This is a genomic window from Pseudomonas sp. 21615526, from assembly GCF_013386245.1.
Taxonomy (GTDB): domain Bacteria; phylum Pseudomonadota; class Gammaproteobacteria; order Pseudomonadales; family Pseudomonadaceae; genus Aquipseudomonas.
The window spans coordinates 57,672-107,075 of sequence record NZ_JACAOM010000069.1 but is presented as its reverse complement, the minus strand read 5'-3'; the positions used below and the strand labels follow the sequence as shown (position 1 = coordinate 107,075).

Here is a 49,404-nt window from a genome sequence, read left to right as displayed (position 1 = left end):
TGTTTAGATAGGTAGTGCTGATGCACAAGACTATAAACACATAAACCGGAACATCTAAATATATAAATTATCATCCAATATAGTGAGAAGATATATAAAAAAACCGGCTTTAAAAGCCGGTCCTTTATGCACACTTAACCCTGTGCGAAATCCCTGAGGGCGTCGCCTTCCATGCGGTAGCGTACCCACTCTTCCTGGGGCTGGGCACCGATGGATTTGTAGAACGCGATGGCCGGCTCGTTCCAGTCCAGCACGCTCCACTCGAAACGCCCGCAGCCGTTGTCACAGGCGATTTTCGCCAGGTGGCGCAGCAACTTCTTGCCCGCCCCGCCACCGCGTTGCTCGGGGTTGATGTACAGGTCTTCGAGGTACAGGCAGTTGCTGCCCAGCCACGTGGAATAGCTGAAAAAGAACACCGCAAAGCCGATCGGCAAACCGTCGCGCAGGCAGATCAGGCCGTGGGCGGTGGCACCTTCACTGAACAGGCTGCGCTCGATGTCCACCACGCTGGCGATCACTTCGTGCCGGGCTTTTTCATAGTCGGCAAGCTCGGTGATGAAGGTCAGGATCTGCGCAGCATCGCTGGGCACGGCGGGGCGAATCTCGATGGTCATGGGCAGGCCTTGTCAGGGAAATAAAGCACACATACTAAGGCGCTTTAATGACCGATTGCAGTGCAATTTGATTCGCGGCTAACCTGCAGGCCATCGACCTTTGAGAATCCCCATGCCCTTCACGCCCTTGACCGACCTCGCCGCGACGTTATTGCCTCACGCCCTTGAGCCTTCGGAAGACGGCGCCCACGACCTGTCCCACTTGCAGCGGGTATGGCACAACGTGCGCTTGATCCAGGCTGAAGAAGGTGGCGATCCCGAGGTACTGCTGGCAGCCGTGTTGCTGCACGACTGCGTGGCAGTGGAGAAGAATTCGCCGTTGCGGTCCAAGGCTTCGAAACTGGCGGCAGACAAGGCCGGGGAGATTTTGCAGGGGCTGGCGTGGCAGCCCGGGAAGATTGCAGCGGTGACCCACGCCATCGAGACCCACAGCTTTTCGGCGGGCCTTATTCCGGTGACGCTCGAGGCAAAAATCATGCAGGATGCCGACCGTTTGGACTCCCTCGGCATGATCGGCGTGGCCCGCACATTTTACATCGCCGGGCGCATGGGCAGCGGGCTGTATGACCCAGCTGACCCAACGGCGCAGCATCGCGAGTACGACGACAAGCGCTTTTGCCTCGACCATTTCCAGACCAAGCTGCTGCATCTGGCGGGCGGATTTCAGACGCCGACGGGGCAACGCATGGCCCTGGCGCGCCATGAGCGGTTGAAGGGTTTCATGAACATGTTCATCGAAGAAATAGGCACGCCATACTCCGCTGCGGGCTAACGCAAGCGCCGCGAACCACAGAACAATCCCACGTGCCGTGCATGGTAAAAAGTTGGGCATAAATCCAACAGACGCAAGGCTCCCCCATGCACGCCTCACCTGCGGTCGGCGGAAAACTGTTCGCCCTTTTCTGCCTCGCCAGCTACCTGCTTTCCCTGTCCTATGGCTCGACATTCTTGCTGTCGCTGCTGATCCATTCGCGCGGCGGCAACGAACACGACGCGGGCAGCGTGATCTCCATGGCGATGCTCAGCACCTTTGTGGCGGTGCTGGTTTCCGGGCATCTGGCCGACCTGCTGGGGGCTGCCAGGTCGATCGCCCTGCTCGGCCTGTTGCTGGTGGTAGCGTGCCTGGGCTTTGCGCTGGCGCCGGGGTTCGGCGAGGGCTTGATGCTTTTTGGCTTGTCGTTGGGGTTGGGCTGGGGCGTCTTCTATACGCTGGGTCCGATCATCGTCGCGATGCTGCTGGAACCGGCGCAGCGGGCCAAATATTTCGCCCTGCTGTCGGGCAGCATGATGACCGGAATCGGCTCCGGGCCACTGCTGGGGCGGGCGGCAAGTGCCCTGGATTTTTCGCTGACGGCGGCCTTTCATATAGCAGCGCTGGCGAGCCTGGTGGGTGTGCTGATTTTCTGGCGACTGGGTCGCGCGCTGAGTCAACACACCGCGCCGGTGGCGAAGATTTCCTGGTCAGCCACGCGCCAGGTGCTGTCATCGAAAGCGGTGTTCGCGATCATCATGGTCGGCCTCGGCGGTTGCGTGTTTGGCGGGCTGTCGAGTTTCCAGACCAGCTACGCGGCACTGCACGGGCTGGACTATTCGCTGTTCTTCCTGGGCTTCATGAGTGCGGCGATTACCAGCCGCCTGCTGATCGCCGGCATCGTGGTCAAGCGTGATCCGTATTGGGCGGCGTGTGTGTTGTCGGGGTTGATGCTGGTGTCGATTTTCCTGTTCGGGTTCAGGGTCAGCGGCAACTACAGCTACCTGCTGGCAGCCGTCACCCTGGGCGTCGGTTACGGCCTGACGTATGCGGTGATCAATGGTTTGGCTGCGAACGAAGCACCCGCCGGCACCACGTCCCAGGCGTTGCTGCTGTTCAGCCTGGCGTACTTTATCGGGGTGTTCGGTTTCCCGCTGCTGGCGGGCAAGGTCATCGTCGAATACGGCATGCCGACCCTGTTGATGAGCGTACTGGCGGTGGCGCTGCTCAATTGGCTGATCACGGTGGCGCGGTTGATCTGGCGCCGAATCTCGTCACACAAAATCTTACAAGCGACCTAAGACCGTTCGTCGGTATCGAGGCACGAATCACAAACGGGGGCGGACCAATATCAGGTAAGGACATTAATCATATGGAGACACCATCATGACGACTTCCAAATTTGCCGCCCTCGCCCTCACCGGTTTGCTGTCTGCTGTTTCGCTGAGCAGCTTTGCCGCCTCCACAGGTTCCAGCACCGGCCCGACCGACCCTGTCGGCAGCCCGCCAAGCCCGGCCACCCGGGAGTCGAATGACTCGATGGGCACTGGCCTGGAAACGAACAACGGCGCCATCATCGACAACAGCAGAGACCCGCGTACCCAGGGCGACGACACCAATCGCAACAGCGGTGCGGTGCCTAACGGCAAAATGGGCCCAGGTGCCACTTCGCCCTCGATCAATAAAGGCGATGACTCCAACATCCCCGGCGCGCCAAAACAGCCAGCGCCTTAATGCGCAAGAAAGACGAACACCCAACCATTTCCCAGTGAAGAGGTATGCATGAACGTCGATCACAACCTTGAAAAAGAAGTCCTCACCCGTCTGCTCCACGCTCATCCCAGTGGGTTGGGCAAAGAAGTGCTGGACAACTACCGAGGTGAAAAAGTGGTGGCCAGCGCCTTGGCCACCTTGCAGGACCGCGGGTGGATCAAGGAAGGCCATGTGACCTGCAACGATGCCGGTGAACATTCGCTGAACCTGCCGATCAAGCTCACCGCGTCCGGCGTGGAAGCGGCTCGCAAGCTTGAAAGCGAAGCGAGCCAATAACACACCTTGCCTGGTCTGGCCCTCGTATCTTGTATGAGGGCCAGAAGGAGTATCGCAATGCCTCGTGGAAGCAAAGCCAAATACACCACCGAACAGAAGCGCAAGGCCGCCCATATCGAAGCGAGTTATGAGCACCAGGGCTTGTCGAAAGAAGAAGCCGAGGCGCGGGCCTGGGCCACCGTCAACAAGCAGTCTGGCGGCGGCGAAAAGGCCGGCGGTTCAGGCCAGCGCAAGGCGCCGGCGAAGAAGTCCCAGGACCGGCATGAGTCGGCCAAGCGGGCTGCGGCCAGTCGTGAGGGGCATCCGCGTAACAGCCGGGTTTCGCTGGGTACGCAGACCAAGGAAAGCTTGCTGAGAGAAGCGCGTGCCAAGGACATTCCCGGGCGCTCGACCATGCGCAAGGATGAGTTGATTGAGGCGCTGAAAAAGGCCGGTTAACGCGGAACAAAATGTGGGACCGGGCTTGCTCGCGAAAGCGGTGTATCAGTGCCAGATTCATTGGCTGAGCCACCGCATTCGCGAGCAAGCCCGCTCCCACATTTTTGGTCGGGTTTTCACCCAAGGAATCAGCGGTGGGCGGCCACCAGTAGCATCATTGGGCGCTCAAGCTCTTCTGCCAGTGCGGGACGGGCTTTCAGGTCCGCTTCGCTCGGGCCCCACTCGTCGACATGAGTCAGGGTAAACCCCGCCTGGATCAACAGCGTCAGCAACGTGCCCACGGTGCGATGCTGCTTGATCACGCCATCCGCCAGCCAGTTTGTCACCCGTGGTCCTTGCAACTGGTAGCTGTCCACCGGCCAGCTCTTTCGCCCTTGCTCATCAACCAGCCAGCCCGGCTGCCGGGGCGCCATGAAGATCGGATGCTCGATGGAAAATACCAACCGCCCGCCCGGCACCAACGCTTGATGGATACGCGCGAACAGGCCTTTCAGATCGACGATGTAATGAAACGCCAATGAGCTGTAGGCCAGGTCGAAAGTGGCGTCAGGCAGCTCGAGTTTTTCCAGGTCGGCAATGGCGTAGGTGATGGCCGAAGAGGACGTCATCTCCCTTGCCCGCGCCAGCATCTTTTGCGAGACATCCAGCCCCAGCACCTGTTCGGCGCCCTGCTCCTGCGCCCAGCGACTGAACCAGCCGTAGCCGCAACCCAGGTCTACGACTTTCAATCCCGACATGGGCGGCAGCATGGATTGCAACGCCGGCCACTCCGGCGCGCCGGCGAGGCCTTCTACCGAGCGGCCCATTTTGCTGTAGCCCTCGAAGAAAACCTCGGTGTCGTAGATGTTCTGGGTCATGACGCTGCTCCGTGCTGAATGGCGACTATTCTGCCGAATCAGCCCTCGCTCAACAACGCATCCACTTCAGCCGTGCCCGGTGAGGTGGCCGGCCCCCAGCGCGTGACCGCCAAGGCCGCCGCCGCGTTCGCGCGACGTGCCGCGACAGCTGGCGCCAAACCATTGGCCAGGCCGGCGATAAACACCCCGGCGTGAGCATCGCCGGCACCGTTGCTGTCCACCGCCTTGACCTTGAATCCCGGCACATGCTCGGCCTGGCCATTACGGCTGATCCAGCAGCCATTCGGTCCATCGCGCACCACCAGCAAGGTGTCGGCGGGCAAGTGCTCGTTGAGCTTGAGCAATGCCCCCGCCAGATCGCTCGCGCCGGTAAAGGCAAGCGCTTCCGGACCGTTGCTGGTCCAGATATCGATACGCGGCAACAGGGCGACCATCAAGGCCGAGTCCGGTGCCTTCACCAGCGGGCCCGGATCGAACACCACCGTGATCTGGCGCGGCAATGCCAATAGCCAATCGAGCAACGCCTGGGCCTTGCCTTCCAGCAGCAGGCTGTAGCCACTGACGTACACGTAGTCGTCGTCGCGTGGTACCGCATTGGCCAGGTCTTGCGCCAGCAAGTCACCCTCAGCGCCAATATGGGAAATGAAGGTGCGCTCGGTAGTGGCTTCGGTCAGGGACACACACAGGCCTGTGTCCTTGTCGTCGCTGGCGGCCAGGGCCATTTCAATGCCCTCGGCCTGCATCGCCGCGCGCGCCAGGTCGCCGAAGCGGCCGGTGCCATGGCGGCCCAGGTAGACCACCGGCAAGCCGTTGCGTCGGGCCGCGGCCATCACGTTGAAGCCACCGCCGGCTTCGAAGCTGGCGGAGTTGGCCAATACATCGCCACCGGTGGCAGGCAATGTGTCGAGGGACATGACCAGGTCAACGATGACCTGGCCGCTGTGCAGCAATCTAGACATTAGCGCTCTCTACCAAAGCCGGGCGACGATCAGCCGCGCCACCCAGTACCGCATAAATCCCGCCGGCCACCAGGAAGGTGACGATCCAGCCCAGGCCGTTGTGGCCCAGCCACGAATCGGACAGCGGACCGGCGAACCAGATGTTCTCGGCCGTGGTGCCGATGGTGGTGAAGCTGAAGCCCAGCACGATCGCAATCGCCCAGGCGCCGAACGCACGCCATTCAACTCCGCCACGGTACCAGTAGGCGCTGCTTGGCGTTACGTCCAGCAGGTCTTTGGGGCTGTAGTAGTGGCGATGAATCAGGTCGACCACAAAGATCCCGACCCAGGCGGTGATCGGTACCGCCAGCAACGAGATGAAGGTGATGAACGGGCCGTAGAAGCTGTCGGCGATCAGCATGAAGTAGATCGAACCGGCGAAGATCGCAACGATGTCGACGATCACCGCGTGCACGCGCTTGACCTTCAAACCGAGGGTCAAGGTGGTGAGCCCCGCCGAGTACACCGACAGGTTATTCGACAGCAACAGCCCGCCAAACGCGGTGATCAGGTACGGCACCGCCATCCAGGTCGGCAGCATGTCGCGAATCGCGATGATCGGGTCAGTGGCCGACGCCAGGTCGTTGTTGCCCACCGACAGCAAACCGCCGAGGGTGATCAACAGCACCAGCGGAATCCCCGCACCGAATGCCGCGGAGGCCACCAGGCGCACGGCCTTGACGCTGCGGTGCTGGTAGCGCGACATGTCGGCACCGGCGTTGGCCCAGCCGATACCCGTACCGGCCGCCATGGTGCCGACGCCGATGATCATCGCGCTCAACGGCGCAGGCGTGGCGTTGAACACCGCGCTCCAATCGATGGTGGCGCAGAGGAAACCGCCCACCAGGATATTCAGCGCGCCGAACACGTAGGTGGCCCACTTCTGGATCACCAGCAAGGTGGCGTGGCCCAGGCCCGATACGGCGAGGGTCAGCAGCACGAAAATGCCAATGAACAGCAGGGTCAGTACCGGCGCGCTTTTGGCGGCAACCGGCGAGTTGAACAGGATCGAGCACAACGACAACAGCACGAACGCAGCCGTAGTGGTGTTGACGGTTTCCCAGCCGAGGCGCGACATCAGCGACACCAGCGTCGGCCCGATATTGCCGCGTACGCCAAAGATCGCCCGGGACAGGGTCAGGCTCGGTGCACGGCCACGACGGCCGGCGATGGAGATGATGCCGACCACCGCAAACGAACCGGCAGCGCCGAGGATTGCGACGATGATCGCCTGCCAGATCGCCAGGCCGCGAAACGCCACGAGGGTCGCGCCCAGGGGCAAGCCGAGGATGCTGATGTTGGCCGCAAACCAGACCCAGAACAGTTGCAGCGGATGGCCGTTGCACTCGCCTTCCGGGACCGGCTCGATGCCGCGTGTTTCCAATTGCCCGGCGCTTTGGCCGGAAGAGGACGTACTCATGGTGGGGTGCTCCTGATGCCTGTTTTTTTGTGGTTGTGGCAGGTTGGCAAGTTGAATCTGTGTTTCGGTCTTCCTGACTCGACTGGATCAATGTGGGAGCGGGCTTGCTCGCGAAAGCGGTGTGTCAGGCAACGCATGTGTCACTGATGTCCCGCTTTCGCGAGCAAGCCCGCTCCCACATTTTTTAATCTGCGGTGCTCAGCGCAGCTCGAGCAGGCCTTGGACCAAGGGTTCCAGGTCCAGGCGGTTGACCTGCTTGACCTGTTCGATCATCGCCTCAGGCCAGCACTGCATCCCCAGGCACGCACCGAGCATCGCGCCGAGAATCGCGGCGATGGTGTCGGTGTCGCCGCCGAGGCTGGCGGCCATGCACAGGGCTTCGATGGCGTTCATTTCACCCACCGCGACTTGCTGCGCGAGGGCAAACGACACCACCACCGATTCCTGGGACGCCACGGAGGTGCCGATCAATTCGTAAAGCAGGTCGGTAAACAGCGCCTTGTCGCCGCTGTCGACACTCAAGGTGCGCGCCCAACTGATGCGGGTGGCGATGCGCCCGCCGGCAATCCAGTGGCCGTGGTTTTCCGCCTGCTGGGCGATCTGCGTGCCGATGTTCAGCGCTTCGCCCAGATCGACGCCGTTGATCCCGGCGGAAACCACCGCCGCCACCGCCGCCGCGCTGGAGATGCCCAGGTTGGTGTTGTGGGTGACCTGGCACGCCTGGATCACCGCCTGGATAAACTGCGCCGGGTCGTTGACGTCCGCCGCGATGCCCACCGGGGTGATACGCATGGCGGCGCCGTTGGTGGTGCCGTAGCGCCCGGACTCTTCCGGGGTATGGCCCGCCAGGATCATGTCGATCGCCCGTTTGGTTGACGGGCCCAGCAAATCCTGGGAGCCCTTGGCGCGCATCACCGCTTCCCAGTCGATCAAACGTTGGGCGAGTTCGGTGGGTTCAATCCTGCCCTGCCCGTCCACCAGCAACTGGCCGACGAGGATCGCCTGTTCGGTGTCATCGGTGATCGAGCCCTTGGGCATGTTCGGCGCGATCGGCTGATCGGCGTCGGCATCTTCCAGGCCGGTGATCGCGCCGAAACGCGCCTTGACCTGCTCGCGGCTCAGGGACTGGGTGGGCATGCCCAACGCATCGCCCAGGGCCAGGCCGTAGAAGGCGCCGAGGGCGCGGGTGGTGGCGGTCATGTCGGTGTTCCAAATTGAAGGTGCAAGCGGAAATGCAGAGGGTCGAGCAGGCTTTCGACGGATTCCATGAAGCGGTCCTGGCGGTCGTAGGTGGTGCGCAGGGCCTTGAGGAACACCGTGCCCACCGGGCGCCCCAGGAGCTGGGCGTCTTCTTCGTTCAGAGGCTCGGCACCGATCCATTGGTTGCCGGTGGCGCCGACATAGCCATAGGCCGCCAGGGTGATGGTCAGGGAATTATCGATCAGGCCGACTTGCGGCAGGCTTTCCAGGCCACCGGAGGCCGGCATCAGCGAGCGCTCCAGGGACACGAACGTGCCGTCGGCAGCGCGACGGCGGCGGTCGAGGGCGATGAATTGGTCGCTGCCGTGACGGCTGAGCAGGTCCGGACGGGTGACGGCTTCCAGGCGCAGGATTTCGGAGGTCACCACCGCGCCGGTGTCGGCCAGGGCTTGGGCCCAGCCGCTGCGCTGGTCGAGCACCATGCCGTCGAAGGTGACGATGGAGCCGACACCGCTTTGGGTGGCGATGTAGCTGCGGCGCTTGAGTTCGGCCAGGGCTTCACGCAGCGTGCCGCGGCTGACGGAAAACTCTTCGGCCAGTTGGTGCTCGCCCGGCAGCAGGACACCGTCGGCCATCACTCCACCCTCGATACGGCGGATCAGCTCGTCGACGACGCGTTTTTTCTTATCAAATCGGACATGTCTAATCATGTACAAATTGATAACCGAAAGCGCCCGGCTACAGCAAGCGAATTATTTCAGGGAGAGCGAGAAATCAGCCTCAGGGCTCCAGGCCGATGGGGAAAAATACCCCGCCGCTCCAGACGCCAAGCCAGTTCTTACCGTTGATCGGACGGGTCACCGCCAACTCCACCAACTGATAGAACGCATTGCGATGGACCAAGGCTTCGAGGTTGGTGCGCACCCGCAGGTACGGCGAGGGTTCCTGGGTTTCCGGGTCAATCATCACCCGCAGCGGATGTTCGATACCGGCTTCGACCTGTTCATCGACATTGGTGGTAAAGCGCAGGACTTGGCTCTCGCCCTGCCCTTCGACTTCCAGGGTCACGGCGACAAAGGGCGCGTCATCGACCTTGATCCCGACCTTTTCCACCGGGGTGATCAGGAAATAATCATCGCCATCGCGGCGAATGATATTGGAGAACAGCTTGACCATCGGCTTGCGGCCAATCGGCGTGCCCATGTAGAACCAGGTGCCGTCGCGGGCGATGCGCATGTCGATATCGCCGCAAAACGCCGGGTTCCACAGATGCACCGGCGCGGGTCCCTTGCCCTTGGGCAATTGCGCCAACAGGTCATTGGCCTTGGCCGAATCGGTCATGCTGTACTCCTTGTGTCTTACTGATCGCTCATGCCCAACAGGCTGCGCGCGTAGTGCGCCAGGGGCTTGCCGATCAGATCATCAGGCTTGTTGTCGTGGAACGTCAGTAAACCGCCACGGCTGTGAATCCGCACAGTATCAATCAAATACTGGGTGCTGGTCTCGATCAACATGACCTGGATGGTGCCGGTGTCGATACCCAGGCGATCGACCGCCTCCTGGTCAGACCATTCATCGGCGTTGCCGATACGGTCATCCGCCTGGGCGAAGCGGCAGTACAGCAGGTAATGCGCACCCGCCGCGCGGGCTTCCGACATCGCCTGCTCGAGGCCTTCCGGCTTGCGGGCGCGGCGGACCATCGGGAAATATTCGACAAAGCCGTTAAAGGCTTCCTCGGCCACCACGTTAGGCCGTGGATAAGCACTGCCCGGCGGGGTGAAGGCGCCCTGGGCGATGAAGACGAAGGAGTCCGGCTGTATGCGGACCGAATTGACGCGGCGAGTATCGCTGTGGTCCAGCAGCCCGGCATCGCTCATCTGATAGCGCGTGCCTTCGGCCATATCACTGACGGTCATGCAGCCACCCAGCGCGAGTGACGCCAGCACCAAAACCAGACTACGCATCCTAATTCTCCAGAGGCCGGTGACGGAAAACCGGCGAATGGGCACGAGATGCAGATTTTGCGCCAGCTTGCGGGACTAGCCGCCGATGATCTTCATGATGGTGGCGCCGCCGGAGAAGGCCACTTCCTGCTTGTCACCCAAGGCCTTGACCAACAAGCGCTGCAAGGCCGGCAGGGCCTGGTGGCGGGGTTTGTCCAGCAGATCGCCGACGTAGTGGCGGTTGCTCGACGACAGGCAGCCATGCAGCCAGCCGGTGGACGACAGGCGCAAACGCGAACAGGTCCGGCAGAACGGCACGCTTTCGTTGGCGATGACACCGAAGAAACCTTTGCCGGGCACTTCGTAGCGCACGGCAGTGGCGTCCACCGGGGCGTTGGCTTGCAGGTATTCGTACTGTTCGCCGATCAGGCTGAGCAATTGCTGGAGGCTGACGAATTGCTGCAGGAACGCGTTGGAATCGTTGGCCAGGTGGCCCATGCGCATCAATTCGATAAAGCGCAACTCGTAGCCACGCTCCAGGCAGTAGTCGAGCAGCGGCATCACCTGGTCGAGGTTCTGGCCGCGCAGCGGCACCATGTTGACCTTGATCTTGATTCCGGCGGCGCTCGCCTGGTCCATGCCATCGAGCACGGTGGCCAGGTCGCCACCGCGAGCGATGCTGCGGAAGGCGTCGGCGTCCAGGGTGTCGAGGGACACGTTGATCCGGCGAATCCCGGCGTCCACCAGCAGCGGCAGTTTGCGCGCCAGCAGTTGGCCGTTGGTGGTCAGGCTGATATCACTGAGCCCCATCTGCCCCACCGCGCCCATGAAGGCTTCCAGCTTGGGGCTGACCAACGGTTCACCGCCGGTAATCCGCAGGCGCTCGATGCCGGCGGCCTCGATCAGGTACTCGACACCCCGCGCCATCGCCTCGGCCGACAGTTCGTCCTGCGCAGCCACCAGCCGCTTGCCGTTGGGCACGCAGTAGGTACAGGCGTAATTGCAGGCTGAGGTCAGGCTGATCCGCAAATTGCGGAATCGCCTGCCTTGACGATCAACGATCATGGATCACTCCGGCAGAGGATAATTCGGGCGCACTAAAACCTGACTGAAAAATCAAGTTTTAGCAAGGTCCTTGCCTGAGTATATTCCTGGGTTACTGCGCTGGGCAGGAAATCATATCGCCATCACGCTGGCGAATGATTCAAGTGGCCGGCGTTTCGGCGTTCGGCAAATCGGTGCTGTGCTTGCGCTTATTGCCCATGCGCACGCCGATGTCCATCAGGAACTGGAAGAAACCTTCCTGGTCTTCCAGCACATTGCTCCAGAACGGCGAGTGGTACAACGCCACGGCGCCGTGCACCAACGCCCAGGCGGCGCAGTAGTGGAAATACGGTGGCACGTCTTCGAGCTTGCCTTCGCTGATACGGCCCTTGATCAGCAGGGTCAGGCGTTCGAAGTTCGAGGCACGGATCTTGTGCAGCTCCTCGACCATTTCCGGCACCTGATGGCCCTTCACCACTTTTTCTTCCAGGCGATCAAACAAGCGGTAGCGCTGCGGGTCACGCATGCGGAACTCGAAGTAGGCGCGGGACAGCGCTTCCTTGTCCTTGTCGACATCGGCCGAGTGCAGCAGCTCGTTCAGGTCGCGCTCGTAGTCGAGCATCAGGCGCAGGTAGATCTCGGCCTTGGACTTGAAGTGCTTGTAGATGGTGCCTTTGCCGATACCCACGGCATCCGCAATCATCTCGACGGTGACGCTGTCTTCACCCTGGTCGAGGAACAGCTTGAGTGCGGTGTCGAGAATTTCCTGCTCGCGGCGGCGAAACTCACGGACCTTGCGGGGTTCTTTGTGCATAAGAAAAAGGTCTGCAGAGATGGATATTGGAAGGGCGTTCGCTCCCCAAGCCGTGCTTGTCGGAACGTTTTACCCGGTGCGCGGGATTATCCCGACTGAACGGTCGTTGGGCAACGCCTATATGAACAACCTTTGCACTTAACTTACAACACGCCAACGAATGTGCCGATTCGAGTCAGAAATAAAACAGGTGATTGGCGCGTGTGCATCGCATCCAATGAGAACTCAACCGAAGCGGGCGTATTCCAAATCTGTTTAAAAAACGATCAGATGTGGCTGGACTGAATCGGATACTGATCAATACTTGAAATGTCGGCGTGGCATCTCCCCCAAGTGACGCGTCGACCTGGGTACCGACGGACTGCGTACCCTTGTTTTACTCCTAATGGTCTTAGCCCGGATTCACCCCCCAGAACCCGGGTTTTTTTTGCCTGCGATTCAGTGGCCGACGTGGGCCAGCGGGAACAGGCGCTTGAAGTTTTCGGTGGTCTGTTCGGCAAAGCGCTCGTAGGACTCGCCCCGCAGCATCGCCAGGTAATCCGCCACATCCCGTACGTATTCCGGCAGGTTGGGTTTGCCGCGATGAGGAATTGGCGCCAGGTACGGCGAATCGGTTTCCACCAGCAGGCGGTCTGCCGGGACCTGGCGCGCGACATCGCGCAGGGCATCGGCGTTGCGGAAGGTCACGATGCCCGACAAGGAAATGTAGAAACCAAGGTCCAGCGCGGCCTTGGCCATGTCCCAGTCTTCAGTGAAGCAATGCAGCACACCAGCCTGGGGCAGCGCGGCTTCGCGCAGCAGGGTCAGGGTGTCGGCACGGGCGCCACGGGTGTGGACGATCACCGGCTTGCCAGTCTGCCGGGCGGCTTGCAGGTGCAGACGGAACGACGCCTGCTGCAACTCGGCAGCTTCCGGTTCGTAGTGGTAATCCAGGCCGGTCTCACCGATGGCCACCACGCGCGGGTGATTGAGTTCACCGAGCAGCCAGTCGAGGGCCGGGGCTTCGCCGGGCTTGAGGTCCAGCGGGTGAATGCCCACCGAGCAGTCGACATCGGCATAACGATCGGCCAGGGCTTTGACGTCGGCGGCGTTTTCCGCGCTGACGCCGATGCACAGGAAATGCCCTACCCCGCGCTGGCGCGCAGCTTCAAGGGCGGCGTCGAGGGAGCCGCCGTGCTGGGCCAGGTCGAGGCGATCAAGGTGGCAATGGGAATCTACGAGCATAGGGATCTACAACTTGAGTCACGGAAAGTGTCTGGCCAACGATACACCCGTCGGCCACTGAAATTAACGGCGGCCGAGCAAACCGACCCACTGCACCAGCAAGGCCTCAAGCAACAGCACGCGATTGAGGTTGGCCTTGCCGAGGACCTTCTGGCGTTGGGCGAGGATCCAGTCCTGAATGTTCAGCACCTTGTCCTGGGCGCTCTTCTGCGCCAGGTATTGCACGACTTTGCGCATGTCCGGCAGCCCAAGGCCGTTTTCGTCCTGGGTCAGCTGGTAGCGCAGGATCAGGCTCGACCAGTCGCAAAACCAGTCGAACAGCAGCAGCAAGGGAATGTCTTTCCAGGCGCTTTCGGCCAGTTGCGTGGCCGACACTTCCTGCTTGAGCAGTTTCTTCACCCCGTCCACCACCAGCGCACGCTGTTCACGCACGCCCTGGGCCTGGAGCTTGACCGCCGCCAGGGGCGAACCGGCCGCCAGGGTCAGCAACTCGACGCGCTCCGCCTCGCCGCAGTCCGGCAACGCCTGGGCCAGCCACTGCAAGCTCATGGCTTCGCTCGGCAACGGGCAGGCCTGCTGCACGCAGCGGCTGCGAATGGTCGGCAGCAGGCGGCTGGACTGGTGGCTGACCAGCAGCAGCACGGTATCGCCGGACGGTTCTTCCAGGCTCTTGAGCAAGGCGTTGGCGGCGTTGATGTTCATCGACTCCACCGGCTCGATCAGCACCACCTTGCGCCCGCCCATCTGCGCGGTCTGCACCACGAAGCTGACCAGATCACGCACCTGGTCGACCTTGATCGCCTTGTCGGCCTCTTCCGGTTCCAGCAGATAGTTGTCCGGGTGGCTGCCGGCCTTGAGCAGCATGCAGGATTTACATTCGCCGCAGGCTTCCAGGCCGTTGGGCCGCTGGCACAACAAGCTGGCCATCAGCCGCTCGGCCAGGGCGCGCTTGCCGATGCCCACCGGGCCGTGGAGCAGGTAGGCGTGGGCGTGCTGGGCACGGCCCGCCAGTTGCTGCCAGAGGCTGTCCTGCCACGGGTAGGCTTCAGCCACGGACACGCTCCACAAGCTTCGGCAACAGGGCGTCAATGCACTGCTGAACCTGAGTCAACGGTTGTGCGGCGTCCAACAGGTAGTAACGAGCGGGGTCGGCTTCGGCGCGCTTGAGAAACGCGCCGCGCACAGCTTCAAAAAAGACTCGGGTTTCCAGTTCGAAACGATCGAGGCGACCCCGGGCGGTGGCACGGGCCATGCCGACTTCCACCGGGAGATCGAACACCAGGGTCAGGTCGGGCCGCAAATCGCCCTGGACGAAGGTCTCCAAGGCCGCAATGCGCTCCAGGGACAACCCACGGCCGCCGCCCTGATAGGCATAGGTGGAATCGGTAAACCGGTCACAAATCACCACGGCGCCCCGGGCCAGTGCCGGGCGAATGACTTCGGCCAGGTGCTGGGCGCGGGCGGCGAACACCAGCAACAGCTCGGTGTCGGGGTTCATCTGTTCGTCGCCCGGGGTCAGCAGCACTTCACGGATACGCTCGGCCAGTGGCGTGCCGCCAGGCTCACGGGTCAGCAGCACCTCGATACCTTCGGCGCGCAGGCGCTCGGCCAGGTATTCACGGTTGGTGCTCTTGCCGGCGCCTTCCGGGCCTTCCAGGGTAATAAACAAGCCAGTCACAGGCAGTCCTTAGTCAGAGTCATTGCGGGCTTTGCGGCGCGGCGTCGTCGGGTGCCGGAGCCGGCTCGGCGGGCGTATCCACCGGCGCGTCCGCAGGCTTTGCCGCCGGCGCCGGGCTGGAACGGTAATCGGCGCGACGCTTCATCTGGAACTCACGCACTGCTGCGTTATGCGCATCCAGGTTATCCGAGAAAATATGGCTGCCATCGCCGCGGGCAACGAAATACAGGCTGCTGCCCGCCACCGGGTTCAGCGCAGCATGAATCGCCTCCCGCCCGACCATGGCGATCGGCGTCGGCGGCAGGCCGGCGATCACGTAGGTGTTGTAGGGCGTGGCTTCCTTGAGGTGCGCGCGGGTCAACTTGCCGGTGTAGCGCTCGCCGAGGCCGTAGATCACCGTCGGGTCGGTTTGCAGCAGCATGCCGATCTGCATGCGCCGCACGAATACCCCGGCGATCTGGCCGCGCTCTTCCGGCACGCCGGTTTCTTTCTCCACCAGCGAGGCCATGATCAGCGCTTGATAGGGGTCGGTGTACGGCGCATCGGCCGCACGCTTGCTCCACTCCTGGGCGAGGACATCGTCCAGACGGTTGTAGGATTTTTTCAGTAGTTCAACGTCGCTCATGCCACGCACGAAGCGGTAGGTGTCCGGGAAGAAGCGCCCTTCAGGAAATACGCCCGGGTGACCGAGTTTTTCCATCACCTCGCTGTCACTCAGGCCGGACAGGGTCTGCTCGATCTTTTCATGCTTGGCCAGGGCCGCGCGCACCTGGCGGAAGTTCCAGCCTTCCACCAGCGTAATGCTGTACTGCACCACTTCGCCACGCTGCCACAGGCCGATCAGGCCCTCGGCGGTGAGGCCCGGGGTCATGCGGTATTCGCCGCTGTGCAGCGGCTGGCCGTCGAGGTTGAAGCGCCAGTAGAGACGCAACCAGAACGCATCCTTGAGCACGCCGTCATTTTCCAGGCGATTGAAGGTGCCGGTGGGCGTCGCGCCAGCCGGTACGTCCAGCAATTGCTCCTGGGTCAGATTCAAGGGCTGTTCAAGGGCCGAGTTCAGCTTCCAGGCCGAAGCGCCCAGCAGCAAACCCGCCAGGACCAGACCGATCTCCAGCAACAATACAAATTTACGTCTCAAATCAAATATCCAATAGTGCGCGAACAATGCCCTGCAGTTTACGGGTGAGCGGCCCAACCGGCCAGCTCATCGCAGCACATCCGCGCACCGGCCAAATGCCATATACGCTGTTGCACACCAAGACTTCATCGGCCTGTTGCAGCTGCTCAAGGCTGATATCGGCCACGCTTGTCGGGATGCCCAACGCCTGCGCCTGGGCCAACAGCTCGGCCCGCATGACGCCGGCGACGCCGCAGCGTTTCAGATCAGCGGTCAGCAACACGCCGTCACACACCAGGAACAGGTTGCTGAACACGCCTTCGATGACTCGACCGGACATATCCAGCATCAAACCTTCGGCGTGATCGGCATCCTGCCACTCGGCGCGGGCGAATACCTGTTCCAGGCGATTGAGGTGCTTGAGGCCGGCAAGCAACGGTTGCTCGGACAAACGCGTGGTACACGCAAACAGGCGAATGCCTGACGCTGCATGTTCCGGGGGATAAGTGGCAGGTGGACTGCCTTGCAGAATGCGCCGCGCGGGAGCGCCAGCACTGATGCCATAACCGCGCTGGCTGTCGCCACGGGTCAGGATCAACTTGAGTACACCGTCACCGAGGGCAGCGGCGTAGGCCAGCAATTCGCTGCGGATCAGGGGTTGATCCGCAACAATCGCCAACCGCCTGCAACCTTCTTCAAGGCGCTGCAGGTGGCGGTCAAGCAGCACGGGCTGCCCGGCCTTGACGGCAATGGTCTCGAACAGCCCATCACCGTATGCCAGGCCACGGTCTTTCAGGGGCACTGCGCCCGCCGGCTGACCGTCGACCCAGCTCTCCATCACTCGGCGAACCGGCGGAACACCAGGGAACCGTTGGTACCACCAAAACCGAACGAGTTGGACAGCACCACGTCGATCGGCATCTTCTGCGGCTCGTGAGGCACGAAGTTCAGGTCGCAGCCCTCATCCGGTTCATCGAGGTTGATGGTCGGCGGAGCGACCTGATCCTTGATGGCCAGCACGCTGAAGATTGCCTCGACCGCGCCCGCCGCACCCAACAGGTGACCGGTCATGGACTTGGTGGAACTGACCGCCAGCTTGTAGGCGTGCTCGCCGAACACCGACTTGATGGCCTCGGCTTCCGCCAGGTCGCCGGTCGGGGTCGAAGTGCCATGGGCATTGATGTACTGCACCTGGTCAACGTTGACCTTGGCATCACGCAACGCATTGGTGATGCAGCGTGCAGCACCCGCGCCATCCGACGGAGGCGAGGTCATGTGGTACGCATCACCGCTCATGCCGAAACCAATCAGCTCGGCGTAGATGGTTGCGCCACGGGCCTTCGCGTGCTCCAGCTCTTCGAGTACCAGCGCACCGGCACCGTCGGCCAGAACAAAACCGTCACGGCCCTTGTCCCACGGACGGCTGGCACGGGTCGGCTCGTCATTGCGGGTCGACAACGCACGGGACGCGCCGAAGCCGCCCATGCCCAAACCGCAGGCGGCCATCTCGGCACCGCCAGCGATCATCACGTCGGCCTCGTCATAGGCGATATTGCGCGCCGCCATGCCGATGCAGTGAGTGCCCGTGGTGCACGCCGTGGAAATGGCGTAGTTAGGCCCCTGGGCACCCAAGTGGATGGACAGGAAACCGGAAATCATGTTGATGATCGAGCCAGGCACGAAGAACGGTGAAATTCTGCGAGGGCCGGACTCATGCAGGGTGCGGCTGGTTTCTTCGATATTGGTCAGACCGCCAATACCCGAACCCATGGCCACGCCGATGCGCTCACGGTTGGCGTCGGTGACTTCCAGGCCGGCATTACGCACCGCCTGAAAACCGGCTGCCAGGCCGTATTGAATGAACAGGTCGAGTTTGCGGGACTCTTTGACCGAGAGATATTCCTCGACATTGAAGTCCTTTACCGAGCCGCCAAAACGGGTGGAATAGGCAGAAAGGTCCGTGTGTTCGATCAGACCAATACCACTGCGGCCAGCCAGAATGCCCTGCCAACTGCTCGGCACATCCGTACCCAGTGGCGACAACATACCCATACCGGTGACTACGACGCGTCTACGCGACACAGCACTCTCCTTTTTCTAATGACGACACTTTGCATCAGGCTTAAAGGAAAAAACCGCACGCCATAGGGCAGTGCGGTTTTTCCATCACAGCAAGCGACGATTACAAACTATTACGCCTGGTGGCTAGTAACGTAGTCGATAGCAGCTTGAACGGTAGTGATTTTTTCAGCTTCTTCGTCCGGGATTTCGGTCTCGAATTCCTCTTCCAGAGCCATCACCAGCTCAACGGTGTCAAGGGAGTCGGCACCCAGGTCTTCAACGAAGGAAGCGCTGTTGGTCACTTCTTCTTCTTTAACGCCCAGTTGCTCGGCAACGATTTTCTTGACGCGCTCTTCGATGGTGCTCATACCTTGTTTTCACTCCTAATGGACAAATTCAGGCAGCTGGCCAGTGGGTAAGTGTATAGAAAGACTTTTCAGCTTTTCAACTGAAAGCTTCACCCTCGTACCCTATTGGCCATCTGCCTATAAATAGATTGCAGCTTTATAACGGATTTTAGACAGCTCGTATGACATTTTTTTGAAGCGATCCGTCACAATTTAACTCATGTACATCCCGCCGTTCACCGGGATTGTAGCCCCAGTCACGTATGCCGCACCGTCGGATGCCAGGAAAGCGACCACATTCGCGATCTCTTGAGCCTGGCCCAGACGGCCCAGCGGAATCTGCGTCAGCAACGCTTCACGCTGCGCTTCAGGCAATTCGCGGGTCATATCGGTGTCGATGAACCCTGGGGCCACCGAGTTGACCGTAATCGACCGCGAGCCTACTTCACGCGCCAATGCACGGCTGAAACCTTCCAGACCGGCCTTGGCGGCTGCGTAGTTTACTTGGCCTGCGTTGCCCATGGCACCCACAACAGAGCCAATATTGATAATTCGACCCCAACGAGCCTTGGTCATGCCGCGCAAAACACCCTTGGACAGGCGAAACAGACTGTTCAGGTTGGTATCAACGACGTCATGCCACTCGTCGTCTTTCATACGCATCATCAGGTTATCGCGGGTAATACCGGCATTGTTCACCAGAATAGCCGGTGCACCGAATTGCGCCGTGATTTCAGCCAATACGGCCGCCACGGACTCATCGCTGGTCACGTTAAGCTCAAGACCGGTGCCCTGGACGCCGTTTTCCTTCAGCGTCGCGGCAATACGTTCAGCGCCGGCGGCGGAGGTTGCGGTACCGATGACCACAGCGCCCAGACGGCCCAGCTCCAGGGCGATCGCCTGGCCAATGCCACGGCTTGCGCCGGTGACCAGTGCAACTTTACCTTGCAGACTCATGCAGGCTTCTCCTAGGTTCGGAAATTAACGTCAGGCCAGGGCTGCGCGAGCGGCAGCGAAGGCATCCGGGGTATTGAGGTTGGAAGTCGACACGCCTTCGGCGCAACGCTTGTTCAGGCCGGCGAGGACTTTGCCCGGGCCGCACTCTACCAATTGGGTGGCGCCGTTGGCGGCCAGGGTCTGCACCGACTCAACCCAGCGAACCGGCTTGTACAGCTGCTCCAGCAGATCGCGCTTGAGGGTTTCCAGGTCAGAGGCCACGGCGGCACTGACGTTCTGCACCAACGGAATCTGCGGCGCCTGCCAGTTGATCGCAGCGATCGACTCGGCGAAACGCTCGGCAGCCGGGCGCATCAGTTCGCAATGGGACGGCACGCTGACCGGCAACGGCAACGCACGCTTGGCGCCACGGGCCTTGCAGCCTTCGATGGCGCGCTCTACCGCCGCCTTGGCGCCGGCGATCACCACCTGGCCAGGGGAGTTGAAGTTCACGGCGCTGACCACTTCGCCCTGGGCCGCTTCGGCGCAGGCAGCAATCACGTCAGCATCTTCCAGGCCGAGAATGGCAGCCATGCCGCCCTGCCCGGCAGGAACCGCTTCCTGCATCAACTGGCCACGACGCTCCACCAGCTTGACCGCTTCACCGAGGGTCAGGCTGCCAGCAGCCACCAGGGCGCTGTATTCGCCCAGGCTATGACCGGCAACGTAGGCCGGACGTGCGCCGCCTTCAGCCAGCCACAGGCGCCACAGGGCGATGGAGGCGGTGAGGATGGCGGGTTGGGTCTTGTCGGTTTGATTGAGCAGCTCTTCCGGCCCTTGCTGGGTCAGTGCCCACAGGTCGTAACCCAAGGCATCGGAGGCTTCCTTGAAAGTGTCCAGGACCAACTGATGTTCCGCGCCCAGCTCGGCCAACATGCCGAGGGACTGCGAACCCTGCCCTGGAAAGACGAATGCGAGGGATGTAGACATGTAACAAGCCCCTAATGATCTGGTCGTCGGAAATTGGCGCCCCACACGTGGGAGCGCAAGAAACTGACAGATTGGATGGTCAATTGAACTGGCCGGTCACATTTAAGCATTTCCGGCCCGATTCGCCTAAGGCAACAGATCCTCAAGGCGGCCGTGCAAGCGTTGCGGCAGGTTTTCCTGGATCTCGATCAAGGCGCGCTGGATGGCACTTTGAAAACCCTGCACCCCCGCCGAACCATGACTTTTCACCACGATGCCCTGCAACCCGAGGAAACTCGCACCATTGTGCCGCGCCGGAGCCAGGTCAGCCTGCAAGCGCCGCATCAAGGGCAGCGCCAGGGCGCCCACCAGGCGTGACGCCAGGTTGCGCTTGAACAAGGCCTCAATGCGCGCAGCAATCATCGTCGCCAGGCCCTCGCTGGACTTGAGCAGGATATTGCCGACAAAACCGTCGCACACCACCACGTCGGCTTCGCCGCGGTACAGACCGTCACCCTCGACAAAGCCGATGTAGTTCAGGCCTCGCGCGCTTTGCAACAGCGTCGCCGCCAGCTTGACCTGCTGGTTGCCCTTGATGTCTTCGGTGCCGATATTCAGCAGCGCCACCCGAGGCCGGGCCACGCCCAGCGCTTCGGCCGCCACCGAGCCCATCAGGGCAAAGTGCAGCAGATGCTCGGCACTGCAATCGACGTTCGCCCCCAGGTCCAGCAACTGGCAATAGCCCTGCTGGGTCGGAATAGCCGCAACCATCGCCGGCCGGTCAATGCCCGGCAGGGTTTTCAGCACATGCCGGGACAACGCCATCAACGCCCCGGTATTGCCGGCACTGACACAGGCCTGGGCCTTACCGTCGCGTACCAGCTCAAGCGCCACCCGCATCGAAGAATCAGGCTTGCCGCGCAAGGCCTGCGCAGGCTTTTCATCCATGGTGATGGTTTCGCTGGCCGGTGTAATAGTCAGGCGCGCGCGATCCACCGCCGGATGACTGGCAATCAGTTCTTCAAGTAAGGAGGGTTGACCGACGAGGGTCAGGTGCAGCGAGGGCGTGGCAGACAGGCAAGCAATGCAGGCCTGAACAATGCTGCGGGGACCGAAGTCCCCGCCCATTGCGTCAATCGCGATGACTTGAGCAGACAAGTGATTACTCGTCAGCGCCCTTGTCGATCACTTTACGGCCACGGTATACGCCTTCTGGCGATACGTGGTGACGCAGGTGAACTTCACCGGTGGTTTTTTCTACAGACAGAGTGCTTGCCGTCAGGGCGTCGTGCGAACGACGCATGTCACGGGCAGAGCGGGATTTTTTGTTCTGCTGAACAGCCATAATTGATTAACTCCTAAACGTTTGGGTCACGCTTTAACTGCGCCAATACACTGAACGGGTTGGACCGCGTTACCTCGTCCTCGCTCGGTTCGGGCTCATCGAGACCCGCCGGCTGCTGGCATTCTTCCGGATGATGAGCAGGCACAATGGGCAAGGCGAGCAAAAGCTCCTCCTCGATCAGTGACTGCAGATCCAAAGGATCTTCGCCCAGTTCCAGCACGTCATAACCTTTCGGCAACGACTGGGTATTCGCACCCTCTTTCACCACAGCATAACTGCATTCGCTGTGGATCGGCAGGGTGACCAGCTCAAGACAACGCTGGCAAACCATTTTGACTTCGGTGTCGATAAAGCTGTGGATTACCACAGACTTACGTTCATCTCGTTCAAAAACGAATTTAGCCTGCACCGTACCGACAGTGTCGGAAAGCGGGTCGCAGAGTCTCTCCAAATCGGCCAGGAGCAGCTCACCTTGAAGGGTGGTGCCACGATCAGCCAATTTGCGCGGGTCAACGTGAGGTGGAATCGGGTCATTCAACATAGGCGCAGCATTATAGGGATGCACCCGGCCATGTCAAAGGAAATTCAGCCCTGTCCGTCACCGGGCCTCCCCGCTAGAATCCGCGACTGCCTTGAGGAGACGCCCATGCTGCCTTTATTACTCGCTTCCAGCTCGGTTTATCGCCGGGAATTGTTGAACCGCCTGCACCTGCCGTTCATCTGCAGTTCGCCGGATATCGACGAAAGCCACCGCCCGGACGAGTCCGCCGTGGAGCTGGTCAAGCGCCTGGCCGAGGAAAAGGCCCGCGCCCTGGCTGACAGCCATCCGGGCCACCTGATCATCGGCTCGGACCAGGTCGCCGCGCTCGACGGCCAGATCATCGGCAAGCCCCACACCTTCGAGAAAGCCCGTGAGCAACTGCTGGCGGCCAGCGGCAAGCGAGTCAGCTTCCTCACCGGCCTGGCTGTACTGAACAGCGCCACCGGCCATTGCCAGGTCGACTGCATCCCCTTCACCGTACACATGCGCACGCTGGACGCCGCACGCATCGAACGCTACCTGCGCATCGAGCAACCCTACGACTGCGCTGGCAGCTTCAAGGCCGAAGGCCTGGGGGTGAGCCTGTTTCAAAGCACCGAAGGGCCAGACGCCACCAGCCTGGTCGGACTGCCGCTGATCCGACTGGTGGACATGTTGCTGGCCGAGGGCGTGCAAATCCCCTAAGGACACCACAAACAGATGTGGGAGCTGGCTTGCCTGCGATGCAGACACCTCGGTACATCAGTTGCACCGAGGTGATGCTATCGCAGGCAAGCCAGCTCCCACATTTCGAGCCATGTCGCGCTCAAGCTCTCAGCGCAGAGTCGGACCCTGGAAGCCCATGTATAGCGCCAGCTTCTCAGCCACGCTGGCACCCAGCTTCTTGGAGAAACGGTCAAACGGCGATTCCTGAACAGTGAAGTCCACCAGTTCTTTCTCGCCAATCACGTCCCGCGCCACCGAACTGGCACTGCCCAGGCCATCGATCAAGCCCAATGGCAGCGCTTGCTCGCCAGACCAGACCAGACCGGAGAACAGCTCCGGATGCTCCTTATCCTTGAGCCGGTCACCGCGCCCCTGCTTCACACTGGCGATGAACTGCCGATGAGTGGTATCCAGCACACCCTGCCAGAACTGGGTTTCATCCGCCTTTTGCGGCTGGAACGGGTCCAGGAACGACTTGTGCTCACCCGACGTGTAGGTACGACGCTCAACCCCGAGCTTCTCCATGGTGCCGACAAAGCCATAACCGGCCGCCGTCACACCAATCGAACCCACCAGACTGGCCTTGTCGGCGTAGATCTGGTCGGCGGCACTGGCGATGTAATAGGCACCCGAGGCACCCAGGTCGGAAATCACTGCATACAGCTTGATGTCCGGGTGCAAGGCGCGCAGGCGACGAATCTCGTCGTACACGTAACCCGATTGCACCGGACTGCCGCCCGGGCTGTTGATGCGCAGGATCACAGCCTTGACCTTGGAGTCCTCGAAGGCCGCCCGCAGGCTGCTGACGATGTTGTCTGCACTGGCAGACTCCTTGTCGGCAATCACTCCGCGCACTTCGATCAACGCCGTGTAATGACCGCTTCGGGTGGCGCTCTTCTCCATGTCCATCAGCGGACTGAACAGCACCAGCATGCCCAACAGATAAATAAAGGTCAGAAGCTTGAAAAAGATCCCCCAACGCCGGGAGCGACGCTGCTCCTGGACACTGGCCAGCAGCGTCTTCTCCAGCAACTTCCAGCTTCTGTCATCGCCATTGTTATCGGCATTGGCCTTCTCAGGCGCTTTCCACTCATCGGTCATGCCATCTACCCCAGCGAAGACTTAATGGGCCCGGCTGAGCCAGGCCTGCAATTCAGAAAAACGGTCAATTGTCAGGCGCGGCTCGTAGGCCTGCAACGCCTGGGCAGATTGGGCGCCGTAGCTGACCGCCACGGAGTCCATGCCAGCATTACGCGCCATCATCAGGTCGAACGACGCATCACCCACCATCAACGCCTGCCGAGGCGACACGCCACATTGAGCGAGGATCTGCTCGAGCATCAGAGGGTGGGGCTTGCTGGCGGTTTCATCCGCCGCACGGGTGGCGTCGAAATAATCTTCCCAGCCATGGGCCTTGAGCACCCGGTCCAGGCCGCGACGGGCCTTGCCGGTCGCGACCGCAAGGTGATAACCGTCGGCGCGAAATGCTTCCATGGCCTGCGCCACGCCTTCAAACAGCGGCGAAGGCTGGGCGTCGAGCGCCATGTAGTGATCGGCGTAGTGCTGACGAAACGCTATCAGCTCGTCATCACCAATCTCCGGGTACAGGGTGCGGATCGCTTCCGGCAGGCCCAGGCCAATAATGCCCTTGACCGCCAGGTCGTCGCACAGCGCATAACCGGAACGGGTCGACGCAGCGTGCATCGACTCGACAATCCGACCAATGGAATTACACAACGTGCCATCCCAGTCAAAGATCAACAGCTTGTAGTCAGGGTGCGACACTCAGGCGCTCCACGGTCTTGGCCCACATTTCATCGACAGGCGCTTGCAGCTTCAATTCGCCACCATCGGGCAGCGGCACGGTCAGCATGTAGGCGTGCAGGAACAGGCGTTTGCCACCCAGGTCGCGGATTTCCTTGGAGAAATCTTCATCGCCGTATTTGATATCGCCGGCAATGCAGTGCCCCGCATGCAGGGTGTGCACACGAATTTGGTGGGTACGGCCAGTGACCGGCTTGGCCTCGACCATGGTGGCAAAGTCACCAAAGCGGCGCAGCACCTTGAACAGGGTCAGCGCCTCCTTGCCCTCCTCGTCCACCTCGACCATGCGCTCGCCGGAACGCAGGTTGCTCTTCTGCAACGGCGCGCGCACGCTCTTGATCGAGGTGGCCCAGTTGCCACGCACCAGCGCCATGTAGCGCTTGTCCACGCCATCACCGCGCAGGGCGGCATGCAGGTGGCGCAACATGCTGCGTTTCTTGGCGATCATCAACAGGCCGGAGGTGTCACGGTCCAGACGGTGGACCAGCTCCAGCTCCTTGGCATCCGGGCGCAACTGACGAAAGGCTTCGATCACCCCGTAGTTGAGGCCGCTGCCACCGTGGACCGCGATGCCACACGGCTTGTTGATCACGATCAGTGCCTTGTCTTCGAAGACAATCGACGCTTCAAGGCGCTGCAACAGGCCCTGGGCCAGTGGGACCGGTTCGTCACGCTCAGGCACCCGCACCGGCGGCACGCGGACGATGTCGCCCGCCTGCAGCTTGTACTCGGGCTTGATCCGGCCCTTGTTCACGCGCACTTCGCCTTTACGCAAAATGCGGTAAATCAAGGTCTTGGGCACGCCTTTGAGCCTGGCAAGAAGAAAGTTGTCGATGCGTTGGCCGGCATATTCCGGCGAGACCTCGAGCAGCTGGACGCTGGGGGTCTGGGGGGCGGTAGTCGTCATGGCGGCGATGATAACAATTTTTTATGGAATTGAAGCACTTAATCATTGCTGCTATAGTCGCGAACGCCGCCAAAAGCGGCCTGGACAGAGGACTAGCGGCAAACTGCCGGCCCTGACCATCGCAATTCATCAGGACGCGAGGCCGTCCTACGGGGCTTTCGCCACCCTGGAAGGCTCGAGATTGTAACAAGCGCAGGTGACATGAGGCCTGAAGCGAGTGCAAAAAGCAGAGTGATTACTCGCCTTTTGCGCCGATATTTACGGCCAGTTCACAAAGTGCAGTCAGTCTGGAGCCAGACCACGGCGAATGCTTCGGAAACAACGCCTGTTACGAGCTGAGTGAGAGCACAATCGCCCACACCCGGTCTTGTTTAGCCATGAGCGTGGACTCCCCATTGGAGAACACGGTAAATGCCAACCCGCTGCGGATTCTGCGCGCGGCAGCACCCGAATTATCAGGGATACGTGTAGGGTGGAGATGCACAACCGTCGGACTGTGTAGCACTAGGCTTATATTTAGACGCTTCATCTCGTCCACAGTCGCCGGTTGATTCCTCCTCCTGACTGAGTGCTTAAGTCACCACAGCAAGCAGGAAGCGTACGTCGCGATACCGCCCATTTTGGCGGGTATTGCTGGACACTGGAGTGGCCAACCACTCTTGACGCACCTGACACCGACCGTGAGAAGTCGTGTGTGCCGAACGCCGTTTCCGGCAGCCCGGAAACCGACGGTACAACATGAAAAGAATGCTGATTAACGCAACTCAACCCGAAGAGTTGCGTGTTGCACTGGTAGACGGCCAACGCCTCTACGACCTGGACATCGAGTCCGGTGCACGCGAGCAAAAGAAGGCCAACATCTATAAAGGCCGGATTACTCGCATCGAACCAAGCCTTGAGGCTGCCTTTGTCGATTTCGGCTCCGAGCGCCATGGCTTCCTGCCCCTCAAAGAAATCTCCCGCGAATACTTCAAGAAATCCCCTGAAGGCCGCGTGAACATCAAGGACGTCCTGAGCGAAGGCCAGGAAGTCATCGTTCAGGTAGAAAAAGAAGAACGTGGCAATAAGGGCGCCGCCCTGACCACCTTCATCAGCCTGGCTGGCCGTTATCTGGTCCTGATGCCGAACAACCCGCGTGCCGGCGGTATCTCCCGTCGCATCGAAGGCGAAGAGCGCAACGAACTGCGTGAAGCGCTGAACGGCTTGATCGCTCCGGCCGACATGGGCCTGATCGTGCGCACTGCCGGCCTGGGCCGCAGCAGCGAAGAAATGCAGTGGGACCTCGACTACCTGCTGCAACTGTGGACCGCTATCAAGGAAGCGTCCCTGGATCGTTCCGCGCCATTCCTGATCTACCAGGAAAGCAACGTGATCATCCGCGCCATCCGCGATTACCTGCGCCAGGACATCGGCGAAGTGCTGATCGACAGCGTCGAAGCCCAGGACGAAGCCCTGACCTTCATCCGCCAGGTGATGCCGCAGTACGCCAGCAAGATCAAGCTGTACGAAGACAGCGTTCCGCTGTTCAACCGTTTCCAGATCGAAAGCCAGATCGAAACCGCTTTCCAGCGCGTCGTCGAACTGCCTTCCGGCGGCTCCATCGTGATCGACCCGACCGAAGCCCTGGTGTCCATCGACATCAACTCGGCGCGTGCCACCAAGGGTAGCGACATCGAAGAAACCGCCCTGCAGACCAACCTGGAAGCGGCTGAAGAAATCGCCCGCCAGCTGCGCCTGCGTGACATCGGCGGCCTGATCGTGATCGACTTCATCGACATGACCCCGGCCAAGAACCAGCGCGCCGTGGAAGAGAAAGTCCGCGAATGCCTGGAAGCTGACCGTGCCCGCGTACAGGTCGGCCGCATCTCGCGCTTCGGCCTGCTGGAAATGTCCCGTCAGCGCCTGCGTCCATCCCTGGGTGAAAGCAGCGGCATCGTCTGCCCGCGTTGCAACGGCACCGGCATCATCCGTGACGTTGAATCGCTGTCGCTGGCGATCCTGCGCCTGATCGAAGAAGAAGCCCTGAAAGACCGCACTGCCGAAGTGCGCGCCCAGGTGCCGATCCCGGTCGCTGCGTTCCTGCTCAACGAAAAACGCAACTCGATCACCAAGATCGAACTGCGCACCCGTGCCCGCATCGTCATCCTGCCGAACGATCACCTCGAGACGCCGCACTTCGAAGTGCAGCGCCTGCGTGATGACAGCCCGGAAGCCCACGTCAACCAGTCCAGCTACGAAATCGCTGCTGCCGCTGCCGAAGTGGAAGAAGTCCAGCCAGCCGCTGCGACCCGCACCCTGGTTCGCCAGGAAGCCGCCGTGAAGACCGCGCCAGCCCGTGCCAACGCACCGGTTCCGGTCGAAGCTGCCGCGCCGGTTGCCGCACCAGCTGCCCTGCCTGAGCCAAGCCTGTTCAAAGGCCTGGTGAAGTCGCTGGTCAGCCTGTTCGCCACCAAGGAAGAGCCAGTGGCTCCAGTTGTGGTCGAGAAGCCTGTGACTGAACGCCCTGCACGCAATGAAGAGCGTCGCAACGGTCGCCAGCAGAGCCGCAATCGCAACGGTCGCCGTGACGAAGAGCGCAAGCCTCGTGAAGAACGTGCACCCCGCGAAGAACGCGCCCCACGTGAAGAGCGCCAACCGCGCGAAGCCCGTGAAGAAACACCAACCGTGGCCCGTGAAGAGCGTGCACCACGCGAAGAACGTGCACCGCGTGCTCCACGCGCTCCACGTGAAGACCGCAAGCCACGTGGCGAGCGTGAAGAACGCGTGCGTGAACTGCGCGAGCCGCTGGATGCCGCTCCAGCCGTAGCCGCTGCTGCTGCCACCGCTGCCACTGCTGAAGAGCGTCCAGCTCGTCAGCCGCGTGAAGAACGTGCGCCACGCCCTCCTCGTGAAGAGCGTCAACCACGTGCCGAGCAAGCGGCTCCAGCCGGTGAAGAAGAAGAGCTGCTGTCCAACGAAGACCAGCAACAGGAAGACGGCCAGGACAACGCCGAAGGCGATCGTCCACGCCGCCGCTCCCGTGGCCAGCGTCGTCGCAGCAACCGTCGTGAGCGTCAACGTGATGCCAACGGCAACGAAATCGAAGGTTCGGAAGAGACCGGCGAAGCCAACGCAGCCGCTACCGGCGAACCGACTGGCGCCGAACTGGCTGCCGGCCTGGCCGTTACCGCTGCTGTCGCCAGCTCAGTCATCAGCGCACCTGCTGAAGCCCAGGCCAACGAGCAAGCTGAAGCAGCCACCGCTGCCATCCAGGAAAACACTGTTGTAGAGACGCCAGCCGTCGAAGCGCCAGTGGTTGAAGCAACGACCCCGGTCGAAGCCCCGGTTGTTCCGGAAGTGGAAGTAGCGCCGGCTCGTCACGTTCGTGAAGTTCGCGAAGTTCGCGAGCCTCAGCCTGAAGTCGACGTGGTTGCCGAGCCTGCCGTGGTTGTTGAACAACCGCCCGTGGTTGAAGCTGCCGTTGAAGCACCGGTAGCCGAGCCAACCCCTGAAGTGCGTGAAGTTCGCGAAGAACAGACCGCCTTCCAGTGGGCTGCCGAACCTGCCCCGGTGGTTGAAGCGGTCGAAGCTCCAGCGCCTGCGCCAGTGGTCGAAGAAGCTCCAGCGCCAGTCGCTGAAGTGGTGGTCGCTGCTGAACCTGTTGCCGTTGTTGCCGAGCCTGCGCCAGTGGTTGAAGCGCCAGTGGTTGCCGAAGTGGCAGCCCCGGTGGTTGAAGCCGCTCCGGCCAGCGCCCTGACCGAAAACGGCCGTGCGCCGAACGACCCGCGTGAAGTGCGTCGTCGTCGCAAGGAAGCTGAAGCGGCCGCCGCTGCTGCCAAGGCCGCTGCCGAAGCTGCTCCTGCCGTCGCTGAAGTTGCCCAAGCAACCCCTGCTCCGGTCACCGAAGCCGTGGTTGAGCACACTGCCCCTGCCATCGACGAGAACGTACGTTCCGTCGAGGAAGTGGTAGAGCACCACCCTAAGGCCCTGGAAGAAGAGCACGAGCCTAAACCCCTCGTCTGATTCCATCGGCCACTAAAAAGCCCCGCCTGAGTGATCAGGCGGGGCTTTTTTATGCCCGTTACATCAGTTAGCGGTAGTCCAACAACCCTGGCACATCGACGTCCCACAACACACCGGGATCATCGACTACGACTTCCTGCACCGAAGCCTTGGCAAATAACGGTTTTGCCCCACGGTCTCCGGTCAGCGCGATCAAGGCCGGACCGAATGAACGGCCAAACCCCACGGGGTGCCCGTACTGACCTGCATGCACCGGGGCGCTGATACCGTCTTCCTCCAGGCCTGCCATCACTTGCTCGATACTTGCCGGCAGGATAAACGGCATATCCCCCAACACCACCAGCCAACCAGCCGACGGCCCACTGGCCGCCACCGCTGCGGCGATGCTGTCACCCATGCCCGGCGAGCGCAAAAGCAATACTTCGCAACCGTGCACCTTAGCCAACCGAATCACTTCGGTGCGATCCGGTGACGTCACCAGCCAACGTCTCGTAGCCACAGGCGGCAGATTCACCAATACCTGCTCGATCACCGACCGCTTGATGCCATCCCGGCCCACGCAGGGCGCCAGCAACTTGTCCTGATCGGCACCCGCCTCAGCCCGAAAACGACTGCCCTGCCCCGCCGCCAGGATGATTACGGCGATGCCCGTCAACTGACCGCTGCCTGCAACGGCTTTTTCTGCAGCAGATCGATCCCGTTCTTGATGGCGACGATTTCCGCCATCAACGACAAGGCGATTTCCGCCGGCGTATGGCTGCCGATATGCAGGCCAATCGGCCCATGCAGCCGCGCAATGGCGTCCGCACTGAGCCCCAGTGCCGCGAGGTTTTCCCGGCGCTTCTGGCTGTTGACCCGCGATCCCAGGGCGCCTATGTAGAACGCGTTGGAATTGAGGGCCGTCAGCAGCGCCATGTCATCCAGACGCGGGTCATGGGTGAGCGCGACAATAGCGGTGCGTTCATCGGTCTGGATATTCAGCACGGCTTCATCGGGCATGCCCGGCACAAAGCGCCCGTGCTGTTCTTCCCAGCCGTAGACAAACTCCTGGCGCGGGTCGCAGATCAGCACTTCGAAATCCAGCAGTCGGGCCATTTCCGCCACATAGCGTGACAGCTGGCCGGCGCCGATCAGCAGCAGGCGCCAGCGCGGGCCATAAATCGCCCGCAAACGCTCGCCGTCGAAGCTGACCACATCGGTCTTGCTCGCACCGCTCAACACCACTTCCCCCGTGGCCAGGTCCAACTCACGGGCGACAATCTCGTGGGCTTCGCAGCGCGCCAGCAGTTCAGCGACCCAACCTGGATCACCCACCCGCTCTTCGGTCAGACGCAAGGTGCCGCCACACGGCAGACCAAAACGCGCCGCTTCGTCCCGGGTGACGCCGTAGGTGACAAGCTGCACCGGCGGCCCGTCTTCAGGCAACCGACCATCCTGCAAACGGGCGATCAAGTCGTCCTCGATACAGCCACCAGACACCGAGCCAATTACCACGCCGTCGCCGCGCAAGGCCAGCATGGCCCCCGGCGGACGCGGCGCACTGCCCCAGGTCTGGACCACGCTGTAGAGCACCACCCGCTGCCCGGCGCGGCGCCATTCCAGCACGCTGCGCAACACATTCAGATCAACACTGTCCATCAGGCCTTCGCCTCCTGCCAAACACGTAGCTGGTTTTGATAAACAGCATCTATGAGATGATAAAAAATATCGGTAGTCAGCTAAGTTAACTCAGCGACAATAAAAAAGCCCCGCTATGCAGGGCTTGGTGCGTCAAAAAACGAGCTTAGTTCAATAGCGGTTGGGCTCCATTTCCAGCACAACCTTGAAGCGCTTTTCGATGTCCTGCTGGATACGCAGCGCGAGCCCGGCAATGTCCTGGCCGCTGGCCGCGCCGTAGTTCACCAATACCAGCGCCTGCAATCGATGCACGCCGGCATCGCCATCGCGAAAGCCTTTCCAGCCGGCCTTGTCGATCAGCCAGCCGGCGGCCAGTTTCATCTGCCCGTCGGCCTGGGGGTAAGCCACCAGGTCCGGGTATTGACGCTGCAACTCGGCAGCCAGTGCCTGGGAGACCAGCGGGTTCTTGAAGAAACTCCCCGCATTGCCGAGCACCGCCGGGTCGGGCAGTTTCTCGCTACGAATGCTGCAAATCGCGCGGCTGACATCGCTGGGCGTGGCCTGCGCGATGCCTTGCTCGGTCAGGCGCTGTCGCACCGGCCCGTATTCAAGTTTCAGATGCACGGCGCGGCTCAGGGCAAAACGCACCCGCAGGATCAGCCAGCGCCCCACTTCGTGCTTGAACAGGCTGTCGCGGTAGGCAAAGTTGCACTCGGCCAGGCTGAAATCCCGCAGTTCGCCGGTCTGGCGATCAAGGGCGGTCAGGCCGCTGAATACATCCTTGATCTCTACACCGTAGGCGCCGATGTTCTGCATCGGTGCGGCGCCGACCGTGCCGGGAATCAGGCTGAGGTTTTCCAGGCCGGAAAAGCCCTGGGCCAGGGTCCACAGCACAAACGGATGCCACGCTTCGCCCGCTTCGGCCTCAACCACGACCTGCACGCCATCGTCGTGCAACACCCGGATGCCCTGGCTGGCCATGCGCAGCACCAGTGCGTCAATATCCTGGGTCAACAGCAAGTTGCTGCCGCCGCCAATCACCAGCAACGGCAGTTGTTGCTTGGCGGCACAGGCCAGGGCCTCACGCACGTCGGCGTCATTGTGGGCCTCGGCAAACAGCCGGGCACGCACGTCGATACCAAAGCTGTTGAACGGCTTGAGCGAAACCTGTGCCCGTACCTGCAAAGTCATAACCGGCCCTTCAATTCAATCACCAACAGGTCACAGGCGCGCTCGATCAGGTCGAGGACAGTTTCAAAGCCCTGGTCACCTTCGTAGTACGGGTCCGGCACTTCATCCACCACCGAGTCGTAGCGGCGCAGGAACAGGTCCAGGTCCGCCTTGCCTTGAGCCGGCTGCATGGCCTTGAGGTTGCGCAGGTTGCTCTGGTCCATGGCGAGGATCAGGTCGTAGCGGGAAAAGTCGGCACGCGACACCTGTTGTGCACGCTGGGCCGACAGGTCGTAGCCGCGTTGCAGCGCTGCACGCTGGCTGCGCTTGTCCGGTGGGTTGCCGACGTGCCAATCACCGGTACCGGCAGACGCCACCTCAACCTGATCGGCCAGGCCGGCTTCGCGCAATTTGTGGCGCAGAACGCCTTCGGCCGTGGGCGAACGGCAGATGTTGCCCAGGCAGACGAACAGAACCTGCATCAGGCCCCCAGCAGGCGACGGACGCGCTCGAGGTCTTCAGGGGTGTCGACGCCCGCCGGCGGCGCTTCCAGGGCATCGCCCACATGAATGCGCACGCCGTGCCACAGGGCACGCAGTTGTTCCAGGGACTCGGTATTTTCCAGCCAGCACGGGCCCCAGCTCACGAAGTCGTGCAGGAAACCGGCGCGGTAGGCGTAGATGCCGATGTGGCGACGGTACGGCACGCCAGCCGGCAGCACGTCAGGCTGTTTGGCGAACGCATCCCGCGCCCACGGCAAGGTGGAGCGGCTGAAGGTCAGCGCCAGGCCATTGATGTCGCTGACCACTTTCACCACGTTGGGGTTGAACAGGGTCTCGATGTCTTCAATCGGCTCGGCCAGGGTCGCCATGCGCGCTTCGCCATGGGCTGCCAGGTTGGCCGCCACCTGATCGATCACGCTGGGCGGAATCAACGGCTCGTCACCTTGCACGTTGACCACGATGGCGTCCGCCGCCAGGCCCAGCTTGGTGGCCACTTCGGCCAGGCGGTCGGTACCGGAGTTGTGGTCTTCACGGGTCAGCACCGCTTCGGCACCAAAGCCTTTGCAGGCCTCGATGATGCGCGGATCGTCGGTGGCCACCACTACCCTTTCGGCGCTGCTTTTGCAGGCCTGTTCCCACACCAGCTGGATCATCGGCTTGTTGCCGATCAGTTGCAGCGGCTTGCCGGGCAGGCGGGTGGAGGCGTAGCGGGACGGGATGACAACGGTGAAGGCGGTGGTCATTTATCCAGGCGCTCGTCGGTGGTCAGGGTGCGGGCTTCGCTTTCGAGCATTACCGGAATGCCATCACGAATCGGGTACGCCAGGCCGGCGCCCTTGCTGATCAGCTCGGTTTTGTCGGCGCTGAGCTTGAGCGGACCCTTGCAGATCGGGCAAGCGAGGATATCGAGCAGTTTGGTGTCCATGAGAATGTCCTGGAGAGCAGCGTTTTAAGGCAAAAGGCGAGCGGGCAGCAAGCGCATCAACTGCGTGTCGAACCAGGCGATAAACGCCGGTGACGGTGCCGCGTCCACCGCAAGGTACCACCAGTCGGGCCTGGCAAAGGCGCGGCACTTCACCGCGTCCTTTTCAGTCATGACCAACGGCAGTGCCGGTGTGAAATTCAAGACCTCGGCGCTGTACGGCGCGTGGTCGGCAAAAGCATGGGGTATTGGGCGCCAGTGTAGCGTTTCAAGGGTATTGAAGAAACGTTGCGGGTTGCCGATGCCGGCCACCGCATGTACCTGCTGCCCCACCGGGAAGTGTTCGACGGGTTTACGCTCGCCGGTATGCAGGTTGACCAGCGCGGCAGGCAACAGACGGAAGGCAAAGCCGTCGTCACGGTCAGAACCTGCGCCGTTGTAAAGCAGCGCATCGACGCTCTGCAAACGCTCGACCGGCTCACGCAACGGCCCCGCCGGCAGGCAGCGACGGTTACCCAGCCCGCGGGCGGCGTCAATCAACACCAGTTCCAGGTCACGGGCCAGGCGGTAATGTTGCAGGCCGTCGTCGGAAAGGATCAGGTCGAGGGTTTCGCTGGCCAACAGCGCCTTCACGGCGCGGCTGCGGTCGGGGTCGATCATCAGCGGCACGCCGCTGCGCTGCACGATCAGCAAGGGTTCGTCCCCCGCCACCGCTGCGGTTTGATCGGCCTCTACGCGCCATGGAAACTGTGGCGGCTTGGCGCCATAACCGCGGCTGACCACACCGACGCGCAAACCACTGCGCTGGCAATGGTCGATCAGCCAGAGAATCATGGGCGTCTTGCCGGTGCCACCCACCGTGATATTGCCTACCACCACGACCGGCACCGGCGACTGATAGATCTCGCCCTCGCCCGCCAGGAACCGTGCGCGCTTGCGCTGCACCACCCGGCGATAGAGGGATTCCAGCGGCTGCAACAACGCAAGTGCAGGATGGCCTTCGTACCAAGCCTTGAGCAAACGATCAGTCATGGCCATCAGGGTTGGCTCGCCGCCTCGACGGTGGTCATGCGCAAATGGCTGAAGCCGAGCTTGCCGGCAGCGTCCATCGCCGTGATCACGGCCTGGTGCTTGGTGTTGCCATCGGCGCTGATGGACAGTGGCAAGTTAGTGTCCCCACCAGACTCTTTTTGCAGCGCTTCCATCAGGCTGGCCAGGTCGTTTTTCTCCAGCAACTGGTTATTCACCGAGAACACGCCATCGGCGCTGATGGCGATGTCCAGTTGCTTGGCCTGCTGGTCTTCCGCCGGCGAACCGCTGACGGCTTCCGGCAGGTCGACGCGCAGCTGGGTTTCCCGGGTAAAGGTGGTGGTGACGACAAAAAACAGCAGCAGGATAAACACCACGTCGATCAACGACGCCAGGTTGATATCGACGTTTTCCCGTTGCTTGCGACGAAATTTCACGCGTTGCCCTCAACCAGGTCCACGTCACGGTCGCCCTGTACCACTTCCACCAGCTTGATGGCTTCCTGCTCCATGCCCACCACCAGTTCGTCGATGCGCCGTTGCAGGAAACGGTGGAAGAACACCGAAGGAATACCGACCATCAGGCCCGCCGCCGTGGTGATCAAGGCCTTGGAAATACCACCGGCCAGCACTGCGGCGTTGGTGGTCATGCCCGACCCCATGAATGAGCTGAAAATATCGATCATGCCCAGCACCGTACCGAGCAGGCCGAGCAACGGTGCCATGGCGGCGATGGTGCCCAGGGCATTGATGTAGCGCTCCAGCTCATGGATGACCCGGGCGGCGGCCTCTTCGATGCACTCCTTCATGATCTCGCGACCGTGCTTGGAGTTGGCGAGGCCGGCGGCGAGGATTTCACCCAGGGGCGAGTTGGCGCGCAGTTCCTTGAGCTTTGTCTTGTCGAGCTGCTTGTTCTTGATCCAGCCCCAGACCTGGCCCAGCAGGTGGTCAGGCGTTACACGGCTGGCACGCAGGGTCCATAGGCGTTCGGCGATGATGCCGAGTGCGGCGATGGAACTCAAAATGATCGGCAACATCATCCAGCCGCCGGATTTGACCAATTCCCACACAGTGAATGTCCCCTCGAAAAAGTGCGCCACTTTACCATAAGGGTCCGGTGGAAGGGCTGGCCTGCCCCAGAGCATCCTGTCGCAGGGGCCGGTCTTTGGTAACGCTGTTTTGCGGCGTGCGCTCGCGCCAGAAACGCCGTTGGCTGCGCGCGGCCAGCGGCGGCTGGAAGGTGCCCACTCGCAGGCGGAGTGCGCCTTGCTCGGCACTGTCATAAATCACGCTGCCCACGGCCTGGTAACGCTCCAGCACCTGTGGATGCGGGTGGCCAAACCCATTGCTGCGCCCCCGGGAAATTAACACGGCCTTGGGTGCCAGGCGCTGTAGAAAGGCCCATGACGACGAGCTGCGGCTGCCGTGGTGCGGCGCTTGCAGCCAATCGACAGGAGCGCCCATGGGAGTGGCCAGCAATGCCCGCTCGGCGTCATGGTCAATATCCCCGGTCAGCAACAAGCGCTCGCCATTGGCCTGCACCCGCAACACGCAGGACATCTGGTTACCGTCCGTCGCATCAGGCCATTGCCATAGCTCGAACCTCACGCCATCCCACTCCCACTGCTCGCCGCTGACACACGCCTGGGTACCGAGCGAGGCCGGCAGCCGTGCCGTCTCACCGCCCACCACACGCTTGACCGGCAACCCTTGGGCGACGGCCAACGCGCCGCCGGCATGATCGGCATCGGCATGACTGAGCAGCATCACGTCCAGCTCTGCGACACCCAGCTTGCGCAACGCAGGCAATACGACACGCGCGCCAAGATCGAACTCACCGGAGCGCGGCCCGGCGTCATACAGCAGTACATGGTTGCGGGTACGCAGGATGATCGCCAACCCCTGGCCGACGTCCAGTTGCACCACCTCGACCAGCCCATGAGGTATCGACTCCCGCGGCGGAAACACCGCCAGCAGCAACATCGGCCAACCCAGCAGCCGAAACGGGACGCCCTTGGGCAGCAATAACAGCACTGCCCCCAGCAGGCTCACCAGCCAATAGCCAATGGGCACTTGCGCCGGTATCCAGGCCGGCAAGTACTGCGCCAGCAGCGCCAGTGCCCTGAACAGCCCGTCCAGCGTGCCGCCCGCCAGCCATAACAACCCCTCTCCTATATAAGGCAGCGGCAATAACACCGTACCCAGCAAGGCCAGAGGCAGCACCACCAGGCTGATCCACGGCACCGCAACCAGGTTGGCCAGCGGCCCGCTCAGGCTGATGGGCAGGCCGAGCACCAGCAGCAGCGGAAACAGGCCGATGGCAATCATCCATTGGGCGCGGGTCCAGGCTTGCCACAAGGGCCAGGGGCCCAATCGGCCACTGAACGCCAAAATCAGCACCGCAACAGCCGCAAAAGACAACCAGAACCCCGGCTGCAGGCTGGCCAGCGGTTCGAGGATCAGCACCGCGTCCAGCGCCAGCAACAGCGGCCACCAGATTCCCAGGTGACGAAACCGCAGACGCCACAGCAACACCAGGCCCACCATCACGCAGGCCCGTTGCACCGGCACCTCGAAACCTGCCAGCAGGCCGTAGCCCAGCGCTGCAGCAAACGCCAGGCCGCAGGCCCAGGGCAGCCACGGCAAAGGTTTTGGCCACCCCCCGTAGCGCGCAAGCCCGGCGACCAGGCCATAGATCAACCCCGCCAGCAGGCCGATGTGCTGCCCGGATATCACCAGTAAATGCACGGTGCCAGTGGCTTGCAGGACCCGCCAATCCTCGGCGGCCAACCCGGAACCATCGCCGAGCACCAGCGCCGCCAGGCCCGCCTCTCGCCCCTGGGCATCCACTGCCAGCAGCCGCTGGCGAATCCCGTCGCGCCAGGCATGTCGTGCCGGTGCCAGCAGTTGGCCGTCCTTGACCGAGCCGGTGGCGCCAATCCGCTGGGCCAGCAGCCAGGCTTCATAGTCAAAGCCATCGGCATTGAGCAATCCGGAAGGACGCTTGAGAGTCACCGCCAGTCGCCAGCGCTCACCGCTCTTAACCGGTGGGCCGCCGCGCCAGGACACGCGAATGCGCTTGGGAAGCAGGTCCTTGCGTGACCGGCTGTCGGTCAGTTCGAAGCGCACACCGTCGCCCATCTGCTGCGGTAATCCGCTGACACGCCCTTCCACCCAGCGGGTCTGGCCATCCAGATGCGGGGCCAACCGGTCATCCAGCGCCCACTGCGCGCTGAGGCATGCCCAGCCCAGGCCAAGCAGGAAAAACCCCAGCGGATAGGTACGAAAAGGCAACAGCATCAGGGCCAGCACCGGCATCAGCAACAGCCAGCCGCCGGACGGCAACGCGGGTAAAAAACGCAAGGCAAGCAGCCCCAGCGCGAGTGCGAACATCCCTGTTCTCATGGATCTTTCCTTGAAAGCGACCCATTGAGTCTTAGCCGGGCTAGCGGTGTGGCCTATTATTATTTGTCACAAAGTCTGAATTTCACGTTCGTGGAATGCGGGCATACTTGCCCCTCGAACTGACCTGGACCCCTTATGCCACGGCGCTTATTCAAACGGTACATGCCCGATCCGACCAGCATTCGGGAACACAAGTCCTTACGCTTTCTCGGCAAGTTGCTGCATGACCCGAATCTCTGGCACCTCAATCGGCACTCGGTCGCGCGGGCCATGGCCGTTGGCCTGTTCGCGGCATTCATCCCCATTCCCTTGCAGATGCTGCTGGCAGCGGTCCTCGCCATCAGCGTGCGCGGCAACATGCCGATTGCCGTGAGCCTGGTCTGGCTGACCAACCCGATTACCATGCCGCCGGTGTTTTTCTGCACCTACATGACCGGGGCCTGGCTGATGAATGTGCCACCCCGCAGCATGCCCGACGAGCTGACCTGGGAATGGATCAGCGGGCAGTTGTCGACGCTGTGGCAACCGTTCCTGCTGGGCTCGGTAGTACTGGGGCTGGTGATGGCGGTGCTGGGTTATTGCCTGACCATGGGCTATTGGCGCTGGTGGGTGGCCCGACAGTGGAAAAAACGCAAACAGCGCAGGTTGTAACCGTTAGCGCGCCAGCAAGCGCATGTGCACACGCAAACCCTGGCCGGTATTTTCCGCCCACAGGCTGCCGTCCTGACGCTGCACAGCGTTGCGCGCAATACTCAAGCCCAGGCCAAAGCCGCCGTCGCCGGGCCTTGAGCCGTCCAGCCGGGTGAATGGCGCAAAGATTCGCTCCAACTCCACCTCATCGATCCCGCCGCCCTGGTCTTCCAGCCACAAGTGCCAGTGATCCCCCTCACGCTGCCCGCCCAATTGCACCGTTCCGTCTTGCGCAGAGTGCCGGATGGCATTGCGCAGGATGTTCTCCAATGCCTGGGCCAGCAGGTTCAGATGACCGCGCACCCAGCAGTCGGCCCCCAGCTCGCACTGCAAGCGTGAAGCCGGCCAGCCACTTTCAAAACAGGCGTTTTCCCGGAGCATGTCCCACAGCGCCTGCACCTGGATGTCTTCCTTGGGCAACGGCGCGCGTTCGGTGTCGAGCCAGGCCAGTTGCAGGGTGTCGTCCACCAGGCGCTGCATGCCGTCGATTTCCCTCCCCAGGCGCTCGCGCAGCTGGGTCAGGTCCTGCTCGCTGTCACTGGCCACACGCAGGCGGCTCAACGGTGTGCGCAACTCATGGGACAAATCCCGCAGCAGTTGCTGTTGCAGGGCCACGGTGCCTTGCAGGCGTTCAGACATCTGGTCAAACGCGCGGCCCAATTCCCCCAGTTCATCCTGGCGGCTGGTGGTGTCGCGGGAAAGCCGGGTGCCCAGTTGATCGGCACGCCAGGCGTTGGCCTGCTCTCGCAGGTGGTTGAGGGGCATGATCAACAGCCGGTAGAGGCCGATGCACAGCAGCAGGGTGAACAGGCCGGGAATCACGCCATTGGTGACGATCCGCCAGAACAGCTGGTTTTGCCCAGGCATGAAACGCCGCGGCAACTCGATCACCAGGGAGCCCGCACCCGGGTCGAGCGGGAACGGGATTTTCAACCACGGCAGGCCCTTGGCATGCCGGCTGACGGGCCAGTCCAGGCCGCGCAGGAAGGTCAGGCGCTGGCTCTCCTTGTCCGTCAGTGGGTAGCTGCTCAGGGATTGCAGGTCGTTGCCGATGACCCCCACCCAGGTGCGCTCGCGCTGGCCCAGGGTGTGCAACCATTCGTCCACACCGGCGTTGCCGCCCTTGTTCCAGGCCAGTTCCGCGCCAGCGGCATAACCGCTCAGGGTGGCGCGGGCCTCGCTGGACAGAAAGGCATTCTGCTCTTCCATATACCGGCCCCATGACCAACTGAGCCAGATCATCAGCAAGCAGAACGCGATCAGCAGGCAGGCCAGTTTCCAGAATAACGAATGCTTGCCCGGCAGCCGTTTGAACGCGGCTTTAAAGCCCGTCATCGTGACCGCTCAACACATAGCCCTTGCCCCACACCGTGCGCACTTCCCGCTCGCTGTAGCCGACAGCCTTGAGCTTGCGACGAATCTGGCTGATGTGCATGTCCAGGCTGCGGTCATGGGGCGCATAGCCGCGCTGGAACACATGCTGGTAGAGGAAGGCTTTGCTGAGGACTTCTTCGGCGTTGCGGTGCAGTGTTTCCAACAGGCGATATTCGCTGCGGGTCAGGCCGGCCCACTGCTCCCGGTGAAACACATCACACAGCTCGTCATCGAAACGCAGGCTGCGGGCATCGCCGCGCACCGCCGCCAGGGCCGGCAACGGCCGCCGGTCCAGGGCGACCCGGCGCAGGATCGCTTCGATGCGCACCCGCAACTCGGCCATGCTGAACGGCTTGGGCAGGTAATCGTCGGCCCCCAGGCGAAAACCGCTGATGCGATCGGCTTCGGCCCCCAGGGCCGACATCAGGATCACCGGCATCGAATGGCTCTGGCGCAAATGCGTGAGCACCGACAAACCGTCCATGCCCGGCAGCAGGATGTCCATCAACACCACGTCGAAGCGCTGATCGCGGGCCATTTGCAGGCCCTGCTGGCCATTCTGGCACCAGGTCACCTGGAAGCCACAGAGGCCCAATTGCTCATGGACATAGGCGCCAAGCACAGGATCGTCTTCAATCGCCAGGATACTGGGTAAGCCAAGTGCTGCGGGATTCATTAGCGTCTGCAAGTCATTCTCAATGACTGATTATTCAAGATTGCCCCCCCATGAGCAACCGCCGCCGGGCTTCCGGCGGCCCAAGGTTTGCCTCAGGTCATTAATTTTGCAAGATTCCCCGCCGCGCAAATGGCTACACTGCGCAGGTGGCGCGGGCCGGATGCCTGCGTGGAATTCGACAACAGTGTGGTAGCAGGAGAGTGGCGTGCTTAAAAGAATGGGGATAAAAGGCCGCGTACTGTTGCTGACCTTATTGCCTACCAGCCTGATGGCGTTGCTGCTGGGCGGGTACTTCACCTGGATGCAGCTTTCGGAGTTGCAGTCGCAGTTGCTGCAACGCGGCGAGATGATCGCCGAGCAACTGGCGCCGCTGGTGGCCCCGGCCCTCGGCACCAGGAACACCGACCTGCTGGAACGCATCGCCACCCAGTCCCTGGAACAAACCGATGTGCGCGCCGTATCGTTCCTCGGGCCCGACCGCACGCCCCTGGCCCACGCCGGGCCGACCATGCTCAACCAGCCGCCCATCGGCAACAGTTCGCACCTGTTGCAGCGCACCGGCAATGACGCCACCCGTTATCTGCTGCCGGTGTTCGGCCGCCATCGCAACCTCGCCGGTGAACTGATCCCGGATGAATCCGACCGCCTGCTCGGCTGGGTCGAGCTGGAACTGTCCCACAACGGCATGTTGCTGCGTGGCTACCGCAGCCTGTTCGCGAGCCTGCTGCTGATCGCCATCGGCCTGATCTGCACGGCGGCCCTCGCCTTGCGCATCAGCCGTACGATCAACTCACCGATCGGCCTGATCAAACAGGCCGTCGCGCAACTCAAGGACGGCAATCTCGAAACCCGCCTGCCACCCCTGGGCAGCCAGGAGCTGGATCACCTGGCCTCGGGCATCAACCGCATGGCCGAGACCCTGCAAAACGCCCAGGAAGAATTGCAACACAGCATCGACCAGGCCACCGAAGACGTGCGGCAAAACCTCGAAACCATCGAGATCCAGAACATCGAGTTGGACCTGGCCCGCAAGGAAGCCCTGGAAGCCAGCCGCATCAAGTCGGAGTTTCTGGCCAACATGAGCCATGAAATCCGCACGCCGTTGAACGGCATCCTTGGTTTCACCCATTTGTTGCAGAAAAGCGAACTGTCACCGCGCCAACTGGATTACCTGGGCACCATCGAAAAATCCGCCGATAACCTGCTGGGCATCATCAACGAAATCCTCGACTTCTCGAAAATCGAGGCCGGCAAGCTGGTGCTCGACAGCATCCCGTTCAACCTGCGGGACTTGCTGCAAGACACCCTGACCATCCTCGCCCCGGCCGCCCACGCCAAACAGCTGGAGCTGGTGAGCCTGGTCTACCGCGACACGCCGCTCGCCTTGGTGGGTGACCCGCTGCGGCTCAAGCAGATCCTCACGAACCTGGTGAGCAACGCGATCAAGTTCACCCGCGAAGGCACCATCGTTGCCCGCGCCATGATTGAAGACGAACAGGAAGACAGCGTGCAACTGCGCATCAGCGTGCAGGACACCGGCATCGGCCTGTCGAACCAGGATGTGCGGGCGCTGTTCCAGGCGTTCAGCCAGGCGGACAATTCGCTGTCACGCCAACCCGGCGGGACCGGCCTTGGGCTGGTGATTTCCAAGCGCCTGATCGAACAGATGGGCGGTGAGATCGGCGTCGACAGCACGCCGGGAGAAGGCTCGGAATTCTGGATCAGCCTGAACCTGCCGAAAACCCGTGACGATATCGAAGACCTGCCCTCCGCGCCGCTGCTGGGCCGGCGCGTGGCGGTGCTGGAAAACCACGAGCTGGCGCGCCAGGCCCTGCAACATCAGCTGGAAGACTGCGGCCTGGAAGTCACCCCGTTCAACAGCCTGGAAAGCCTGACCAACGGCATCACCAGCGCCCACCAGACCGAACAGGCGATTGACCTGGCCGTGCTGGGCATCACCGCCAACGACATTCCGCCGGAGCGTTTGAACCAGCACCTGTGGGACCTCGAACACCTGGGCTGCAAGGTACTGGTGTTGTGCCCGACCACCGAACAGCTGCTGTTCAACCCCTCGGTGCCCAACCCCAACAGCCAGTTGCAGGCCAAGCCCGCGTGCACCCGCAAACTGCGTCGCGCCCTGGCCGACCTGATCAGCCCGCGCCCGCTGCGCAGCGAACCCGGCGAGCCCCTGTCCAGCCGCGCGCCGCGGGTGCTGTGTGTCGACGACAACCCGGCCAACCTGCTGCTGGTGCAAACCCTGCTGGAAGACATGGGCGCCAAGGTCCAGGCGGTGGAAAGCGGTTACTCGGCCATCGAGGCAGTGAAGCAGGAAGCCTTCGACCTGGTGCTGATGGACGTGCAGATGCCGGGGATGGACGGTCGCCAGAGCACCGAGGCAATCCGCACGTGGGAAAGCGAACGCCATGGCACACCGCTGCCCATCGTCGCGCTGACGGCCCATGCGATGGCCAACGAAAAACGCGCCCTGCTGCAAAGCGGCATGGATGATTACCTGACCAAACCCATCAGCGAACGGCAACTGGCCCAGGTGGTGTTGAAATGGACCGGGCTGGCCCTGCGCAACCAGGGCCCGGACCGTGGCACCGAAAGTTTCGGGCATGCCACGCAATTGCCGGTGCTGGACCATGAAGAAGGTTTGCGCCTGGCGGCCGGCAAGGCGGATCTGGCGGCAGACATGCTCGCGATGCTGCTGGCCTCGCTGGAAGCGGACCGTGAAGCGATTCGCGTCGCCCGTGACGCCAATGACCGCAACGCCCTGATCGAACGGGTGCACCGCCTGCACGGCGCCACCCGGTATTGCGGCGTGCCGCAACTGCGTGCGGCCTGCCAACGGGCCGAGACCCTGCTCAAGCAGGACGACGCCAAGGCCATGCCGGCCCTGGATGAACTGGACATGGCGATTGCCCGGCTGGCCAGCGAGGCGCGGGTCAGCGCGTAAACTTTCGGGGCAATGTGGTGAGGGAGCTTGCTGGGGTGAGGAGCTTGCTGTGGCGAGGGAGCTTGCTCCCGCTGGGCTGCGCAGCGGACCCAAAATCCTGGGAGCGCTTCGCACTCCAGCGGGAGCAAGCTCCCTCGCCACAGTAAGCTTCCTCACCACAGACAAGCCCCCTCGCCACAAAATCAGCTTTCCATCATCAAGAAGGAATATTTGATGCGCATCATCCTCTTCAGCAGCCAGACCTACGACCGCGACAGCTTTCTCGCCCAACCGCTGCCCGAAGGCATGCAGCTGCAATTCCAGCCGGCCCGGCTGAACCTCGACACCGTGGCCCTGGCCGAACACCACGAAGTGGTCTGCGCCTTTATCAACGATGACCTCAGCGCTCCGGTGCTCGAGCAGTTGGCCAGCGGCGGCACCCGCCTGATCGCCCTGCGTTCCGCCGGCTACAACCATGTCGACCTGCCCGCCGCCAAGCGCCTGGGCCTGACCATCGTGCGGGTGCCGGCCTACTCGCCCCATGCGGTGGCCGAACATGCGGTCGCGTTGATCCTGGCCCTCAATCGCCGCCTGCACCGCGCCTACAACCGTACCCGCGACGGTGACTTCAGCCTGCACGGCCTGACCGGTTTCGACCTGGTAGGCAAGACCGTCGGCGTGGTCGGCACCGGGCAGATCGGCGCCACATTCGCCAAGATCATGGCCGGGTTCGGCTGCCGGCTGCTGGCCTACGACCCCTACCCCAATCCGCAGGTCGAAGCCCTCGGCGCCCGGTATGTGAGCCTGCCGCAGTTGCTGGGCGAGTCACAGGTCATCAGCCTGCATTGCCCGCTGACGGCGGACAGCAAACACCTGATCAACGCCCAAAGCCTCGCCCATATGCAGCCCGGCGCGATGCTCATCAACACCGGGCGCGGCGGCCTGGTGGACACCCCGGCGCTGATCGACGCGCTCAAGGACGGCCAGCTCGGCTATCTGGGGCTGGATGTGTATGAAGAAGAGGCCCAGCTGTTTTTCGAAGACCGCTCGGACCTGCCCCTGCAAGACGACGTATTGGCGCGCCTGCTGACCTTCCCCAATGTGATCATCACCGCGCACCAGGCCTTCCTGACCCGCGAGGCGCTGGGGGCGATTGCCGGCACCACCCTGGCCAACATCGCGGCGTGGGCTGGCGGGCAGGCGCAAAACCTCGTCGAAGGATGATCAGCGGTCACATAGCCGCGCCATGATGGGTAGCGGCGCATGATAGGATGCCGCGCCTATTTGGAGGATCCATGGCCGAACACGATTTCCGCTTCAGCTTGCTGAGCCCGCAACACACCCTGATCGAATGCCGCGCCCTGGTGCCGGGCCGTTATCAAGTCACCGGCAACGGTGGCTCGATCAAGAACGGCGACGTTCTGATCGTCACCCTGCGCGGCAGCAAAACCCTGTCGATGCGCCTGACCGTCGAAGGCGATGCGCGCTACTCCATCCGCCCGGCGGGCCAGTGGGTCGCCATGGCCCAGGGGCCGAAATTCGGCGAACTGGAGATTCACACCTGGAAGGTCAACTGCGACAGCTGCGACAACGTGCTGGAGTTTGAATTCGCGGTGGAAACCAAGCTGACCAAGGAGCCGCTGCAACCGGCCGCCACTGCACGGGTTACCGAGTTGGGCTGGGCCACCCTGGGTGACAAGCACCGCTGCCCGAAATGCCAGCAGGCCGCGCAATGAAAGCCCTGCTGATGCTGGCCGTGCTGGGTGCAGGCCTTGCGGGCTGCGCCAGCGACGAGGTCAAGCTCAAGCAGGATCACAGCTACGTGGTGGAATGGATCGGTGAGCGGCCGCTGATGGATTACGCCCACCTGACCGTGACCCTCGGCGCCGATGGCCGGGCCTATGGCAATGGTGGCTGCAACCATTGGTTTGCGCCCTACACCCTGGACGGCGACAAGCTGAGCTTCGGCAAGGTCGGCAGCACCCGCAAACTCTGCGCCGAAGCGCTGATGGAGCAGGAGCACCGCTTCTTCCAGGCCCTGCAGGGCGTGCAGCGCTGGGACATTTCGCCGATCGAACAAACCCGCTTCTGGCCGGCGGATGGCAAGCCGTTGCGGTTGTGGCTGGAAGAAGGCTGATCTGTAAGGCGCAGCAGGTCTAAATGTGGGAGCGGGCTTGCTCGCGAAAGCGGTGGATCAGTCGATGTATCCGGTGACTGCCACACCGCATTCGCGAGCAAGCCCGCTCCCACATTTTTTATCCGCGCAACGCCTTGAGCTTGGCCAACACCCCTTCCGCCGTCTGCTCACCCATCAGTTGCTCACGCACCTTGCCCTTGTCATCGATGATGTAGGTCACCGGCAAGGCTTCACTGCGGGGAATGTCGAAGATCCCGTCCGGGTTCTGCGCCAGTACGGTGAACTTGATGCCCAACTTCTCGCTGGCGCTCTTGAGCTCTTCACCCTGGACGTTGTCGAAATTCACCCCGAACACCCCCACCGACTGGCCCTTGAGCTGTTCGGCCAAGGCGTTGAGTTCCGGGATTTCGGTACGGCACGGGCCACACCATTCGGCCCAGTAGTTAACCACCAGCCATTGCTTGTCCAGGCGCTCGGCGGCCACTTTCTGACCATATTGGTCAACGCCATAATCATTGCCACAGCCGCTGAGCAGCAGTGTGCCGATGATTGCCAATGCGCCTAACAGTCGCCTCGTCATGGGGTAATCCTTCGTAAAAATGAACGTTGGCTGCGGCCTATCGCCTCTCATGGTTTAAGGACGCGGCGCAGCGCGGGTAGAATACCCGCCACCTTACGCAAGATGCGACCCGCACATGACCGATCTGACGCTTTATCACAACCCGCGCTGCTCGAAATCCCGCGGTGCGCTCGAACTGCTGGAAGCCCGTGGCCTCACACCGACGGTGGTGCGCTACCTGGAAACCCCGCTCGACGCCGCGCAATTGCAGGCCCTGCTGGGCAAGCTGAACATCAGCGCGCGGCAACTGCTGCGTACCGGCGAGGACGAATATAAAACCCTCAACCTGGCTGACACCAGCCTCAGCGAAGCACAGTTGATCGCTGCCATCGCCGCTCATCCGAAACTGATGGAGCGTCCGATCCTCGCCACCGCCGACAAGGCCGTGATCGGCCGCCCACCGGAGAACATCCTGGAGCTGGTTTCGTGAGTGCGCCGTATGTGCTGGTGTTGTATTACAGCCGCAACGGTTCAGTCAGCGAAATGGCCCGGCAGATTGCCCGGGGCATCGAGCAAGCCGGGCTTGAGGCGCGGCTGCGCACCGTGCCGGCCATCTCCAGTGAATGCGAGGCCGTGGCGCCGGACATTCCGGTCGACGGCCCGCTGTACTGCAGCCTCGATGACCTGAAGAACTGCGCAGGCCTGGCGCTGGGCAGCCCGACCCGTTTCGGCAACATGGCCGCGCCGCTCAAGTACTTTCTCGACGGCACCAGCAACCTGTGGCTGACCGGCGCCCTGGTCGGCAAGCCGGCGGGTGTGTTCACCTCCACCGCCAGCCTGCACGGCGGCCAGGAGACCACGCTGATGTCGATGCTGCTGCCGCTGCTGCACCACGGCATGCTGATCACCGGACTGCCCTACAGTGAACAGGCGCTGCTCGACACCAAGGGCGGCGGTACGCCTTATGGCGCCAGCCACCATTCCGGTGCCGACGGCAAGCGTGCGCTGGATCAACACGAGATCGCCCTGTGCCGCGCCCTCGGCCTGCGCCTGGCGAAGACCGCTGCGCTACTGGAGAACGGCCGTGGCCAGGAAGCCTAAGCTACTGCCGCCCCAGGCCTGGCTGGAGCCACGGGTCAAGGCGATGCGGGCGTTGAGCCTGCTGGCGTTCCTGGGATTGGTGGGGCTGCTGTGTGCCTACTACCTGGCGTTCGCCGATCTGCATGGCGCGCGGCCGTGGGTGATTCTGCTGATCGAATTGGTGCCGCTGCTGTTGCTGGCGCCGGGGATGATCCTGGGCAGCGCGCGCGGGCATTCATGGATGTGCTTTGTGGTGAACCTGTATTTCATCAAGGGCGCGCTGGCGGCCTATGACCCGAACCGGCAGTGGTTTGGTGTGCTCGAGATGCTGGCGAGCCTGGCGATGTTCTGCACGGCGTTGATGTATGTGCGGTACCGGCATCAGCTGAATCGGCGGTTGGCGGGGGAAGGATTGCCTGCCTGATGCTTTTGTAGTGCCTGACCTGCCGCTATCGCAGGCAAGCCAGCTCCCACAGAGGAATGCATTCCAAGTGTGGGAGCTGGCTTGCCTGCGATGACATCAACCCGGTATCAATGATTCACGGTGTAAGCCAGCATCATCGACAACTGGCACATCGGCCGCCCGCTCTCGGCATGCCACTGGTTGAATGCGCCCTGCACCGTGGCCAGGTCCCGCAGGCTGGTGGGCACCTTGTCGACGATCTTCTGCGCATTCAGCGCCGCCACCACGTCATAGCTCGGCACGAACGTGTCCTTGCCCACCATCCGTAAAAAGCGCGGCGCCGAGAGCCCGCCCAACTGGTGGCCGTGCTTGCTCAGGTACTTCCACAGGCCGACGATATCGGTCACCGGCCAGTCGGCAATAAACCCGCCGAAGCTGCCTTTTTCCTTCTCGATATCCAGAATCATCTGCGCATTGCGCGGCACGCTCTTGAGCTTGCCCAGGTGACGGATGATGCGCGTGTCCTGCATCAGCCGCTCCAGGTGCTCGGCGCCCATGAGCACGACTTTTTCCGGGTCAAACCCAAAGAACACCTGCTCGAAGGCCGGCCACTTGGCGTCCACCACGCTGTGCTTCAGGCCGGCGCGAAACACCCGCAGCGACAAGGTCGACAAGTAGCGGTCATCGCTGATCTTGCGCAGTTTCGCCGGGGTCAGGGGCACAGGCAGGTGGGCTTCCAGCTCGGCCGCCGAACCAAACCGGTTCAGACAATATTCGTGCAGCCACTTGTAATCGCGCATGCCCTCTCCTAAGGATTGAAATGAAAACGGCGCCCAGGAGCGCCGTCTGTCAGAGCGGTGAAAACACTCAGAGGTTCACTACGTTGACGAAGCGCGACGCCGCACTTTCGTCGATACGCAAGCTGGTGAAGTCGAACAGGTTACGGTCGGCCAACTGCGACGGCTGCACGTTCTGCAGACTGCGGAAGATGCTGTCGACGCGGCCCGGGGTCTTGCGGTCCCAATCCTGGAGCATGTCCTTGACCACCTGGCGCTGCAGGTTTTCCTGGGAGCCGCAGAGGTTGCACGGGATGATCGGGAATTGCTTGAGGTCGGAGT

At 62.1% G+C, this 49,404-nt stretch carries 55 protein-coding genes (1 of these 55 cut by a window edge); 15 read left to right on the top strand and 40 right to left on the bottom strand.

Translation table 11 applies throughout. From position 1 onward, the window contains the following. Positions 1-134: 134 nt before the first annotated feature. The gene (locus HX786_RS20050) at positions 135-614 is read right to left on the bottom strand and encodes a GNAT family N-acetyltransferase (RefSeq protein WP_004371239.1); all 480 of its coding nucleotides are present in this window, start codon (positions 612-614) and stop codon (positions 135-137) included. A 112-nt stretch (positions 615-726) separates the two neighbouring features. Here HX786_RS20050 and HX786_RS20045 point away from each other — a divergent pair, with 112 nt between their 5' ends. From HX786_RS20045 to HX786_RS20025, 5 genes are all read left to right on the top strand, one after another. Next, complete coding sequence (locus HX786_RS20045) at positions 727-1,386, top strand: HD domain-containing protein (protein WP_134327157.1); 660 nt, start codon at positions 727-729, stop codon at positions 1,384-1,386. An 86-nt stretch (positions 1,387-1,472) separates the two neighbouring features. Continuing rightward, the gene (locus tag HX786_RS20040) at positions 1,473-2,666 is read left to right on the top strand and encodes an MFS transporter (protein ID WP_178912503.1); all 1,194 of its coding nucleotides are present in this window, start codon (positions 1,473-1,475) and stop codon (positions 2,664-2,666) included. A gap of 85 nt (positions 2,667-2,751) precedes the next feature. Continuing rightward, complete coding sequence (locus tag HX786_RS20035) at positions 2,752-3,099, top strand: hypothetical protein (RefSeq protein ID WP_178912502.1); 348 nt, start codon at positions 2,752-2,754, stop codon at positions 3,097-3,099. Between the two features lie 48 nt (positions 3,100-3,147). Then, complete coding sequence (locus HX786_RS20030; RefSeq protein ID WP_087692767.1) at positions 3,148-3,414, top strand: hypothetical protein; 267 nt, start codon at positions 3,148-3,150, stop codon at positions 3,412-3,414. A 57-nt stretch (positions 3,415-3,471) separates the two neighbouring features. Continuing rightward, positions 3,472-3,852, top strand: a complete 381-nt coding sequence (locus tag HX786_RS20025; protein ID WP_177041392.1) for a Rho termination factor N-terminal domain-containing protein — start codon at positions 3,472-3,474, stop codon at positions 3,850-3,852. A gap of 128 nt (positions 3,853-3,980) precedes the next feature. Here the strand turns inward: HX786_RS20025 and HX786_RS20020 are convergent, their stop codons facing one another. The 21 genes from HX786_RS20020 to HX786_RS19920 all read right to left on the bottom strand — a co-directional run bounded on the left by HX786_RS20020 (position 3,981) and on the right by HX786_RS19920 (position 22,346). Then, on the bottom strand, positions 3,981-4,709 hold the full coding sequence (locus HX786_RS20020; protein WP_177022190.1) for a bifunctional 2-polyprenyl-6-hydroxyphenol methylase/3-demethylubiquinol 3-O-methyltransferase UbiG: 729 nt from the start codon (positions 4,707-4,709) through the stop codon (positions 3,981-3,983). A gap of 38 nt (positions 4,710-4,747) precedes the next feature. Further along, a complete protein-coding gene (locus HX786_RS20015; protein ID WP_023659250.1) occupies positions 4,748-5,668 on the bottom strand; it encodes a PfkB family carbohydrate kinase in 921 nt (306 codons plus the stop codon). Further along, positions 5,661-7,127, bottom strand: coding sequence for a cytosine permease (locus HX786_RS20010; protein ID WP_008434943.1), 1,467 nt, complete (start codon positions 7,125-7,127; stop codon positions 5,661-5,663). The genes HX786_RS20015 and HX786_RS20010 overlap by 8 nt, the downstream gene beginning before the upstream one ends. 198 nt (positions 7,128-7,325) lie before the next feature. After that, on the bottom strand, positions 7,326-8,327 hold the full coding sequence (locus HX786_RS20005; RefSeq protein ID WP_004371263.1) for an ADP-ribosylglycohydrolase family protein: 1,002 nt from the start codon (positions 8,325-8,327) through the stop codon (positions 7,326-7,328). After that, a complete protein-coding gene (locus tag HX786_RS20000) occupies positions 8,324-9,037 on the bottom strand; it encodes a GntR family transcriptional regulator (RefSeq protein ID WP_080673275.1) in 714 nt (237 codons plus the stop codon). The genes HX786_RS20005 and HX786_RS20000 overlap by 4 nt, the downstream gene beginning before the upstream one ends. A gap of 70 nt (positions 9,038-9,107) precedes the next feature. Continuing rightward, positions 9,108-9,668, bottom strand: coding sequence for a DUF1285 domain-containing protein (locus tag HX786_RS19995; protein WP_178912501.1), 561 nt, complete (start codon positions 9,666-9,668; stop codon positions 9,108-9,110). 17 nt (positions 9,669-9,685) lie between these two features. Further along, the gene (locus HX786_RS19990; RefSeq protein ID WP_063027950.1) at positions 9,686-10,291 is read right to left on the bottom strand and encodes a DUF4823 domain-containing protein; all 606 of its coding nucleotides are present in this window, start codon (positions 10,289-10,291) and stop codon (positions 9,686-9,688) included. 75 nt (positions 10,292-10,366) lie between these two features. Next, entirely contained in the window at positions 10,367-11,335 is a 969-nt protein-coding gene (locus HX786_RS19985; RefSeq protein ID WP_004371275.1) for a GTP 3',8-cyclase MoaA, read from the bottom strand. A gap of 139 nt (positions 11,336-11,474) precedes the next feature. Further along, a complete protein-coding gene (locus HX786_RS19980) occupies positions 11,475-12,128 on the bottom strand; it encodes a TetR/AcrR family transcriptional regulator (RefSeq protein WP_004371278.1) in 654 nt (217 codons plus the stop codon). Between the two features lie 438 nt (positions 12,129-12,566). Beyond that, positions 12,567-13,352 (bottom strand): TatD family hydrolase, encoded by a 786-nt coding sequence (locus tag HX786_RS19975; RefSeq protein ID WP_169386005.1) that lies wholly within the window; start codon positions 13,350-13,352, stop codon positions 12,567-12,569. Between the two features lie 63 nt (positions 13,353-13,415). Beyond that, positions 13,416-14,405, bottom strand: coding sequence for a DNA polymerase III subunit delta' (locus HX786_RS19970; protein ID WP_004371282.1), 990 nt, complete (start codon positions 14,403-14,405; stop codon positions 13,416-13,418). Continuing rightward, complete coding sequence (gene tmk, locus HX786_RS19965) at positions 14,398-15,030, bottom strand: dTMP kinase (protein ID WP_008434959.1); 633 nt, start codon at positions 15,028-15,030, stop codon at positions 14,398-14,400. The genes HX786_RS19970 and tmk overlap by 8 nt, the downstream gene beginning before the upstream one ends. 19 nt (positions 15,031-15,049) lie before the next feature. Further along, positions 15,050-16,168: an endolytic transglycosylase MltG gene (gene mltG / locus HX786_RS19960; protein ID WP_177027693.1), complete on the bottom strand. Its 1,119-nt coding sequence runs from the start codon at positions 16,166-16,168 to the stop codon at positions 15,050-15,052. 1 nt (position 16,169) lies between these two features. Continuing rightward, positions 16,170-16,985, bottom strand: a complete 816-nt coding sequence (gene pabC / locus HX786_RS19955) for an aminodeoxychorismate lyase (RefSeq protein WP_177066999.1) — start codon at positions 16,983-16,985, stop codon at positions 16,170-16,172. Beyond that, the gene (gene fabF / locus HX786_RS19950; RefSeq protein ID WP_004371291.1) at positions 16,985-18,229 is read right to left on the bottom strand and encodes a beta-ketoacyl-ACP synthase II; all 1,245 of its coding nucleotides are present in this window, start codon (positions 18,227-18,229) and stop codon (positions 16,985-16,987) included. The genes pabC and fabF overlap by 1 nt, the downstream gene beginning before the upstream one ends. A gap of 110 nt (positions 18,230-18,339) precedes the next feature. Further along, positions 18,340-18,576, bottom strand: coding sequence for an acyl carrier protein (gene acpP, locus HX786_RS19945; protein WP_004371293.1), 237 nt, complete (start codon positions 18,574-18,576; stop codon positions 18,340-18,342). A gap of 192 nt (positions 18,577-18,768) precedes the next feature. Further along, complete coding sequence (gene fabG, locus HX786_RS19940) at positions 18,769-19,512, bottom strand: 3-oxoacyl-ACP reductase FabG (RefSeq protein ID WP_004371297.1); 744 nt, start codon at positions 19,510-19,512, stop codon at positions 18,769-18,771. 30 nt (positions 19,513-19,542) lie between these two features. Beyond that, positions 19,543-20,481: an ACP S-malonyltransferase gene (gene fabD, locus HX786_RS19935; RefSeq protein WP_023659248.1), complete on the bottom strand. Its 939-nt coding sequence runs from the start codon at positions 20,479-20,481 to the stop codon at positions 19,543-19,545. 126 nt (positions 20,482-20,607) lie between these two features. Then, on the bottom strand, positions 20,608-21,618 hold the full coding sequence (plsX, locus tag HX786_RS19930) for a phosphate acyltransferase PlsX (RefSeq protein WP_080673274.1): 1,011 nt from the start codon (positions 21,616-21,618) through the stop codon (positions 20,608-20,610). A gap of 4 nt (positions 21,619-21,622) precedes the next feature. Further along, entirely contained in the window at positions 21,623-21,805 is a 183-nt protein-coding gene (rpmF, locus tag HX786_RS19925) for a 50S ribosomal protein L32 (protein ID WP_004371305.1), read from the bottom strand. Between the two features lie 13 nt (positions 21,806-21,818). Then, entirely contained in the window at positions 21,819-22,346 is a 528-nt protein-coding gene (locus HX786_RS19920) for a YceD family protein (protein WP_004371317.1), read from the bottom strand. Positions 22,347-22,451: 105 nt separating this feature from the next. On the opposite strand from HX786_RS19920, the gene HX786_RS19915 reads away from it, so the two are divergent. Beyond that, entirely contained in the window at positions 22,452-23,030 is a 579-nt protein-coding gene (locus HX786_RS19915) for a nucleoside triphosphate pyrophosphatase (RefSeq protein ID WP_004371319.1), read from the top strand. Between the two features lie 129 nt (positions 23,031-23,159). Here HX786_RS19915 and HX786_RS19910 read toward each other — a convergent pair whose 3' ends face one another. The 3 genes from HX786_RS19910 to rluC are packed head-to-tail and all read right to left on the bottom strand — an operon-like array spanning position 23,160 to position 25,782. Next, positions 23,160-24,152, bottom strand: coding sequence for a S49 family peptidase (locus HX786_RS19910; protein WP_004371321.1), 993 nt, complete (start codon positions 24,150-24,152; stop codon positions 23,160-23,162). A 21-nt stretch (positions 24,153-24,173) separates the two neighbouring features. Further along, positions 24,174-24,836: an HAD-IA family hydrolase gene (locus HX786_RS19905; RefSeq protein ID WP_004371323.1), complete on the bottom strand. Its 663-nt coding sequence runs from the start codon at positions 24,834-24,836 to the stop codon at positions 24,174-24,176. Beyond that, positions 24,823-25,782, bottom strand: a complete 960-nt coding sequence (rluC, locus tag HX786_RS19900) for a 23S rRNA pseudouridine(955/2504/2580) synthase RluC (protein ID WP_178912500.1) — start codon at positions 25,780-25,782, stop codon at positions 24,823-24,825. Before rluC ends, HX786_RS19905 begins: the two co-directional genes overlap by 14 nt. Before the next feature lie 747 nt (positions 25,783-26,529). Between rluC and rne the strand changes: the two genes are divergently transcribed. Beyond that, positions 26,530-29,784 carry a ribonuclease E gene (gene rne / locus HX786_RS19895; protein WP_177019563.1) on the top strand — a complete coding sequence of 1,085 codons (3,255 nt, stop codon included), beginning with the start codon at positions 26,530-26,532 and terminating at the stop codon, positions 29,782-29,784. A 67-nt stretch (positions 29,785-29,851) separates the two neighbouring features. Here the strand turns inward: rne and HX786_RS19890 are convergent, their stop codons facing one another. From HX786_RS19890 to HX786_RS19845, 10 genes are all read right to left on the bottom strand, one after another. Beyond that, the gene (locus HX786_RS19890; RefSeq protein ID WP_178912499.1) at positions 29,852-30,439 is read right to left on the bottom strand and encodes an NTP transferase domain-containing protein; all 588 of its coding nucleotides are present in this window, start codon (positions 30,437-30,439) and stop codon (positions 29,852-29,854) included. Further along, on the bottom strand, positions 30,436-31,422 hold the full coding sequence (locus tag HX786_RS19885; protein WP_178912498.1) for an XdhC family protein: 987 nt from the start codon (positions 31,420-31,422) through the stop codon (positions 30,436-30,438). The genes HX786_RS19890 and HX786_RS19885 overlap by 4 nt, the downstream gene beginning before the upstream one ends. Positions 31,423-31,572: 150 nt before the next feature. Then, positions 31,573-32,592, bottom strand: a complete 1,020-nt coding sequence (gene murB / locus HX786_RS19880) for a UDP-N-acetylmuramate dehydrogenase (protein WP_177035149.1) — start codon at positions 32,590-32,592, stop codon at positions 31,573-31,575. Next, complete coding sequence (locus tag HX786_RS19875; protein ID WP_004371338.1) at positions 32,589-33,053, bottom strand: low molecular weight protein-tyrosine-phosphatase; 465 nt, start codon at positions 33,051-33,053, stop codon at positions 32,589-32,591. The genes murB and HX786_RS19875 overlap by 4 nt, the downstream gene beginning before the upstream one ends. After that, positions 33,053-33,817, bottom strand: coding sequence for a 3-deoxy-manno-octulosonate cytidylyltransferase (gene kdsB, locus HX786_RS19870; RefSeq protein WP_008434982.1), 765 nt, complete (start codon positions 33,815-33,817; stop codon positions 33,053-33,055). Before kdsB ends, HX786_RS19875 begins: the two co-directional genes overlap by 1 nt. After that, positions 33,814-33,999 (bottom strand): Trm112 family protein, encoded by a 186-nt coding sequence (locus HX786_RS19865; RefSeq protein ID WP_003174668.1) that lies wholly within the window; start codon positions 33,997-33,999, stop codon positions 33,814-33,816. Before HX786_RS19865 ends, kdsB begins: the two co-directional genes overlap by 4 nt. Positions 34,000-34,023: 24 nt before the next feature. Then, positions 34,024-35,034: a tetraacyldisaccharide 4'-kinase gene (gene lpxK, locus HX786_RS19860; protein ID WP_177008421.1), complete on the bottom strand. Its 1,011-nt coding sequence runs from the start codon at positions 35,032-35,034 to the stop codon at positions 34,024-34,026. Further along, entirely contained in the window at positions 35,034-35,462 is a 429-nt protein-coding gene (locus HX786_RS19855; protein WP_004371361.1) for a biopolymer transporter ExbD, read from the bottom strand. The genes lpxK and HX786_RS19855 overlap by 1 nt, the downstream gene beginning before the upstream one ends. Continuing rightward, complete coding sequence (locus tag HX786_RS19850) at positions 35,459-36,094, bottom strand: MotA/TolQ/ExbB proton channel family protein (protein WP_004371363.1); 636 nt, start codon at positions 36,092-36,094, stop codon at positions 35,459-35,461. Before HX786_RS19850 ends, HX786_RS19855 begins: the two co-directional genes overlap by 4 nt. A gap of 31 nt (positions 36,095-36,125) precedes the next feature. Then, a complete protein-coding gene (locus HX786_RS19845) occupies positions 36,126-38,417 on the bottom strand; it encodes a DNA internalization-related competence protein ComEC/Rec2 (RefSeq protein ID WP_178912504.1) in 2,292 nt (763 codons plus the stop codon). Between the two features lie 147 nt (positions 38,418-38,564). Between HX786_RS19845 and HX786_RS19840 the strand changes: the two genes are divergently transcribed. Further along, entirely contained in the window at positions 38,565-39,080 is a 516-nt protein-coding gene (locus HX786_RS19840; protein ID WP_004371367.1) for a DUF2062 domain-containing protein, read from the top strand. Positions 39,081-39,083: 3 nt separating this feature from the next. On the opposite strand, the gene HX786_RS19835 is transcribed toward HX786_RS19840, so the two are convergent. Together HX786_RS19835 and HX786_RS19830 are read right to left on the bottom strand one after the other, a co-directional pair. Continuing rightward, positions 39,084-40,454 carry a sensor histidine kinase gene (locus tag HX786_RS19835; RefSeq protein WP_008434990.1) on the bottom strand — a complete coding sequence of 457 codons (1,371 nt, stop codon included), beginning with the start codon at positions 40,452-40,454 and terminating at the stop codon, positions 39,084-39,086. Then, complete coding sequence (locus HX786_RS19830) at positions 40,441-41,169, bottom strand: response regulator transcription factor (protein ID WP_004371371.1); 729 nt, start codon at positions 41,167-41,169, stop codon at positions 40,441-40,443. Before HX786_RS19830 ends, HX786_RS19835 begins: the two co-directional genes overlap by 14 nt. A gap of 205 nt (positions 41,170-41,374) precedes the next feature. Between HX786_RS19830 and HX786_RS19825 the strand changes: the two genes are divergently transcribed. The 4 genes from HX786_RS19825 to HX786_RS19810 all read left to right on the top strand — a co-directional run bounded on the left by HX786_RS19825 (position 41,375) and on the right by HX786_RS19810 (position 46,244). Beyond that, complete coding sequence (locus HX786_RS19825) at positions 41,375-44,128, top strand: response regulator (RefSeq protein ID WP_008434994.1); 2,754 nt, start codon at positions 41,375-41,377, stop codon at positions 44,126-44,128. A 213-nt stretch (positions 44,129-44,341) separates the two neighbouring features. Further along, entirely contained in the window at positions 44,342-45,331 is a 990-nt protein-coding gene (locus HX786_RS19820; RefSeq protein ID WP_177041364.1) for a 2-hydroxyacid dehydrogenase, read from the top strand. Between the two features lie 71 nt (positions 45,332-45,402). After that, positions 45,403-45,843 (top strand): hypothetical protein, encoded by a 441-nt coding sequence (locus HX786_RS19815; RefSeq protein ID WP_004371378.1) that lies wholly within the window; start codon positions 45,403-45,405, stop codon positions 45,841-45,843. Then, complete coding sequence (locus tag HX786_RS19810) at positions 45,840-46,244, top strand: META domain-containing protein (RefSeq protein WP_004371380.1); 405 nt, start codon at positions 45,840-45,842, stop codon at positions 46,242-46,244. The genes HX786_RS19815 and HX786_RS19810 overlap by 4 nt, the downstream gene beginning before the upstream one ends. A 118-nt stretch (positions 46,245-46,362) precedes the next feature. Here the strand turns inward: HX786_RS19810 and HX786_RS19805 are convergent, their stop codons facing one another. Further along, entirely contained in the window at positions 46,363-46,824 is a 462-nt protein-coding gene (locus tag HX786_RS19805) for a TlpA disulfide reductase family protein (protein ID WP_004371382.1), read from the bottom strand. Positions 46,825-46,939: 115 nt separating this feature from the next. Here HX786_RS19805 and arsC point away from each other — a divergent pair, with 115 nt between their 5' ends. Genes arsC through HX786_RS19790 form a run of 3 tightly spaced genes read left to right on the top strand, consistent with a single transcriptional unit; the run spans position 46,940 to position 48,307 of the window. Beyond that, positions 46,940-47,293, top strand: coding sequence for an arsenate reductase (glutaredoxin) (arsC, locus tag HX786_RS19800; RefSeq protein ID WP_004371385.1), 354 nt, complete (start codon positions 46,940-46,942; stop codon positions 47,291-47,293). Further along, the gene (gene wrbA, locus HX786_RS19795) at positions 47,290-47,904 is read left to right on the top strand and encodes an NAD(P)H:quinone oxidoreductase (protein ID WP_004371390.1); all 615 of its coding nucleotides are present in this window, start codon (positions 47,290-47,292) and stop codon (positions 47,902-47,904) included. The genes arsC and wrbA overlap by 4 nt, the downstream gene beginning before the upstream one ends. Then, positions 47,888-48,307, top strand: a complete 420-nt coding sequence (locus HX786_RS19790) for a DUF2069 domain-containing protein (protein WP_178912497.1) — start codon at positions 47,888-47,890, stop codon at positions 48,305-48,307. Before wrbA ends, HX786_RS19790 begins: the two co-directional genes overlap by 17 nt. Positions 48,308-48,414: 107 nt before the next feature. Here the strand turns inward: HX786_RS19790 and HX786_RS19785 are convergent, their stop codons facing one another. Together HX786_RS19785 and ttcA are read right to left on the bottom strand one after the other, a co-directional pair. Continuing rightward, positions 48,415-49,086 carry a DNA-3-methyladenine glycosylase I gene (locus HX786_RS19785; RefSeq protein ID WP_004371396.1) on the bottom strand — a complete coding sequence of 224 codons (672 nt, stop codon included), beginning with the start codon at positions 49,084-49,086 and terminating at the stop codon, positions 48,415-48,417. Positions 49,087-49,153: 67 nt separating this feature from the next. Next, on the bottom strand, positions 49,154-49,404 hold the end of the coding sequence (gene ttcA, locus HX786_RS19780; RefSeq protein ID WP_178912496.1) for a tRNA 2-thiocytidine(32) synthetase TtcA. The gene runs 574 nt beyond the window's last position; only the last 251 of its 825 coding nucleotides appear in the window; its start codon lies off the right edge, out of view; the stop codon is at positions 49,154-49,156.

Bases quoted from the DNA above. Each gene is read 5' to 3' on its own strand.
- pabC (WP_177066999.1), bottom strand. From the start codon at position 16,985: ATGGAGAGCTGGGTCGACGGTCAGCCGGCGGGCGCAGTGCCCCTGAAA.
- HX786_RS20015 (WP_023659250.1), bottom strand. From the start codon at position 5,668: ATGTCTAGATTGCTGCACAGCGGCCAGGTCATCGTTGACCTGGTCATG.
- HX786_RS19805 (WP_004371382.1), bottom strand. From the start codon at position 46,824: ATGACGAGGCGACTGTTAGGCGCATTGGCAATCATCGGCACACTGCTG.
- fabD (WP_023659248.1), bottom strand. From the start codon at position 20,481: ATGTCTACATCCCTCGCATTCGTCTTTCCAGGGCAGGGTTCGCAGTCC.
- HX786_RS19875 (WP_004371338.1), bottom strand. From the start codon at position 33,053: ATGCAGGTTCTGTTCGTCTGCCTGGGCAACATCTGCCGTTCGCCCACG.
- HX786_RS20000 (WP_080673275.1), bottom strand. From the start codon at position 9,037: ATGATTAGACATGTCCGATTTGATAAGAAAAAACGCGTCGTCGACGAG.
- HX786_RS19910 (WP_004371321.1), bottom strand. From the start codon at position 24,152: ATGACCGATGAGTGGAAAGCGCCTGAGAAGGCCAATGCCGATAACAAT.
- fabG (WP_004371297.1), bottom strand. From the start codon at position 19,512: ATGAGTCTGCAAGGTAAAGTTGCACTGGTCACCGGCGCAAGCCGTGGC.
- HX786_RS19985 (WP_004371275.1), bottom strand. From the start codon at position 11,335: ATGATCGTTGATCGTCAAGGCAGGCGATTCCGCAATTTGCGGATCAGC.
- rluC (WP_178912500.1), bottom strand. From the start codon at position 25,782: ATGACGACTACCGCCCCCCAGACCCCCAGCGTCCAGCTGCTCGAGGTC.
- HX786_RS19995 (WP_178912501.1), bottom strand. From the start codon at position 9,668: ATGACCGATTCGGCCAAGGCCAATGACCTGTTGGCGCAATTGCCCAAG.
- HX786_RS19820 (WP_177041364.1), top strand. From the start codon at position 44,342: ATGCGCATCATCCTCTTCAGCAGCCAGACCTACGACCGCGACAGCTTT.
- kdsB (WP_008434982.1), bottom strand. From the start codon at position 33,817: ATGACCACCGCCTTCACCGTTGTCATCCCGTCCCGCTACGCCTCCACC.
- HX786_RS19975 (WP_169386005.1), bottom strand. From the start codon at position 13,352: ATGCTCGTAGATTCCCATTGCCACCTTGATCGCCTCGACCTGGCCCAG.
- HX786_RS19915 (WP_004371319.1), top strand. From the start codon at position 22,452: ATGCTGCCTTTATTACTCGCTTCCAGCTCGGTTTATCGCCGGGAATTG.
- HX786_RS19835 (WP_008434990.1), bottom strand. From the start codon at position 40,454: ATGACGGGCTTTAAAGCCGCGTTCAAACGGCTGCCGGGCAAGCATTCG.
- HX786_RS20025 (WP_177041392.1), top strand. From the start codon at position 3,472: ATGCCTCGTGGAAGCAAAGCCAAATACACCACCGAACAGAAGCGCAAG.
- rne (WP_177019563.1), top strand. From the start codon at position 26,530: ATGCTGATTAACGCAACTCAACCCGAAGAGTTGCGTGTTGCACTGGTA.
- HX786_RS19785 (WP_004371396.1), bottom strand. From the start codon at position 49,086: ATGCGCGATTACAAGTGGCTGCACGAATATTGTCTGAACCGGTTTGGT.
- HX786_RS20045 (WP_134327157.1), top strand. From the start codon at position 727: ATGCCCTTCACGCCCTTGACCGACCTCGCCGCGACGTTATTGCCTCAC.
- HX786_RS20005 (WP_004371263.1), bottom strand. From the start codon at position 8,327: ATGACCGCCACCACCCGCGCCCTCGGCGCCTTCTACGGCCTGGCCCTG.
- HX786_RS20030 (WP_087692767.1), top strand. From the start codon at position 3,148: ATGAACGTCGATCACAACCTTGAAAAAGAAGTCCTCACCCGTCTGCTC.
- HX786_RS19990 (WP_063027950.1), bottom strand. From the start codon at position 10,291: ATGCGTAGTCTGGTTTTGGTGCTGGCGTCACTCGCGCTGGGTGGCTGC.
- HX786_RS20010 (WP_008434943.1), bottom strand. From the start codon at position 7,127: ATGAGTACGTCCTCTTCCGGCCAAAGCGCCGGGCAATTGGAAACACGC.
- HX786_RS20035 (WP_178912502.1), top strand. From the start codon at position 2,752: ATGACGACTTCCAAATTTGCCGCCCTCGCCCTCACCGGTTTGCTGTCT.
- HX786_RS19815 (WP_004371378.1), top strand. From the start codon at position 45,403: ATGGCCGAACACGATTTCCGCTTCAGCTTGCTGAGCCCGCAACACACC.
- HX786_RS19920 (WP_004371317.1), bottom strand. From the start codon at position 22,346: ATGTTGAATGACCCGATTCCACCTCACGTTGACCCGCGCAAATTGGCT.
- HX786_RS20020 (WP_177022190.1), bottom strand. From the start codon at position 4,709: ATGACCCAGAACATCTACGACACCGAGGTTTTCTTCGAGGGCTACAGC.
- HX786_RS19810 (WP_004371380.1), top strand. From the start codon at position 45,840: ATGAAAGCCCTGCTGATGCTGGCCGTGCTGGGTGCAGGCCTTGCGGGC.
- HX786_RS19865 (WP_003174668.1), bottom strand. From the start codon at position 33,999: ATGGACACCAAACTGCTCGATATCCTCGCTTGCCCGATCTGCAAGGGT.
- HX786_RS19885 (WP_178912498.1), bottom strand. From the start codon at position 31,422: ATGGACAGTGTTGATCTGAATGTGTTGCGCAGCGTGCTGGAATGGCGC.
- HX786_RS19845 (WP_178912504.1), bottom strand. From the start codon at position 38,417: ATGTTCGCACTCGCGCTGGGGCTGCTTGCCTTGCGTTTTTTACCCGCG.
- HX786_RS19830 (WP_004371371.1), bottom strand. From the start codon at position 41,169: ATGAATCCCGCAGCACTTGGCTTACCCAGTATCCTGGCGATTGAAGAC.
- HX786_RS20040 (WP_178912503.1), top strand. From the start codon at position 1,473: ATGCACGCCTCACCTGCGGTCGGCGGAAAACTGTTCGCCCTTTTCTGC.
- acpP (WP_004371293.1), bottom strand. From the start codon at position 18,576: ATGAGCACCATCGAAGAGCGCGTCAAGAAAATCGTTGCCGAGCAACTG.
- HX786_RS19840 (WP_004371367.1), top strand. From the start codon at position 38,565: ATGCCACGGCGCTTATTCAAACGGTACATGCCCGATCCGACCAGCATT.
- rpmF (WP_004371305.1), bottom strand. From the start codon at position 21,805: ATGGCTGTTCAGCAGAACAAAAAATCCCGCTCTGCCCGTGACATGCGT.
- HX786_RS20050 (WP_004371239.1), bottom strand. From the start codon at position 614: ATGACCATCGAGATTCGCCCCGCCGTGCCCAGCGATGCTGCGCAGATC.
- lpxK (WP_177008421.1), bottom strand. From the start codon at position 35,034: ATGGCCATGACTGATCGTTTGCTCAAGGCTTGGTACGAAGGCCATCCT.
- arsC (WP_004371385.1), top strand. From the start codon at position 46,940: ATGACCGATCTGACGCTTTATCACAACCCGCGCTGCTCGAAATCCCGC.
- murB (WP_177035149.1), bottom strand. From the start codon at position 32,592: ATGACTTTGCAGGTACGGGCACAGGTTTCGCTCAAGCCGTTCAACAGC.
- HX786_RS19980 (WP_004371278.1), bottom strand. From the start codon at position 12,128: ATGCACAAAGAACCCCGCAAGGTCCGTGAGTTTCGCCGCCGCGAGCAG.